Annotated in this window: 54 protein-coding genes (1 of these 54 running past the window's edge); 34 read left to right on the forward strand and 20 right to left on the reverse strand. The window is 71.8% G+C overall.

Annotation, left to right across the window (positions count from 1 at the left end; all coding sequences use genetic code 11):
- The first annotated feature begins 278 nt into the window (after positions 1-278).
- From AB0J42_RS15565 to AB0J42_RS15585, 5 genes are read left to right on the forward strand one after another with little or no spacing between them, the layout of a single operon-like run.
- Positions 279-1,145 carry a branched-chain amino acid ABC transporter permease gene (locus AB0J42_RS15565; protein WP_364294082.1) on the forward strand — a complete coding sequence of 289 codons (867 nt, stop codon included), beginning with the start codon at positions 279-281 and terminating at the stop codon, positions 1,143-1,145.
- Entirely contained in the window at positions 1,145-2,164 is a 1,020-nt protein-coding gene (locus tag AB0J42_RS15570) for a branched-chain amino acid ABC transporter permease (protein ID WP_364294085.1), read from the forward strand. Before AB0J42_RS15565 ends, AB0J42_RS15570 begins: the two co-directional genes overlap by 1 nt.
- Positions 2,161-2,931, forward strand: a complete 771-nt coding sequence (locus tag AB0J42_RS15575) for an ABC transporter ATP-binding protein (protein WP_364294088.1) — start codon at positions 2,161-2,163, stop codon at positions 2,929-2,931. The genes AB0J42_RS15570 and AB0J42_RS15575 overlap by 4 nt, the downstream gene beginning before the upstream one ends.
- Entirely contained in the window at positions 2,912-3,619 is a 708-nt protein-coding gene (locus tag AB0J42_RS15580; RefSeq protein ID WP_364294091.1) for an ABC transporter ATP-binding protein, read from the forward strand. The genes AB0J42_RS15575 and AB0J42_RS15580 overlap by 20 nt, the downstream gene beginning before the upstream one ends.
- Positions 3,620-3,648: 29 nt before the next feature.
- Positions 3,649-4,857: an ABC transporter substrate-binding protein gene (locus AB0J42_RS15585; protein ID WP_364294094.1), complete on the forward strand. Its 1,209-nt coding sequence runs from the start codon at positions 3,649-3,651 to the stop codon at positions 4,855-4,857.
- 86 nt (positions 4,858-4,943) lie between these two features.
- Here AB0J42_RS15585 and AB0J42_RS15590 read toward each other — a convergent pair whose 3' ends face one another.
- Entirely contained in the window at positions 4,944-5,708 is a 765-nt protein-coding gene (locus AB0J42_RS15590) for an SDR family oxidoreductase (RefSeq protein WP_364294097.1), read from the reverse strand.
- 187 nt (positions 5,709-5,895) lie between these two features.
- Between AB0J42_RS15590 and AB0J42_RS15595 the strand changes: the two genes are divergently transcribed.
- Positions 5,896-9,336, forward strand: a complete 3,441-nt coding sequence (locus AB0J42_RS15595) for an indolepyruvate ferredoxin oxidoreductase family protein (RefSeq protein WP_364294099.1) — start codon at positions 5,896-5,898, stop codon at positions 9,334-9,336.
- Here the strand turns inward: AB0J42_RS15595 and AB0J42_RS15600 are convergent.
- Complete coding sequence (locus AB0J42_RS15600; protein ID WP_364294102.1) at positions 9,327-11,879, reverse strand: ATP-dependent Clp protease ATP-binding subunit; 2,553 nt, start codon at positions 11,877-11,879, stop codon at positions 9,327-9,329. The two genes, AB0J42_RS15595 and AB0J42_RS15600, sit on opposite strands and share 10 nt — an antisense overlap.
- A gap of 99 nt (positions 11,880-11,978) precedes the next feature.
- Positions 11,979-13,403: a family 43 glycosylhydrolase gene (locus AB0J42_RS15605; RefSeq protein ID WP_364294105.1), complete on the reverse strand. Its 1,425-nt coding sequence runs from the start codon at positions 13,401-13,403 to the stop codon at positions 11,979-11,981.
- Between the two features lie 403 nt (positions 13,404-13,806).
- Between AB0J42_RS15605 and AB0J42_RS15610 the strand changes: the two genes are divergently transcribed.
- The 4 genes from AB0J42_RS15610 to AB0J42_RS15625 all read left to right on the forward strand — a co-directional run bounded on the left by AB0J42_RS15610 (position 13,807) and on the right by AB0J42_RS15625 (position 17,828).
- Positions 13,807-15,021 carry an erythromycin esterase family protein gene (locus tag AB0J42_RS15610; RefSeq protein WP_364294108.1) on the forward strand — a complete coding sequence of 405 codons (1,215 nt, stop codon included), beginning with the start codon at positions 13,807-13,809 and terminating at the stop codon, positions 15,019-15,021.
- Positions 15,022-15,072: 51 nt separating this feature from the next.
- Positions 15,073-15,786, forward strand: coding sequence for a hypothetical protein (locus AB0J42_RS15615; RefSeq protein ID WP_364294111.1), 714 nt, complete (start codon positions 15,073-15,075; stop codon positions 15,784-15,786).
- A 904-nt stretch (positions 15,787-16,690) separates the two neighbouring features.
- Positions 16,691-17,029, forward strand: coding sequence for an Lsr2 family protein (locus AB0J42_RS15620; protein ID WP_364294114.1), 339 nt, complete (start codon positions 16,691-16,693; stop codon positions 17,027-17,029).
- Between the two features lie 643 nt (positions 17,030-17,672).
- Entirely contained in the window at positions 17,673-17,828 is a 156-nt protein-coding gene (locus AB0J42_RS15625) for a hypothetical protein (RefSeq protein WP_364294117.1), read from the forward strand.
- A 9-nt stretch (positions 17,829-17,837) separates the two neighbouring features.
- On the opposite strand, the gene AB0J42_RS15630 is transcribed toward AB0J42_RS15625, so the two are convergent.
- A complete protein-coding gene (locus AB0J42_RS15630; protein WP_364294120.1) occupies positions 17,838-18,350 on the reverse strand; it encodes a MarR family transcriptional regulator in 513 nt (170 codons plus the stop codon).
- A gap of 39 nt (positions 18,351-18,389) precedes the next feature.
- Between AB0J42_RS15630 and AB0J42_RS15635 the strand changes: the two genes are divergently transcribed.
- The 3 genes from AB0J42_RS15635 to AB0J42_RS15645 are packed head-to-tail and all read left to right on the forward strand — an operon-like array spanning position 18,390 to position 20,609.
- The gene (locus AB0J42_RS15635) at positions 18,390-19,310 is read left to right on the forward strand and encodes an EamA family transporter (RefSeq protein WP_364294123.1); all 921 of its coding nucleotides are present in this window, start codon (positions 18,390-18,392) and stop codon (positions 19,308-19,310) included.
- A 37-nt stretch (positions 19,311-19,347) separates the two neighbouring features.
- On the forward strand, positions 19,348-19,788 hold the full coding sequence (locus tag AB0J42_RS15640) for a DUF2243 domain-containing protein (protein WP_364294126.1): 441 nt from the start codon (positions 19,348-19,350) through the stop codon (positions 19,786-19,788).
- Entirely contained in the window at positions 19,785-20,609 is an 825-nt protein-coding gene (locus AB0J42_RS15645; protein ID WP_364294129.1) for a cytochrome c oxidase assembly protein, read from the forward strand. The genes AB0J42_RS15640 and AB0J42_RS15645 overlap by 4 nt, the downstream gene beginning before the upstream one ends.
- Here the strand turns inward: AB0J42_RS15645 and AB0J42_RS15650 are convergent.
- Positions 20,576-21,250, reverse strand: coding sequence for an SDR family NAD(P)-dependent oxidoreductase (locus AB0J42_RS15650; RefSeq protein ID WP_364294132.1), 675 nt, complete (start codon positions 21,248-21,250; stop codon positions 20,576-20,578). The two genes, AB0J42_RS15645 and AB0J42_RS15650, sit on opposite strands and share 34 nt — an antisense overlap.
- A gap of 129 nt (positions 21,251-21,379) precedes the next feature.
- Between AB0J42_RS15650 and AB0J42_RS15655 the strand changes: the two genes are divergently transcribed.
- From AB0J42_RS15655 to AB0J42_RS15665, 3 genes are all read left to right on the forward strand, one after another.
- Entirely contained in the window at positions 21,380-22,228 is an 849-nt protein-coding gene (locus tag AB0J42_RS15655) for a fumarylacetoacetate hydrolase family protein (RefSeq protein ID WP_364294135.1), read from the forward strand.
- Entirely contained in the window at positions 22,228-23,235 is a 1,008-nt protein-coding gene (locus AB0J42_RS15660; protein ID WP_364294138.1) for an alcohol dehydrogenase catalytic domain-containing protein, read from the forward strand. The genes AB0J42_RS15655 and AB0J42_RS15660 overlap by 1 nt, the downstream gene beginning before the upstream one ends.
- Positions 23,236-23,561: 326 nt before the next feature.
- Positions 23,562-24,803, forward strand: a complete 1,242-nt coding sequence (locus tag AB0J42_RS15665; RefSeq protein ID WP_364294141.1) for a crosslink repair DNA glycosylase YcaQ family protein — start codon at positions 23,562-23,564, stop codon at positions 24,801-24,803.
- Positions 24,804-24,984: 181 nt separating this feature from the next.
- Here AB0J42_RS15665 and AB0J42_RS15670 read toward each other — a convergent pair whose 3' ends face one another.
- Positions 24,985-25,695: a class I SAM-dependent methyltransferase gene (locus AB0J42_RS15670; protein ID WP_364294144.1), complete on the reverse strand. Its 711-nt coding sequence runs from the start codon at positions 25,693-25,695 to the stop codon at positions 24,985-24,987.
- A 109-nt stretch (positions 25,696-25,804) separates the two neighbouring features.
- Here AB0J42_RS15670 and AB0J42_RS15675 point away from each other — a divergent pair, with 109 nt between their 5' ends.
- The 7 genes from AB0J42_RS15675 to fmdA all read left to right on the forward strand — a co-directional run bounded on the left by AB0J42_RS15675 (position 25,805) and on the right by fmdA (position 30,599).
- A complete protein-coding gene (locus tag AB0J42_RS15675) occupies positions 25,805-26,203 on the forward strand; it encodes a hypothetical protein (protein ID WP_364294147.1) in 399 nt (132 codons plus the stop codon).
- 173 nt (positions 26,204-26,376) lie between these two features.
- Positions 26,377-26,583, forward strand: a complete 207-nt coding sequence (locus tag AB0J42_RS15680; RefSeq protein WP_355422459.1) for a cold-shock protein — start codon at positions 26,377-26,379, stop codon at positions 26,581-26,583.
- 127 nt (positions 26,584-26,710) lie between these two features.
- Positions 26,711-26,980, forward strand: a complete 270-nt coding sequence (locus AB0J42_RS15685) for a DUF1876 domain-containing protein (protein ID WP_364294150.1) — start codon at positions 26,711-26,713, stop codon at positions 26,978-26,980.
- Positions 26,981-27,131: 151 nt separating this feature from the next.
- Positions 27,132-28,184: a zinc-dependent alcohol dehydrogenase family protein gene (locus AB0J42_RS15690; RefSeq protein WP_364294153.1), complete on the forward strand. Its 1,053-nt coding sequence runs from the start codon at positions 27,132-27,134 to the stop codon at positions 28,182-28,184.
- 190 nt (positions 28,185-28,374) lie between these two features.
- Complete coding sequence (locus AB0J42_RS15695; protein WP_364294156.1) at positions 28,375-28,641, forward strand: zinc ribbon domain-containing protein; 267 nt, start codon at positions 28,375-28,377, stop codon at positions 28,639-28,641.
- A gap of 40 nt (positions 28,642-28,681) precedes the next feature.
- Positions 28,682-29,299, forward strand: a complete 618-nt coding sequence (locus tag AB0J42_RS15700) for an AmiS/UreI family transporter (protein WP_364294159.1) — start codon at positions 28,682-28,684, stop codon at positions 29,297-29,299.
- A gap of 52 nt (positions 29,300-29,351) precedes the next feature.
- Entirely contained in the window at positions 29,352-30,599 is a 1,248-nt protein-coding gene (gene fmdA, locus AB0J42_RS15705; protein WP_364294162.1) for a formamidase, read from the forward strand.
- Between the two features lies 1 nt (position 30,600).
- Here fmdA and AB0J42_RS15710 read toward each other — a convergent pair whose 3' ends face one another.
- From AB0J42_RS15710 to AB0J42_RS15720, 3 genes are all read right to left on the reverse strand, one after another.
- Positions 30,601-32,883, reverse strand: coding sequence for a heavy metal translocating P-type ATPase (locus AB0J42_RS15710; RefSeq protein WP_364294165.1), 2,283 nt, complete (start codon positions 32,881-32,883; stop codon positions 30,601-30,603).
- A gap of 14 nt (positions 32,884-32,897) precedes the next feature.
- Positions 32,898-33,698, reverse strand: a complete 801-nt coding sequence (locus AB0J42_RS15715; RefSeq protein WP_364294168.1) for a universal stress protein — start codon at positions 33,696-33,698, stop codon at positions 32,898-32,900.
- A 93-nt stretch (positions 33,699-33,791) separates the two neighbouring features.
- Positions 33,792-35,285, reverse strand: coding sequence for an AAA family ATPase (locus AB0J42_RS15720; RefSeq protein ID WP_364294170.1), 1,494 nt, complete (start codon positions 35,283-35,285; stop codon positions 33,792-33,794).
- Positions 35,286-35,416: 131 nt separating this feature from the next.
- Between AB0J42_RS15720 and AB0J42_RS15725 the strand changes: the two genes are divergently transcribed.
- A complete protein-coding gene (locus AB0J42_RS15725) occupies positions 35,417-36,289 on the forward strand; it encodes a universal stress protein (protein ID WP_364294172.1) in 873 nt (290 codons plus the stop codon).
- A gap of 12 nt (positions 36,290-36,301) precedes the next feature.
- On the opposite strand, the gene AB0J42_RS15730 is transcribed toward AB0J42_RS15725, so the two are convergent.
- Positions 36,302-36,736, reverse strand: a complete 435-nt coding sequence (locus AB0J42_RS15730) for a hypothetical protein (protein ID WP_364294175.1) — start codon at positions 36,734-36,736, stop codon at positions 36,302-36,304.
- A 90-nt stretch (positions 36,737-36,826) separates the two neighbouring features.
- Complete coding sequence (locus AB0J42_RS15735; RefSeq protein WP_364294178.1) at positions 36,827-37,849, reverse strand: LLM class flavin-dependent oxidoreductase; 1,023 nt, start codon at positions 37,847-37,849, stop codon at positions 36,827-36,829.
- Between the two features lie 151 nt (positions 37,850-38,000).
- On the opposite strand from AB0J42_RS15735, the gene AB0J42_RS15740 reads away from it, so the two are divergent.
- Positions 38,001-38,366 carry a DUF4345 family protein gene (locus AB0J42_RS15740; RefSeq protein WP_364294181.1) on the forward strand — a complete coding sequence of 122 codons (366 nt, stop codon included), beginning with the start codon at positions 38,001-38,003 and terminating at the stop codon, positions 38,364-38,366.
- Here the strand turns inward: AB0J42_RS15740 and AB0J42_RS15745 are convergent.
- Positions 38,315-39,229 (reverse strand): helix-turn-helix domain-containing protein, encoded by a 915-nt coding sequence (locus AB0J42_RS15745; protein ID WP_364294184.1) that lies wholly within the window; start codon positions 39,227-39,229, stop codon positions 38,315-38,317. The genes AB0J42_RS15740 and AB0J42_RS15745 overlap by 52 nt on opposite strands.
- Before the next feature lie 49 nt (positions 39,230-39,278).
- Between AB0J42_RS15745 and AB0J42_RS15750 the strand changes: the two genes are divergently transcribed.
- The 4 genes from AB0J42_RS15750 (at position 39,279) to AB0J42_RS15765 (ending at position 41,285) form a co-directional block, all read left to right on the forward strand.
- Positions 39,279-39,719: a hypothetical protein gene (locus AB0J42_RS15750; protein ID WP_364294187.1), complete on the forward strand. Its 441-nt coding sequence runs from the start codon at positions 39,279-39,281 to the stop codon at positions 39,717-39,719.
- 104 nt (positions 39,720-39,823) lie between these two features.
- Positions 39,824-40,336 (forward strand): hypothetical protein, encoded by a 513-nt coding sequence (locus AB0J42_RS15755; RefSeq protein ID WP_364294190.1) that lies wholly within the window; start codon positions 39,824-39,826, stop codon positions 40,334-40,336.
- 201 nt (positions 40,337-40,537) lie between these two features.
- Complete coding sequence (locus tag AB0J42_RS15760) at positions 40,538-40,924, forward strand: hypothetical protein (protein WP_364294193.1); 387 nt, start codon at positions 40,538-40,540, stop codon at positions 40,922-40,924.
- 115 nt (positions 40,925-41,039) lie between these two features.
- Positions 41,040-41,285, forward strand: a complete 246-nt coding sequence (locus AB0J42_RS15765; protein WP_364294196.1) for a hypothetical protein — start codon at positions 41,040-41,042, stop codon at positions 41,283-41,285.
- On the opposite strand, the gene AB0J42_RS15770 is transcribed toward AB0J42_RS15765, so the two are convergent.
- On the reverse strand, positions 41,278-43,797 hold the full coding sequence (locus AB0J42_RS15770) for a DUF262 domain-containing protein (protein WP_364294199.1): 2,520 nt from the start codon (positions 43,795-43,797) through the stop codon (positions 41,278-41,280). The genes AB0J42_RS15765 and AB0J42_RS15770 overlap by 8 nt on opposite strands.
- 221 nt (positions 43,798-44,018) lie before the next feature.
- Here AB0J42_RS15770 and AB0J42_RS15775 point away from each other — a divergent pair, with 221 nt between their 5' ends.
- Positions 44,019-45,446 (forward strand): hypothetical protein, encoded by a 1,428-nt coding sequence (locus AB0J42_RS15775; RefSeq protein WP_364294202.1) that lies wholly within the window; start codon positions 44,019-44,021, stop codon positions 45,444-45,446.
- Between the two features lie 49 nt (positions 45,447-45,495).
- Here the strand turns inward: AB0J42_RS15775 and AB0J42_RS15780 are convergent, their stop codons facing one another.
- A complete protein-coding gene (locus AB0J42_RS15780) occupies positions 45,496-46,365 on the reverse strand; it encodes an LLM class F420-dependent oxidoreductase (RefSeq protein ID WP_364294205.1) in 870 nt (289 codons plus the stop codon).
- A 118-nt stretch (positions 46,366-46,483) separates the two neighbouring features.
- Here AB0J42_RS15780 and AB0J42_RS15785 point away from each other — a divergent pair, with 118 nt between their 5' ends.
- A complete protein-coding gene (locus tag AB0J42_RS15785) occupies positions 46,484-47,428 on the forward strand; it encodes an acyltransferase domain-containing protein (RefSeq protein ID WP_364294208.1) in 945 nt (314 codons plus the stop codon).
- A gap of 5 nt (positions 47,429-47,433) precedes the next feature.
- Here AB0J42_RS15785 and AB0J42_RS15790 read toward each other — a convergent pair whose 3' ends face one another.
- Positions 47,434-48,810 (reverse strand): serine/threonine-protein kinase, encoded by a 1,377-nt coding sequence (locus AB0J42_RS15790; protein ID WP_364294211.1) that lies wholly within the window; start codon positions 48,808-48,810, stop codon positions 47,434-47,436.
- Between the two features lie 91 nt (positions 48,811-48,901).
- Positions 48,902-49,384 carry a MarR family transcriptional regulator gene (locus AB0J42_RS15795; RefSeq protein WP_364294214.1) on the reverse strand — a complete coding sequence of 161 codons (483 nt, stop codon included), beginning with the start codon at positions 49,382-49,384 and terminating at the stop codon, positions 48,902-48,904.
- Between the two features lie 192 nt (positions 49,385-49,576).
- Between AB0J42_RS15795 and AB0J42_RS15800 the strand changes: the two genes are divergently transcribed.
- The gene (locus tag AB0J42_RS15800) at positions 49,577-50,536 is read left to right on the forward strand and encodes an alpha/beta hydrolase (protein WP_364294217.1); all 960 of its coding nucleotides are present in this window, start codon (positions 49,577-49,579) and stop codon (positions 50,534-50,536) included.
- A 377-nt stretch (positions 50,537-50,913) separates the two neighbouring features.
- Here AB0J42_RS15800 and AB0J42_RS15805 read toward each other — a convergent pair whose 3' ends face one another.
- Positions 50,914-51,060: a hypothetical protein gene (locus tag AB0J42_RS15805; protein ID WP_364294220.1), complete on the reverse strand. Its 147-nt coding sequence runs from the start codon at positions 51,058-51,060 to the stop codon at positions 50,914-50,916.
- A 287-nt stretch (positions 51,061-51,347) separates the two neighbouring features.
- The gene (locus AB0J42_RS15810) at positions 51,348-51,776 is read right to left on the reverse strand and encodes a MarR family transcriptional regulator (RefSeq protein WP_364294223.1); all 429 of its coding nucleotides are present in this window, start codon (positions 51,774-51,776) and stop codon (positions 51,348-51,350) included.
- 61 nt (positions 51,777-51,837) lie between these two features.
- On the opposite strand from AB0J42_RS15810, the gene AB0J42_RS15815 reads away from it, so the two are divergent.
- Positions 51,838-52,368, forward strand: a complete 531-nt coding sequence (locus AB0J42_RS15815; protein WP_364294226.1) for a hypothetical protein — start codon at positions 51,838-51,840, stop codon at positions 52,366-52,368.
- A gap of 93 nt (positions 52,369-52,461) precedes the next feature.
- The gene (locus tag AB0J42_RS15820; protein ID WP_364294229.1) at positions 52,462-52,719 is read left to right on the forward strand and encodes a hypothetical protein; all 258 of its coding nucleotides are present in this window, start codon (positions 52,462-52,464) and stop codon (positions 52,717-52,719) included.
- Here the strand turns inward: AB0J42_RS15820 and AB0J42_RS15825 are convergent.
- Positions 52,711-53,910, reverse strand: a complete 1,200-nt coding sequence (locus AB0J42_RS15825) for an FAD-dependent oxidoreductase (RefSeq protein ID WP_364294232.1) — start codon at positions 53,908-53,910, stop codon at positions 52,711-52,713. The two genes, AB0J42_RS15820 and AB0J42_RS15825, sit on opposite strands and share 9 nt — an antisense overlap.
- A gap of 178 nt (positions 53,911-54,088) precedes the next feature.
- Positions 54,089-55,325: the final stretch of a glycoside hydrolase N-terminal domain-containing protein gene (locus AB0J42_RS15830; protein ID WP_364294235.1), read on the reverse strand. Its footprint extends 1,577 nt past the window's final position; 1,237 of the gene's 2,814 nt are visible here — the last part of the coding sequence; the start codon falls outside the window, past its right edge — the gene reads right to left on this strand; the stop codon is at positions 54,089-54,091.

Here is a 55,325-nt window from a genome sequence, read left to right on the forward strand (position 1 = left end):
TGGGCCCCGCGCCCGCGGGGCCGACCCGCGGGGCGGCCGCGCCGCCGCCCGCCCCCGGGCGGCGGCGCGGCAACGACGTGTCCCGCTGACCCCGCGGGCCCGCCCGCACGCATCGGTCACGGCGTCCATCGCGTCGATGGGCGCCGTTTCGGCGTGCCCGCGGGCCGGACCAGCTTGATCACTCTCCGCCGACCGAATCTAGGCGCATCGTTGCCAAATCGGGACTGTTGCCTTCGTTCTTTGGACGTTAGCATCCTGACGACTAAAGGCTTGGAGGCGTGACCGTGTGGCAACAGATCATCAGCGGGTTGCAGGCGGGAAGCTGGTACTCCCTCATGGCGCTCGCGATCGTCCTGGTCCTGAAGGCAACCGATGTGCCCAACTTTGCCATGGCTGAGCTGGGACTACTCCCGGCCTTCTGCACCTGGGCACTCATCGACGGCACCAACCTGTCCTGGTGGGCGGCCGTCCCGGTCGGACTGCTCATCGGCGTGGTACTGGCCGTAGTGGTGGAACGAACGGCTATCCGTCCGATCCTGGCGGAGAACCACTTCGCCACAGTTCTGATGACCATCGCGGTCTTCGTCATGATCAACGCGATCGTGCAGCTGGTATGGGGATCCGAGCCCCGTAAGATCGACTCCCCGTTCGCGGGCTCGTTCACCGTGGCCGGGCAGGTCGTGGCCTACGAGCAGCTGGTCAGCATCGGGGTCGGGCTGGCGGTGATGGCCGGGCTCATCTTCTTCTTCCGCACGCCGCTCGGGGTGCAGATGCAGGCCATCGCGGAGGACCGGGTGACGCCGAGGCTGCTCGGCGTCTCGGTCACCACGGTGTTCCGCACCTCCTGGGCCCTGGCGGGCGCGATCGCCACGGTCGCGCTGCTGCTGCAGGGGCAGGCGTCGCTCCTCACCGACCAGAACGGGTCCGGGCTGCTCATCAAGGGCTTCGTCGCCGCCACGCTCGGCGGGTTCTCCAGCATCACCGGGGCGTTCGTCGGCGGCCTGGCGCTCGGGGTCGCGGAGAACCTGGCGGGCGCGTACATCTCGACGTCGAGCAAGACCGCGATCGCGCTGCTGGCCATCGTCGTCGTGCTCTCCGTCAAGCCGGAAGGCCTGTTCGGCCGTCACCAGGTCCGGGAGGTCTGATGAAGGCGCTCACCCTGCTCACCGGCTCGCCCTGGCGGATGGCGGGCGCCGCCGGCGCCGTGGCCGCCGCCGTCGTCCTGCTCGCGCTGCCCGGCCTGATCAACCCGTACCTGCTCTTCCAGGCGTGCCTGGTCCTGGTGACGGCGACGGCCGGGCTCGGGCTCGTCCTGATCATGGGGTGGTCGGGGCAGATCGTCCTGGCCCAGGCCGGATTCCTCGGCGTGGGGGCGTACGGCACCACCTACCTGGTGGCTCAGGGCTGGTCCTGGCCGGTCGCGGCCCTCACCGCCGGTCTGATCGCGGCGCTGTTCGGGGTGCTGATCGGCCTGCCAGCCACCCGGCTGAGGGGCTTCTACCTGGCGATCGCCACGCTGGCGTTCGCCGAGCTGATGACCCGCATCTTCGTGGAGGCCACGCCGATCACCGGCGGCATCGCCGGCGTCGCCGTGGAGCCCGTGGTCCTGCCCGGGCTCGACGCGGACGGCAGCCGCTGGTACCTGTGCCTCGGCGTCGCCGCCGTCACCACGGTCGCGGTCATGCGCATCGGGCGCGCCGGGCTCGGCAGGCGGCTGCGGGTGGTGCGCGACGCCGAGATCGCCGCCCCGTCGCTGGGGCTGAGCCCGACCAAGACGAAGCTGCTCGCCTTCGCGCTGTCGGCGTTCATCGCCGGCATCTCCGGGGCGCTGTACGCGCAGTGCCTGTCGTACCTGACGCCGGAGATCTTCGACATGGCGCTGCTTATCGAGTTCCTGGTCATCGCCTTCCTCGGCGGGGTGAGCTACGTCGCCGGGCCCTTCCTCGGCGCGGTCGTGGTGGTCGTCCTGCGCGACCTGCTGCAGGACCTGGGGAGCTGGCAGCGCCTGGTGTACGGGCTGATCCTCGCGCTGGCCATCGCGTTCCTGCCGCGCGGGCTGGCCTCGCTGCCCGCCCGGCTGCGGGCGCGCCGCTCGTCCTCCTCCCCCGCATCGGAGCAGCCGCCCGCGCAGGAGCGGGCCGACCTGACGGGAGCCTCCCGATGAACGCGCTGGAACTGACCGGGATCGCCGTGCGATTCGGCGGCAACGAGGTGCTCAAGGGCGTCGATTTGGCCGTCGGCCCGGGGTTCACCGGGCTGATCGGGCCGAACGGCGCGGGCAAGACGACCGTGTTCAACGTGGTGACCGGCTACGTCCGTCCCGCGGCGGGCACGGTGCGCATCGCGGGCGAGGAGGTCGCTCCGGGCCGCCCGGCCGCCGTGGCCCGCATGGGCGTGCGCCGCACGTTCCAGACTCCCAAGCTGGTGACCGAGCTGTCGGTCGAGGCGAACGTGCTGGCGGGGCTGGACGCCGAGCTGACCGGCGCCGGCGGGCTGGCCGACTTCTTCGGCCTCTCGCGCAAGGCACGCGACGCCCGGGAGCGGGCGCGCGAGCTGCTCGACGCCTTCGGCCTCGCCGATCTGGCCGCCGAGCCCGTCGGCAACCTGCCTCTGGGCAGCCAGAAGATCGTCGAGGTCGCCCGCGCGCTGGCGCCGCGGCCCCGCATCGTGCTGCTCGACGAGCCCGCCGCCGGCCTGTCCGGCGCCGACGTCGACCGGATGGTGGCGCCGCTGGCGGAGATCGGCGAGCGCGACGGCCTGTCGATCCTGATCATCGAGCACGACCTGGAGCTCGTCTCGCGGCTGTGCCCGCGGGTCGCGGCACTGCACTTCGGGCGGATCCTGGCGGACGGCACCCCCGCCGAGGTCGTCGCCCATCCCGACGTCGTCGAGGCCTACCTGGGAGCGGGCATTGCTACTGTCGATTCGTGAGCTGACCTCCGGTTACGGTCGGGTCCCCGTGCTGCGCGGCGTGAACCTCGACGTGGCGGAGGGCGAGATCGTCGCGCTGCTTGGGGTCAACGGCGCGGGCAAGACCACGACGCTGCGCGCCGTGTCGGGCGTGCTGCCCACCTGGTCGGGCTCGGTGAGCTTCGCCGGCACCACGCTCGGCAGGCGCACCCCGGAGGCCCGGGCACGGCTCGGCCTCGGCCACGTCCCCGAGGGCCGCGGCATCCTGTCCTCCCTCACCGTGCGGCAGAACCTGCGCCTGGGCGTCACCGCCCGCGGGCGCGGCGCCCGGGACGTCGCCCAGGACGAGGAGAGGCTGCTCGACGTCTTCGACGCGCTGCGCGACAAGCTGTCGGCGCCGGCCGGTTCGCTGTCCGGCGGCCAGCAGCAGATGCTGGCCGTGGCCAGGGCGCTGATCGGCCGGCCGCGCCTGGTGATGGTCGACGAGATGTCGTTCGGTCTCGCGCCGATCCTGGTCAACCAGCTGCTCAAGCTGGTCGCGCGGTTGCGGGAGGAGTCGGGCACCGCGTTCCTGCTCGTCGAGCAGAACTCGGCCGTGCTCGACATCGCCGATCGCGCGTACGTGCTCGCCGGCGGGGCCGTGCACACGTCCGGCCCCGCCCAAGAGCTCGCGGACTCGGAGAACCTCGTCCGCGCCTACCTCGGCTGAACACTCGCATCACCTGACTGGAGGGTCCCATGAGGCCACTCTTCGCCCTGCCCGCTCTGCTGGCCGCGCTGGCCATCGCGGGCTGCTCGTCCCAGGCCGCCGCGCCGTCGGCCGGCGACGCCGCCGTGCAAGGGGTCACGGACGACACGATCACCATCGGCACCAGCCTGCCGCTCTCCAGCGGCGCCGCGACCTCCGGCAAGGGCTTCGAGGCCGGGCTCAACGCCGCGGTCAAGGAGATCAACGACAACGGCGGCGTCCAAGGCCGCCAGGTGAAGCTCGTCGTGCTCGACGACGGGTTCGAGGCGGCGCGCAGCGTCGCCAACATCCGCCGGCTGGGTGACCAGGAGAAGGTGTACGCGGTGGTCTCCCCCGCCGGGTCGGCCAACATCCCGGGCAGCTACCCGTACCTGAAGCAGAAGGGCATGCCGCTGTTCGCGCCGGTGCTGCCGCCCGACCCGCAGCAGGACTCGGTGTACCTGCTCGGCACCAGCCAGCGTGACCAGGGCAGGGTGATCGTCGACTTCCTGGCGGGCAAGGGGGTCAAGAAGGTCGCCGTCATCGGGCAGGACAACGAGCTCGGCCACTCCATCCGGGACGGGGTCAAGGAGGAGGCCGAGGTCACCGGGATCGAGGTCGTCGCGAACGAGACGACCGAGCCGAACTCGACCGAGGTGAGCTCGGCGGTGCTCAAGGTCCGCGAGGCCAAGCCGGACGCGATCGTGCTCGGCACGGACAACACCCAGTCCGCGCTGATCATGAAGGCGGTGGACGAGCTGGGCTGGAAGCCCACCATCATGGGCACCTCCTCGACCGTGACCACGGGCAGCGCGGGCACGGTCAGCCCGGCGGGAGAGGCCGCCAAGGGCGTGTACGGCACGTACATCTCGGAGCTGCCGACGTCGGACACGCCCGAGGTGGCGGCCTGGCGCACCGTGCAGGAGGCCGTCAACCCGGATGAGGCCCTCAGCGCCTACGCTCTGCAGGCCTACGCCAGCACGAAGATCTTCTTCGACATCGTGGAGAAGATGGGCGACGACCTGAGCTGGGCGAACTTCCAGAAGACCGCCGAGTCGCTGGAGGGGCACGCCTCCGGCATCTACCCGCCGATCACTTTCGGCCCGGCGGCCGAGGGCGGGCACGTCGGCACCACCGGCGCGAAGGTGGCCGAGTGGGACGGCTCTGAGTGGAAGCCCGTCACCGACGAGTGGCTGGAGCCCGGCAAGCCCGTGACCTGACCGGCTGAAGGGCGGGGGCGCGGGCGACGCGCCCCCGCTTTCAGGCGTTGGCGACGGCGGGGGCGAGGGCGACCCCCCGCTCGCTTTCAGGCGTTGGTGACGCCGAGGCCGAGGCCGCCGTCGATGGTGAGCACCGCACCGGTCGCCCACTCCGCCGTGATCAGGTACTCGACGGCCTCGGCGACCTCGTCGGGGGTTCCCGCGCGGCCCAGCGCGTGGGCCGCGCCCAGCTCCCGCATGCGGTCGGCGGCGGTGGCGTCGTCCATGAGCCCGGCCCGCTGGTTGAGCTCGGTCAGCACGCCGCCCGGGCGCACGCAGCCGACCCGCACGCCCTGCGGCCCCAGCTCCGCGGCGAGGACTCCGGTCAGCGTCTCCAGCGCGCCCTTGGTGGCGGCGTACGGGGAAGCGCCGGGGAAGGCCCGCTGGGTGTGCACCGAACCGAAGAAGACGACGGCGCCGGAGCGCTCCCTCAGGTGCGGCAGGGCGAGCGCCGTCAGCATCATGGGGCCGATCGTGTTGGAGGCGAACACGTCGTGCAGCGCCTGCTCGTCGAGCTCCTCGAGCGCGCCCCGGTACATGTTGCCCGCGGCGTGCACCACCGCTTCCAGCCCGCCGCCGTGCTCCACGGCGCGGGCGACCATCCGCTCGCGGTCGTCGGCGACGGTGACGTCGCCGACGACGCCGCACGCACCCGCACCGGCCCGCCGGGCGACCGCTTCCACCTTCTCCGCGCGCCGGCCGGCCAGGGTCACCTTCGCGCCGGCCTTGACCAGCCGGTAGACCACCGCCTCGCCGAGCCCGGACCCGCCTCCGGTGACGAGCACCGGCATCCCTTCGAGTGAACGCCCCACCGAAGCCTCCGATCTGACTGTCCTCGAAGGAAATCTACCGTAGTCGTTAATCGTCTAGCTACTGATCAAGCGGCCAGCGGACGCGCCCGCCGGCCGCCTCTTTCTGGGCCAGTGGCCCAGAGCCGCTTGAGCCCGGCCCGCCTCCCTGGCTGAATCGCGCCCAGCGACTCGCGGAAGGGACGACGTGATGACGGAGCGGATGAGACTGGAGGACCGCTACGAGGCGACCGCCGGACGCGTCCAGCTGACCGGCGTGCAGGCCCTCGCCCGGCTGCCGATCGACCAGCACCGCCGCGACCTGACCCGGGGCCGGCGGGTCGCGACCTTCGTCTCCGGCTACGAAGGCTCCCCGCTCGGCGGCTACGACCTGGAGCTGCACCGGCAGCGCCGCCTCCTCGAGGCCAACGACGTGGTCTTCCAGCCTGGGCTGAACGAGGAGAGCGCGGCGACCGCGGTGCAGGGCAGCCAGCTCGCCAACACCCTCGACGGCGCCCGGTACGACGGCGTGCTCGGCATCTGGTACGGCAAGGCCCCGGGGCTGGACCGGGCCACGGACGCGCTGCGGCACGGCAACCTGATGGGCGCCCACCCGGACGGCGGCGCGCTCGTGCTGGTGGGCGACGACCCCGCGGCCAAGTCCTCCAGCGTCCCCTGCTCCTCGGAGTTCGCGCTGGCCGACCTGGCCATGCCGTTCCTGTACCCGGCCGACTCCCAGGACGTGCTGGACCTGGGGTTGCACGCCGTCGAGCTGTCCCGGGCGTCCGGGCTGTGGGTGGGGCTGAAGGTGGTCACCGCGGTGGCCGACGGCTCCTCGACGGTGTACCTCGACGACGAGCGTCCCGAACCGCTGCTCCCGCCGGGCGCCAAGCGCCACCGGCCCACCGCGCGGCTGCTCCAGCCCACGCTGGGGCCGCTCGAACGCGGCCTGGTGGCCGACCGGCTGCGGCTGGCCCGCGAGTACGCCCGGCTCAACCGCCTGAACCGCGTCGTGGGGGCGGCCGGCGGCGACCGGGTGGGCGTGGTCGCGGCGGGCCGCACGTACCTGGACGTGGTGGAGTCGCTGCGGCGGCTGGGCATCGACGAGGCGGACCTGCCCGAGAGCGGGGTCCGGCTGCTCCGGGTGAGCATGCCGTTCCCGCTGGAGGAGGAGACCGTCCGCGAGTTCGCCGACGGGCTGGCGGAGATCGTGGTCGTCGAGGAGAAGCGCTCCTTCCTGGAGTCGGCCGTACGCGACATCCTCTACGGCCGTCCGGCCGCCCCCCTCGTCACCGGCAAGCGCGATCCCGGCGGCGAGGAGCTGGTCCCCGCGTACGGGGAGCTGGACGTGGACGCGATCGTCCCCCGGCTGCGCCGGCGGCTGCTCGCGCACGGCGTCCCCGTACGGCCCGAACCGCCCCGTGCCCGCCCGCGCCGGGAGCTGCCGCTGCTGCGGCGCGCGCCGTACTTCTGCTCGGGCTGCCCGCACAACACCTCCACCAAGACGGTGGAGGGCAGCCTGGTCGGCGGCGGCATCGGCTGCCACGCGATGGTGGTGCTCATGGACGAGGCCCAGGTCGGCGCCGTCACCGGGCTCACCCAGATGGGCGGCGAGGGCCTGCAGTGGCTGGGGATGGCGCCCTTCGTCGAGCGCGGGCACTACGTGCAGAACCTCGGCGACGGCACCTTCGACCACTCCGGCTCCCTGGCAATCCGGGCGGCGGTGGCGGCGGGCGTCGACATCACGTACAAGCTGCTCTACAACTCCGCCGTGGCCATGACCGGAGGGCAGCGGACGGTCGGCGGGATGGGCGTGGCGCAGATCGTCGGCGTGCTCCTGGCCGAGGGCGTCTCGAAGATCATCATCACGACGGAGGACCTGCGCCGCTACCGCCGGGTCCGGCTGCCGCGCGGCGTGCGGGTGTGGGACCGGTCGCGCGTCGAGGAGGCGCAGCGGGTCCTCGCCGAGACTCCGGGCGTCACCGTCCTGCTGCACGACCAGGAGTGCGCGACCGAGACCCGGCGCAGGCGCAAGCGGGGGCTGCTCCCGCAGCCCGCCACGCGGGTCTTCATCAACGAGCGCGTCTGCGAGGGCTGCGGCGACTGCGGGCGCGTGTCCAACTGCCTGTCGGTGCAGCCGGTGGCGACGGAGTACGGCCGCAAGACCCGCATCCATCAGGCGTCCTGCAACCTCGACGCCAGCTGCCTGGACGGCGACTGCCCCGCCTTCATGACGGTCTCCGCCGCCCCCGTCACCCGCGCGCCCGGCACGATCGAGGCGGCGGACCTGCCGGAGCCGGAGCCCGTGGTGGACGGCGACGCCTTCGGCGTCCGGGTGCTCGGCATCGGCGGGACCGGCGTCGTCACGGTCTCCCAGATCCTCGCCACCGCGGGGCTGATCGCCGGCTGGCACGCGCGGTCGCTCGACCAGACGGGGCTCGCGCAGAAGGGCGGGGCGGTGGTGTCGGACGTGAAGTTCTCCCGCGAGCGGCGGCTGACCTCCAACCGGCTCGCCGAGGGCGAGTGCGACCTGTACCTCGGCTGCGATCTGCTGGTCGCCGCCGACCCCGGGAACCTGACGGTCGCCTCGCCCGAGCGGACCGTCGCGGTGCTGTCCACGTCCGAGGTGCCCACCGGGCGGATGGTCGCCGATCCCGCGGCCGGCTTCCCCGCCCAGGAGGAGCTGACCGCGCCGATCCTGGACCGGGTCCGCCCCGGCCCGGTCCGCCTGCTGGACGCGCGGGCGCTGGCCTCCGCCCTGTTCGGCGACGACCAGACGGCCAACATGCTGCTGGTGGGCGTCGCCTACCAGCAGGGGGCGATCCCGCTGCCGGCCGAGGCGATCGAGGAGGCGATCCGGCTCAACGGCGTCGCGGTGGAGACGAACCTTCAGGCGTTCCGGCACGGCCGCCGGTTCGTCAGCACGCCCGCCGCGCCTGAAGCACGGGCCGAGCCCGCTCCCCGGGAGGACGTGACCGGCATCGTGCAGGCGCCCCCGGGGTCGGAGCTGGCCCGGCTGGTGGCCCTCCGGTCGCACGAGCTGCGGGCCTACCAGGACCTCGGCTACGCCCGCCGCTACACCACCCTGGTGGAACGGGTGCGCTCGCTGGAGGCGTCCCGGGTGCCCGGGTCGACCGCCTTCACCGAGTCGGTCGCGCGCCACCTGTTCAAGCTGATGGCCTACAAGGACGAGTACGAGGTGGCCCGCCTCTGCCTCGGCGACGACGTCCGGGCGGCGCTGGCGGAGCGGTTCGGCCCCGGCGCCAGGGCGTCGTGGAAGCTGCACCCGCCGTTCCTGCGGGCGCTGGGCGTGCGGCGCAAGCTCACACTCGGGCCGTGGTTCCGCCCGGCGCTGGTGGCCCTGCGCGGGCTGCGCCGCCTCCGCGGCACCCCGTTCGACCCGTTCGGCCGTACGAGAGTGCGCCGGGTCGAGCGCGAGCTGGTGCGGGAGTACGCCGAGCTGGTGGAGCACGTCGCCGGCCGGCTCTCCCCGGACAACATCGCGCTCGCCGTCGAGCTGGCCGGCCTCCCGGACCAGGTGCGCGGGTACGAGGACGTGAAGCTGCGCAACGTCGAGAAGTACCGCGAGCGGCTGGCCGCGCTACGGGCCCGCTTCGACGCTCCCCTGGCAAGCCACGCCGATCAGAGATAGAGCCCCGTGTCCTCCGCCTTGCGGCGCTCCTCGTTGGCGCGGGGTTCCGGGCTGACCAGGGCCTGCGGTTCGGTGCCGGCGAGGTCGGCGTCCGGGTCGAGGACGGTGATGGCCAGGTCGCCGTTCTTGACGCCGATGTGGGCGCGCTGTTCCGCCTTGAGCGTGCCGTCCAGCAGGAGCCGCGACAGGGTGTTGTCGAGCTTGCGCTGGATGGTGCGGCGCAGCGGGCGGGCGCCGAAGTGCGGCTGGTAGCCCTCCCGGGCGAGCCAGTCGACGGCGTCCGGTTCGATCTCCATGGTCACGCCCTGGGCGTGCAGCCGCCGCCGGGTCTCCTCCAGCAGCAGGACGGTGATCTGGCGGAGCTGTTCGGCGTCGAGGCCGCGGAAGACGATGGTCTCGTCGACGCGGTTGAGGAACTCGGGCCGGAAACGCATCTGCAGCAGCCGCGAGAGCTGGCTGCGCAGGCCCTGCTCGTCGTCGCGGTGCGCCATGATGACGTCGGCGCCCAGGTTGGACGTCATGATGAGCACGGTGTTGCGGAAGTCCACGGTCCGGCCCTGGCCGTCGGTCAGCCGCCCGTCCTCCAGCACCTGCAGCAGCAGGTTGAACACGTCCGGGTGGGCCTTCTCGATCTCGTCCAGCAGGATCACCGAGTACGGCTTGCGCCGCACCTGCTCGGTGAGCTGGCCCGCCTCCTCGTAGCCCACGTAGCCGGGGGGCGCCCCGACGAGCCGCGAGACGGTGTGGCGTTCCTGGAACTCGCTCATGTCCAGCCGGATCATCCGGTCCTGCTCGCCGAAGAGCGCTTCGGCCAGGGCCCGGGCCAGCTCGGTCTTGCCGACCCCGGTGGGGCCGAGGAACAGGAAGGAGCCGATCGGCCGGGCGGGGTCGCTCAGCCCGGCGCGGGAGCGGCGCACGGCCTCGGCGACCGCCGACACCGCCTCGTTCTGCCCGATGACGCGCTGGTGCAGGTGTTCCTCCAGGCCCAGCAGCCGGTCCCGTTCCTCCTCGGTGAGCTGGGCGACGGGGATGCCGGTGGCGCGGGAGACGACCGAGGCGATGTCTTCCACGGTCACTTCGGCGATGCCGCGGCGTCCTTCGCGCGCCTCCTCGATGCGGGCCTGGAGGCCGGCGATCTCGTCGCGGAGCTCGCGGGCCCGTTCGTAGTCCTCGCGGGCCACCGCCTGTTCCTTCTCCCGCTGGCGGTGGTCGAGCTCCTCCTCCAGTTCGCGGGTGCCGGTCGTGGGGGCGCCGGTGGCCAGCGCCACCCGGGCGCCGGCCTCGTCCATCAGGTCGATCGCCTTGTCGGGCAGGTACCGGCCTGAGACGTACCGGTCGGACAGGTCGGCCGCGGCGACCAGCGCCTCGTCGGTGAACTTCACCTGGTGGTGCGCCTCGTACCGGTCGCGCAGGCCGCGCAGGATCTCGATGGTGTCCTCGACGCTCGGCTCGGGCACCAGGATGGGCTGGAAGCGCCGTTCGAGCGCGGCGTCCTTCTCCACGTACCGACGGTACTCGTCGAGCGTGGTGGCGCCGATCACGTGCAGCTCGCCGCGCGCCAGGGCGGGTTTGAGCATGTTGGAGGCGTCGATGGCGCCCTCGGCGCCGCCCGCGCCCACGACCGTGTGCAGCTCGTCGATGAAGACGATGAGCTCGCCGGTGTGCGCGCGGATCTCCTCCATGAGCTTGGTCAGGCGCTCCTCGAACTCGCCGCGGAACTTCGTCCCGGCGACCAGGCCGGGCAGGTCGAGCTGGACGACGCGCTTCCTCTTCAGCGACTCGGGCACCTCGCCGTCCGCGATGCGCTGCGCCAGCCCCTCGACGACCGCCGTCTTGCCGACGCCGGGCTCGCCGATCAGCGCCGGGTTGTTCTTGGTCCGCCTGGACAGCACCTCGATCGCGCGCAGGATCTCCTGGTCGCGGCCGACCACGGGGTCGATGCCGCCCTCGCGGGCGGCCGCGGTGAGGTCGCGGCCGAACTGGTCCAGCGTGGGGGTGCTGCTGGGCGGCGCCTGCTGGCTGGGCAGCGGCTCCCCTTCCTGCGGTACGAACGACTGCGGGGTGATGTGGGCCTCGCGGAGCAGGCGGCCTGCCATCGACTGGGGGTTCGCCGCCATGGCGAGCACCAGGTGCGGCGGGTCGATGTAGGAGGCGCCGGTGGCCTGCGCGACCTGCCGGGCGTCCAGCAGGGCCCGTTTGGCGGCCGGGGCGAGGGCCATCGGGCCCTGGCGGGGTTCGCGCCGCTCGACGGACTGCTCCACCTGCGCGGCCAGCGCGTCCGGGTCGCCCCCGGCCTGCTCAAGCGCCTGCCGGGCGCTGTCCACCTGGGCGGCCGCCCACAGCATGTGCTCGGTGTCCACGTAGTCGGCGCCCCACTCGGCCGCCTGCTGGGTCGCCTTGCGCAGCAGGTCGATCGCGTCCTCGCTGAGGAGTTTGCCGATGTCGACGCGCCGGGAGAACGGCTGCTGACCGTACCCGAAGAACCTGGCGAGCAGATCGTCCATGGGGCCGAAGCCGTAGTTCCAGAAATCCCCCGTTGTCATGGATCCTCCCCCGAGATGACGTCGGTTCCGCCCGCCTACCCGTGGTGTGGAGAGGTAACCAGGGCGGGGGCGGGGCGTGGCCGACCCCGCCCGGGGGTGTCAGTGGACGTAGGGCCACCCGGCCGCGTCGTAACCGATCTTGTTGATGCCCAGCCGGGAGGAGCCGTCTCCCGCGTACCAGTGGTAGAAGAGGACGTCGCCGTCGGCGTCGGCGAGGACCGCCTGGTGGCCGGGGCCGTGGATGTCACCGTGACCGGCCAGGATCTCCGTGCCGCCGCCCGCGGTCAGCGCCACTCCGGCGCGGTCCACGTACGGGCCGGTGACGGAGGTGGAGCGGCCCGCCATGACGCGGTAGGTGCTGGCGGCGCCGCGGCAGCAGGCGTCGAAGGAGACCAGCAGGTAGTAGTAGCCGCCGTGCTTGTAGATGGTCGGCGCCTCGATCGCGCCGCCGTTGCGGCCGGCGATGGAGATGAGGGACGAGCCGAGCCGCCTGCCGGTGGCCGGGTCGAGCTGGATCATCTTGATGCCGGACCAGAACGAGCCGAAGCTCAGCCACCAGCGGCCCTGGTCGTCGATGACCAGGTTGGGGTCGATGGCGTTGTAGTTGTCGGAGGTGCGCGACTCGATGACCAGGCCCTGGTTGGTCCACGATCCGGACGCTCCCGTGCTGCTGGTGGCCAGGAAGATCGCGGAGCGGTTGGAGCCGAAGGTGGAGGCCGAGTAGTACATGACGTACCGGCCGCCGGTGTAGGTGATGTCGGGCGCCCAGAGGTGGTTGCTCCCGTCGGTGTACGGGTGCGCCCACGGCGCGCCGCCGGGGAACGCGGAACCGGCGTTCCGCCAGGCGGTGCGGTCGGAGGAGGTCTTCAGCGAGATGCCGTCGCCGGTGTGGGCCAGCAGGTAGCCGCCGGAGGGGGTCTTGGCCACCTCGGGGTCGTGCACGCCGGTGTCGCCGGTGACGCGGCCCGGGTTCGGGTAGGCGGGCGAGTCGCCCACCTTGACCAGCCGCCACTGCTGGTTGGCGCCGTTCAGGTCGGTGTACTGCGACAGCCGCCCGCCGTCGGCGGTGGACCATTCCCAGACTTCCAGGGCCTTGCCGCTGTTGCGGTTGATCAGCCTGATGTGGCCGTCGCCGGTGTCGGCGACGCGGAACTGCTGGTTGGCGCCGTTGTGGTCGCTCCACTGGACGATGTCCGCGCCGTCGGCGGTGGAGTGGTCGTAGACGTCGAGGACCTTGCCGCTGTGGCGGGAGCGCAGGCGGTAGTGGCCGCCGCCGGAGTCGGCGAACTGCCACTGCTGCCAGGCGCCGTCGTTGCGGGCCCATTGGACGATGGCGGCGCCGTCGCCGGTGGCTCGTTCGTACACGTCCATGACCTTGCCGCTGTGCCGGTTGACCAGCACGTACCAGGCGTTCGTGTCGATCGTGGCGGCGGCGGCCGGGGCGACGGCCACGAGGGACTGGAGCAGGACCAGCAGCGCCACGACGGCGGCGCGCAGGCCCGGTAACAGGGAGGATCTGTTCATGGGGGTGCGCCTCTCGAATGTTAGCGTTAACAGACCGGGCTAGGTTTCTGACGGGCCGGAGTGAAGGACGGTGTTCCTCAGTGTCAGCACGAACTTTCCGGCGGTCAAGAGAGCGCTGAAAGTTGCACCGGCCTTTAGGAAACCAGCACGTCCGGGACCGGCTCGTGACCGTTCCGGCCGCGGATGAGCTCGTTGACGCGGACCTCCGCGCGGCGGGGCCAGCACTCCGGGCCGATGATGCGGGGTGGGGTGCCCGCGGGCGCGGTGGCGATCCGGTCGGGGGCGGCTGTGCGGCGGTCACGTCGCGGTCAAGGGCTGCCGCCTGCTTTGAAGGTTCGCGCCGTTCTACCTGTGTGGATCCAGGAAAACTGCCAACCGTTCGTCCAGGGATACGGTCCAAGGCATGACGATCGGAATCAGGGACGCCGTGCAGGCCGTGGAGTCCGGGGCCGTGCTGGGGCTGCTCTCGTCGTGGCCCCGGGTGCTGGCTCTGGGTGAGCCGACCCACAATGAGGATCTTCTCCTCGAGGTCAGGAACGAGCTCTTCCGGCAGCTCGTCGAGGACGGCGGCTACCGGACCATCGCGATCGAGAGCGACTGCATGATGGGGCTGGTGGTGGACGACTACGTCACCACGGGCACCGGCTCTCTCGACGAGGTCCTGGCGCGCGGCATCAGCCACGGCTGGCACACGGCTCCGCCCAACCGCGCGCTCGTACGGTGGATGCGCGCGTACAACGAGGGCCGGCCCGCGGCCGAGCAGGTGCGGTTCGCCGGGTGCGACGGGTCGCTGGAGATGACCGGGGCCGCGAGTCCGCGGGAGGCGCTGACGGCGCTCCACGGTTACCTGGCCGCCCGGCTGGACGCGGAGCTGCTCCCGTGCGCGGCGGAGACGCTCGACCGGCTGCTCGGGGCCGACGAGCGGTGGTCCGACCCCGACGCGCTGATGGATCCGTCGCGGTCGGTCGGGCGGTCGGCGGAGGCGGCGGAGCTGCGGCTGATCGCCGACGATCTGGTGGCGCTGCTCGACGCGGAGACGCCGCATCTGATCGCGGCGTCCTCGCGGGACGAGTGGGATCGGGCGCGGCTGTACGGGCGGACCGCGGTCGGGCTGCTGCGCTACCACTACTGGCTGGCCGACACCTCCCCGGGGCGGATGGCCCGGCTGGTGGGCGTGCGGAGCGCGATGCTGGCCGCGAACCTCCTGGCCGCCGCCGAGCGGGGGCCGGTGCTGGCCCACGCCCACAACGCGCACTTCCAGCGGCACCGGAGCTCGACGCGGCTGGGCGATCTGCGGGTGGAGTGGTGGAGCGCGGGCGCGATCGTGGAGGCCCGTCTGGGCGGGGAGTACGCCTTCCTGGCCACGGCGCTGGGCACTCTCCGGCATCGCGGCGTGGACACGCCTCCCCCGGGCACCGTCGAGGGGGTGCTGTACGCGCTTGAGCGGGATCGCTGTCTCGTGGACCCCCGGCGGCTGAGGGCCGCCCTCGGTGACGCGCCCGTCGCTCGTGAGTCCTCCTGGTTCGGCTACGCGCCGCTGAGTGCTGAGCATCTGACGGGGAGCGACGGGATCGTGTTCGTCAAGGACTCGTACGGGAGCGCTGCTGGTCAAACTTGACCAGTAGGATATAGGCTGCTTTTTAGTCAACTTTGACTAGAAGGAGCGGTCATGGCCGGCGAGATCACGATTCCCCTGCTTCCCTGCCGGTCCATCGACGAGATCGTCGAGTTCTACACCATGCTGGGCTTCACTCGTACCTACTATCAGGTGCGCCCGAATCCGTACGTGGCGCTCGAACGGGAGGATCTCCGGCTGGGCTTCTTCGGCATGCCGGACTTCGAGCCCGAGAACTCCTACGGGAGCTGCGTGGTGATCGTGCCCGACACCGGGGCGCTGTTCGACGCTTTCGCCGCGGGCATGCGGGCCGCCCGCGGCAAGCTCCTGGTGTCCGGGATTCCGCGGATCACCCGGCCCCGCAAGCGCCGCAACGACGGGAACCGCTCCGGGTTCGCAGTCGTGGACCCCGGCGGGAACTGGATCCGGTTCTCGGCCGCCGCCTCCCCCTCCGGTGAGGGGGCCGAGGGCCGGCTCACCACCTCCTTGAGCCGGGCGGTCGTGATGGGCGACTCCCACGGCAAGCACGTCCGGGCGGCCCAGATCCTGGACGCGGCCCTGGCCCGGGACGAGGACACGGCGACGGCGGCCGAACTACTCGAAGCGCTCGCCTACCGCGCCGAGCTCGCGCTCCGCGCCGGGGACGCGGCCGCCGCGGGCGACGCCCTCACCCGGGCCCGCGCGCTCGAACTCTCTGAGGCGGAGCGGGCCGAAGTCGCGGTCACCCTGGCCGCCCTCGACGATCTGGAAGCCGCGCTCCGCGCCTGACGCCCGTTCCGGCCTTTCCGTCATCGATGACCGCTCCGCCGATGACAGGATCGGCGCCCGCCGGAGACCCTGAATCGCTTCGCCGATGACAGGACCGGTGCCCGCCGGAGACCCTCGAACGCCCATCGGCTAGGGTGCCGCCGGGCCCCTTCTGAAGCCCATTTCGACTGCGATGCCGGCAGGTTTCCCCACCTGAGGCCCATTCCGCTATGGTGCCGCCCGATTGCCGTCCGATGTCCGCATCATGCGGTACGTGCTCTTACCAGCCTTTGCGCTGCAGCGATCCCCGGAACTGCCGTTCGCCGGCGGGCGAGCCAGAGTGACCGCCGGGCCGATGGGCCTTCCGGCCCGGTCGCCGTTCCCTTAAGGTACTCCTTTGCCCGATGCGGCACCGGGCCGTCTCTATGCGTGGCCGGCCCGGAGAGTTCCCTAAATTCGATTTCGATAGCGGAACAGTGATCGATAGATCGGTCCAGCCGCCGAAAAGCCCGCCGCGGGCTTTGCTGAAGCCGCGCTCACCACCGGCGGAAACCTGCGCGGGGCCCGGCCCGGCTTTTCTCATTACCCAGTGAAATGGGTGCGCCGACGCCCCGGCCCGCCCGGGATGCGCGCGGGATCGCGCCCGGCTGGGCCGACCAAGCGCTGGTCAACGCGGAGTGATGAGACGGAAGCAGCCCTTTGGGCAGGCATTCCGTTCATCCTGAAGTTCGAGTCGGCTTCGCCCCACCTTGAATCGGTCCGGTTCTGCCATGCCGTCGCTGCCTGGTCGCGTACTGTTCCATGTACGCGTGCACGACCGGCACCAGTTGCGACTTCGTTTGGCTGGCACCATAGTCGTAGAAGTACGTCTCGTCTACTGAAGCCCGCTACAGTAGACGTGAACCCTATGAGTATGGAGCTGAGCATGGCTAAGCTGATTCGCGAGATTTACATTGACGACCTCGACGGCACCGAGATGGAGTCCGAGAACGTCGTCAAGTTCGGCCTCGACGGCATCAACTATGAGATTGATCTTGCCGAGAAGAACGAGGAAGCGCTGCGCAAGGCTCTGTCGCCCTTCATCAACAAGGCACGCCCGGTCAAGGCCGAGCGGGGCGGGCGCAGGCGCGGGGCCAGCTCGCGTGCGCTGAGCCGCGAGAAGTCGGCCGAGATCCGCAAGTGGGCCCGGGCTCAGGGCCTGCCGGTCAGCGAGCGCGGCCGCATCGCGTCCTCGGTTGTGGAGAAGTACGAGGCCGCCCACTAAGGGCGCTCGTCTCTCCGGTTCCCGCGTCGCCCGGGAGCGGCCGACTCCTGCCGCGGCTCGGGCGACAGGTCTTCCGCGGGCCTGCGCACCCCTGTGATCGGAACGCCGATGGCCGCCGCGCCCGTCCGCCGGGTGCGCCTGGCCCGCGCAGCCGTCGCGGCCTTGTTCCTTACGTCTTCAAAGCGGTCCCCCGCCGCCCACCCCGATCAAGGCCGTCCTCGGCGCAGGCGACGCCGCCTCGGCACGGCGGCGAGATATCAGCGGGCGCGCCACTCATTTGAGCGAGATCCCCGGAGCGCGCTACTCGATGCGGCGGGATCTTACGGGACGCCCTGCTGACCGGTGCCGCCATCGCCAGGTTCCGCTCCGCGCGTAGCGGCGTCCGGCATCGACCGCCCTTACGGCGCTGACGATCCCCCCTTTTTTGCACCCGCGTTCGGCGACGCGCCGACGCATCCGGAGCGCCCTCTGCCAGTGGCCCGCGCGCCGGGTTGTTCCTTCGCGCCGTCACGACGCTCGGCCGACGGCCCCTGGGCGCGCTGGACGAGGACGTAAGTCCTGCTAGGCGGGGCCGTTCGCCGCTGTCATGGCTCCGGCGGGGTAGTCATCATCGGAGTACCACGGCTTGGGAGGTGAACCGATGATGAGCGGTGGGCGTGTGATCCTCGACGTTCCGGCCATCGAGTCGGAGCTGATGGCGCTGCGGAAGCGGGTCGACGATCTTGAGGAGCAGGTCCGTACGATTCAAGCCGCGTACCTCGCCCTGGCCCGCACCATGGAGAAGCGGCTCGGAGCCTGAGTCCGCGTGTCAGTCGTCCCGGCGGGGCGTCTCGAAGCAGGCGAGCCAGGTGGCGAGCAGCGACTCCAGTTGATCGGCTTCCTGCGGCGTCAGGCAGTCGAGCAGGCGGCGTTCGTTCCGCATGTGCTCGGTGAAGGCGTCGTCGATGAGCTTGCGCCCGGCGGCGGTGAGGGCGACGACCCGCCCGCGCCCGTCGCTCGCGCTGCGCCGGCGGGTGACCAGGCCCGCGTGTTCGAGCCGGTCGATGCGCTTGGTCATGGCTCCTGTGGTGACCATGGTGTGCGCGGCGAGTTCGCCGGGGGCGCGTTCGAAGGGTTCGCCGGCGCGCCGCAGGGTGGCGAGCACGTCGAACTCCCCTTCCGTCAGCCCGTACCGCCGGTAGACCGCGCAGAGCTGCTCGGTGAGGTGGCCGGCGAGGCGGTGGAGCCGTCCGATGACGCCCTGGGGCCGCACGTCCAGGTCGGGCCGTTCGCGGGCCCACGCCTGCTGGATCCGGGCTACGTGGTCTGAATACTCGCTCACGGCGGCCAATATATCTTCCTGGGAAGTTATATTACTTCCATGGAAGCTACTTTACGCTGGCTGCCTGTCACCGCCGTCGCCCCCGTGGTCTGGGGCGCGACCTACTACGTCACCCAGCGGTTCCTGCCCGCCGACTACCCCCTGTACGGGGCCGCCATCCGGGCGCTGCCCGCCGGGCTGCTGCTCCTCCTCATCAGCAGGAAACTCCCCCGCGGGTCGTGGTGGTGGAAGTCCGCGGTGCTCGGCACGCTCAACATGGGGGCCTTCTTCGCCCTGGTCTACCTGGCGGCGCAGCTGCTGCCCTCCAGCATCGCCTCCACCATCATGGCGACCTCGCCGATGGTGATGATGCTGTTCGCCTGGGCCGCCCTCGCCGACCGCCCGCGGATGCCGCATCTCGCCGGGGCCTGCCTGGGGATGGCGGGCGTCGCTCTCATGCTGCTGCAGGACGTGCGCGGGGCCGGGCTCCTCGGCGCGCTGGCCTCCGTCACCGCCATGCTGATGTCGTCCCTGGGCTACGTGCTGGCCAAGCGGTGGAGCGGCGACGTCGACGTCTTCTCGCTCACCTCGTGGCAGCTCATCGCCGGGGGCGCTGTCCTGGCGCCCGCCGCCGTCCTGGTCGAGGGCGCGCCGCCGCCGCTGGGCGGGCCCGAACTGCTCGGCTACGGATTCCTCACGTTCGTCGCGACCGCGCTCGCCTTCGTGGCCTGGTTCACCGGGCTGCGGCACCTGAGCGCCGGGACGGTCGGGCTCATCGGGCTGCTCAACCCGGTGACGGGAGTCCTGCTCGGTACGGTCATCGCCGGTGAGACGCTGACCCCTCGGCAGGTCTGCGGGCTCGTCCTGGTCCTCCTCGGCGTCCTGCTGGGACAGCGCGTCGTGTCCCGCCGCGCCCGCTCGCGGCCCGTGAAGCTCCAGGTTCGGTCACCGGTGAAGGCTGACCGTCCGGGTGGCGGGTAGGCAGGATTCTGTGTCGGATAAGGAGCGGGGCCGTTCGATGGCGGCCACGGCGCTGATCGGGGTGGCGGTGATGGCGGCGGTCGACGAGATCGTCTTCCATCAGCTGCTGGCCTGGCATCACTTCTTCGACCGTTCGACGCCCGCGATCGGGCTGGTCTCGGACGGGCTGCTCCACACCGCCGAACTGCTGGCGCTGGTGGCGGGGTTCGTGCTGTGGGCGGATCTGCGCCGCCGCCGGGCGCTCTCACCGGCGCACGCCTGGGCCGGGCTGCTGCTGGGCCTGGGCGGATTCCAGCTGTTCGACGGCCTGGTCAACCACAAGGTGTTCCGGCTGCACCAGATCCGCTACGGCGTGCCGGATCTCCTGCTCTACGACCTGCTCTGGAACGGCGCCGCGCTGGTCCTGCTGGCGGCCGGCACACTCCTGGCCATCCGAGCCCGCCGCATCGCGCGTCACGGTTCCGGGGCGGGACGATGACGCCGGGGCACCACCACGCGCACGGGCTGGACGCGGCGCAGTTCGCCGCCCTTTGTCTGGCGGTGCTCGCGGCGGTGGTCTATCTGGTGGCCGCGCACCGGCTGCGCCGCCGGGGGAACGACTGGCCGTGGCCGCGGCAGGCGTCGTTCACCGCCGGGGCGGCGCTGATCGCGGCCGCCGTCGCCGTGCCGGTGCCGGGCGGGCCGTTCACCGTACACATGGCCCAGCATCTGCTGGCCGGGATGTTCGCCCCGGTGCTGCTGGTGGCGGGCCGCCCGCTGACGCTCGCGCTGCTCGTCCTGCGCCCGGGGCGGCCGCGGCGCAGGCTGCTGGCGGTGGCGCACTCGCGCCCGGCGGGCTGGCTGGCCGCCCCCGCCGTGGCGGTGACGCTCGATCTGGGCGGGCTGTGGCTGCTGTACCGGACGCCGCTGCTGGCGGCGACCGGGCGGAACCCGTGGCTGCACGCCGCCGTCCACCTGCACGTGATCGCGGCCGGGACGCTGTTCGCGTTCGCCGTCTGTCAGCTGGACCCGGTGCGCAGGCGGTGGGGCCTGCCGTGGCGGGTGGGCGCGCTGCTGGCGGGCGGGGCCGCGCACGCGGTACTGGCCAAGACCCTGTACGCGGTGCCGCCGCCCGGCACCGCCTACGATCCGGCCGACCTGCGGGCCGGCGCCCAGCTCATGTACTACGGCGGCGACCTGGCCGAGCTGGCCCTGGCCGCCGTCGTGGCCGCCGGGTGGTACGCCGCCGCCGGTCGCGCGCACCGCCGCGCGCGCCGCCGTGAGGGTCAGTACGTGGCGCGCCCGCCGCTGATGTCGTAGACGGCGCCGGTGGAGAAGGTGACCTTGTCGGAGGCCAGCCAGGCGATCAGTTCGGCGACCTCCTCGGGGCGGCCGACGCGGCGCATCGGGATGAGGCCGGTGATGTGGGCCAGGGCTTCGGGGCCGGTGTCGGCGTTCATCGGGGTCTCGATGACGGCGGGCGCGATGGCGTTGGCGAGCACGCCGCTGGTGGCCAGTTCCTTGCCCAGCGACTTGGTGAGGGCGATGACGGCGGCCTTGGACGCGGAGTACGCCCCCATGGAGGGGTTGCCGTCCTTCCCGGCCATGCTGGCGATGTTGACGACGCGGCCCCAGCCTCGTTCGCGCATGCCGGGGACGAAGGCGCGGCAGGTGTGGAAGGTGCCGTCGACGTTCACGGCGAAGGTGCGCCGCCAGCCGTCGAGGGGGAGTTCCCAGAGCGGGGCGCTGGGGCCGATGATCCCCGCGGAGTTGACCAGGATGTCGACCGGCCCTGTCTCCTGGGCCGCGGCCTGGACGGCTGCGGCGTCGGTGACGTCCACCACGAGGTCGGCCCCGGCCGCGATGTCGAGGGTGATCACCCGTACCCCGTCCGCCGCCAAGCGGACGGCGGCGGCCCGGCCGAGGCCGCTGGCCCCGCCGGTGATGAGAGCGGTACGCATGCACAAGGTCCTTCCGCCGAGTCGGCGGGCCCGCCGGAGAGCCCCCTTGTCCGGATATTTCCCTTTTATGGGCGATGATCTACTCTCCGAAGGGGTTCATCCCTCCTCCCGACTGACGGAGAGATCATCGTGCAGCTCATGCGCATCGGCGCGCCCGGTGCCGAGAAGCCCGTCGTCCGCGTGGACGACACCCACTACATCGACGTCTCCGACGTCACCGCCGACTTCGACGAGAAGTTCTTCGCCGCCGGCGGCCCCGCCCTGCTCGCCGAGCGGGTCGCCCGCGGCGACGTGCGGGAGTTCGCCGGGGAGCGGATCGGCGCGCCGATCGCCCGCCCGCACCAGATCCTGTGCATCGGGCTGAACTACAGCGACCACGCCGCCGAGACCGGACAGGCCGTCCCCGGCGAGCCGATCCTGTTCACCAAGTCGCCCAACACCCTGGTCGGCCCGTACGACGACGTGCGGATCCCGCGCGGCTCCACCAAGACCGACTGGGAGGTGGAGCTCGGCGTCGTCATCGGCCGCCGCACCTCCTACCTCGACTCAGCCGAGGAGGCCAAGGACGCCATCGCCGGGTACTGCGTGGTCAACGACGTCAGCGAGCGCGCCTTCCAGATGGAGCGCGGCGGCCAGTGGAGCAAGGGCAAGTCGGCCGAGACGTTCAACCCCGCCGGCCCCTGGCTGGTCACCCCCGACGAGATCCCCGACGTCACCGACCTGGGCATGTGGCTGAACGTCAACGGGGTACGCCGGCAGACCGGCACCACCAAAACCATGATCTTCGACCCGTACGTCATCGTGCACCACCTGAGCCAGTTCATGGTGCTGGAGCCCGGCGACCTGATCAACACCGGCACCCCGCCCGGCGTCGGCATGGGCCACGACCCGCAGATCTGGCTGCGGCCCGGCGACGTGATGGAACTCGGCATCGACCGCCTGGGCAGCCAGCGCCAGCGGGTCGTGGGACCCCGGTAGTGCGGGCGCTGGTGCTGACCGGCCCGGGCGAGGCCGAGGTCCAGGAGGTCGAGCCGCCCGTCGCCGGGCCCGGCGAGGTCGTGGTGGACGTCGAGCGGGCCGGCGTGTGCGGCACCGACGTCGAGCTGTTCACCGGCCACATGAGCTACCTGCGCACCGGCCGCTCCTGGTATCCGCTGCGGCCGGGCCACGAGTGGTGCGGCCGCGTCACCGCCGTCGGCGAGGGCGTGGACGGCGGCTGGCTCGGCCGCCGCGTCACCGGCGACACCATGCTCGGCTGCGGGCGCTGCGGCCGCTGCCGCGCCGGACACCACCACGTCTGCGCCGACCTGGCGGAGATCGGCATCAGCAGGGGACGGGCGGGCGCGCTGGCCGAACGGCTCGCCGTGCCCGCCGCGGCCCTGCACCGGCTGCCGGAGAGCGTGGATCCGGCGCTCGGCGCGCTGGCCGAGCCCGGCGGGAACGCGCTGCGGGCTGTCCGCGCCGCCGCGCTCGACCCCGGCGAGCGGCTGCTGGTCCTGGGCACCGGTACGATCGGGCTGCTGGTGGCGCTGTTCGCCCGGGCGCACGGCATCGACGTCCACCTGATGGGCCGCGACGAGGCCGGTCTGCGCCTGGCCGCCGAGCTCGGCTTCACCGGCGCCTGGACGCGGGCGTCGCTGCCGTCCCTTCCCTGGCACGCCGTCGTCGACGCCGCCAACTCCCCCGAACTGCCCGCCCTCGCGGTCGACCTGGTCGAGCCCGCCCGCCGCGTCGTCTACATCGGCCTGGCCGCCACCCCGTCCCGCCTCGACACCCGCGACCTGGTGCTCAAGGACGTGACGGCCGTCGGCATCCTCGGCGGCTCGGCGGGCCTGTCGGGAGCCATCGCCGCCTACGCCTCGGGCTCGGTGGACGCCCGCCCGCTCGTGGCCGCCACGGTCGGCCTCGCCGAGACCGCGGACGTCCTCGCGGGCCGCCGCCCCGCCGCAGCCGCGCCGAAGATCCACGTCGACCCGAGGCGCTGAAACCCGCGGTCACCTCATCTGCCCCACAGGGGTGGAGGTCGTCAGGCTGCCGGTGAGGGAGTCCGTTTCCGGGAGCCCCCCGCCAACCCGATGGACCGTCTCCTCACGCACGCGCATCCGGCCTCTCCGGTGCTCTCGCCTCCGTGACCTTGACGTGCCGTACGCTCTGTTCGGCTACCGCCTCGCCCTCGCGTGTTCGCCGCGGCGAGCCGCATGTACGGAAGACCGACGAGGAGCTGATCAGTCACATGCGCAGGCTCGGTGGCGTCCCAGCGGACGTCCACGGCAATCCGGACCCGGACGCGCCGACCGGCGGAGGCTGAGCCATGACGCTGCCCCGACTCCGGCTGGAGCACGCCCGCCGCCTGGCCGTCAGCTGCCAGCACCTCGACGGCCCGCTCCCGCTGCCGGGCGCGGGCCGGATGCGGGAGGTGCTGGGGACGCTGCGCTGCCTGCAGCTCGACCCGATCGACGTGGTGGCCAACAGTCACCTGCTCGTGCTCTGGAGCAGACTGGGCGCCTACGACCAGCAGGAGCTGGCGGACCTGCTGTGGAAGGAGCGCGGGCTCTTCGAGTACTGGGCGCACGCCGCGTCCATCGTGCTGACCGAGGACTACCGGCTCCATCACGCCATGATGCGCGGCTATCCCGACGAGGAGCGGTCGGCGCCCCTGCGGAGGATCGGCGAGTGGTACCGGGCCAACCGGGCGCTGCGCGACTCGATCCTCGAATGCCTGCGCGACTCCGGCCCGCTGCCGACGGACGGCTTCGCCGACCTCGCCGCCGTCTCCTGGGAGTCGGGAGGCTGGTCGTCAGGCCGCAACGTCGACCGCATGCTCGACATCCTCTGGACCCAGGGCACGATCATGGTGTCCGGCCGCGCGGGCAGGCGGCGGCTGTGGGACCTGTCCGAGCGCTGCCTGCCCGGCTGGGTCGACCGGACCCCGTTACCGGAGCCGGAGATCGTGTCGCGCGCCGCCGAACACTCCCTGCGGGCCCTCGGCGCGGGCCGCCGCAAGGACATCGAGCAGCACTTCATCCGCTCCCGCTACCCCGGCCTCGACACGATCATCGCCGAGCTGGTCTCGGCCGGCCGGTTCGTGCCGGTCTCCGTCGAGGGCTCGTCCCCGCGTGAGCGCTGGTACGTGCACGCCGACCGGATACCGCTGCTCGACCGGATCCTCCGCGGAGACTGGACTCCGCGTACGACCCTGCTGTCACCGTTCGACAACCTGATCTGCAATCGCGAGCGGACGCTGCGGCTGTGGGGCTTCGACTTCCGGTCGGAGATCTACGTCCCCAAGGCCAAGCGCCGCTACGGCTACTACGTCCTGCCCATCCTGCACGGCGATCAGCTGATCGGCCGGGTCGCCCCGCGGCTCAACCGCCGGGACGCCACCCTCACGCTGGAGGGCGTCTACGCCGAGCCGACCGCGCCCGCGGAAGCGGCGGCGGAGGTCGGTGCGGCGATCGCCGCCCTCGCCTCCTTCGTGGGCGCCCGCCGCATCGACCACACCGGCCCCGCTCCCGCCGCCTGGCGTGACGCCCTGCTACCCGAAACCGCCTAACCACCCACGTCCCTCCCGCCCGGACCGGGCTTCCGCATGGACCGAAGCCGAGTGGGCAACGACCATAAGAGTGCGTCCGGTGGCGACGGAGCTGGACGGCACGATCTCCTGGGAAACACGGGTGGCCGGGATCCCTCACGTAATCGTGACGGGAGCCGGTGCGTGAGGTCGCCGGCCAGGGTCACATGCTGCGCGCGAGGACGAGGCGGCAGCGCGGGCTGCCGTCCGGGCGGCGGCCCAGCGCCGTGAGGGGGACCGTCGTCACCCCGAATCCGGCCGCTTCGAGGTCGTCGCGGACCGCGCGGAGCGGCCAGGTGCTGTAGTACATGACGAAGGGCGGGCGCCACACCGCGTTGCGGACCCGCATGGCCAGGTCGAAGCCGAGCATCGCCCAGTAGCGGCCCGAGGCGATGGGCGGGGGCGCGCCGATCGGGAAGGCGAAGAGCCCGCCGCGCCGCAGCGCCCGGCGCACCGCGGTGAAGAGGGCGGGCCGTTCGGCGGGCAGGAAGTGGCCGGTCGCGCCGAAGCTCACCGCGAGGTCGAACGCGCCGGTGAAGGGCAGGGCCCGGGCGTCGGCGCGTACGAGCCCGGCCTCGGGGTGCGCCTGTTTCGCCCGTACGAGCATGCCGTGGCTGAAGTCGGCGCCCAGGACGCGCTCCCGGCACAGGGCGCCCAGGACGCGCAGGCCGGCGCCGGTGCCGCAGCATACGTCCAGGCCGCGCGCGAACGGGCCGAAGGGGCGGAGCGCGTCGGCGGTGGCGTCGAGCACGCTGTCGGGGGTCCGGAAGGGCGTGTGGTCGAATTTCGGGGCGAGCAGGTCATAACCGCGCGGGACCGAGGAGAGCGCCTGGACCGCCAGTTCGCGCAGCGAGGGGCCCTGGGGTGTGGACACCGGCCAAGGGTACTCTCCGGTCACACCTTCGCGGCACTGGACGAAAGGGGTTTCGATCATCGACGACGATGCTTCTCCGTCCCCGCGATCTGCCCGGGGGCGGCGCCTCGTGGTGGAGGCGGCGAAGCTGGACGGGCGCGAGCAGAGCGCCGCCGAGGCCGCCCGGTGGATCTGCCCGCACGGGCGGCACGCCGCCGCGGGCTGCGGCGCCTGCTATCACGCGGGCGGCGGGGAGGATCCGGAGCTGCCGCTGTGGGACGTCACGGTCTGGTTCTCCTCGGCGGCGGCGGTGCCGGTCAGGGCGTTGAAGGACATCCGCCGTCACGGCCGCGGCTACACGCTCGGGCAGCCGTCCACGCCTCTGGTCTATCTCCTCACCGGGCAGGGGCGGGCCGCGACGGCCGCGGAGGCGGTGGCGGGGCTGGTCGGGTTCCTGCTGGTCAACGAGCACATCACCGCGCCGTTCACCGTGACGGAGATTCGCGCGGTGCGTCCGGCGTACCTGTGATAGGCTTCCAGACGTTGCAGTTTTTGGTACCCCATGACTTTGGACGCACCTGTCAGAGTTACATCTGCAGGTGCGTTTCTGTTTTCCGGTCATCTCCGGATGGGCTCAATGCGGCGACACGCGGTCCGCGAGGTGCGGATCGTAATTCCTGCTCATCTCTGAAGGAGATCGACATGGCTTCCGGAACCGTCAAGTGGTTCAACTCCGAAAAGGGCTTCGGCTTCATCGAGCAGGACGGCGGCGGCGCCGACGTCTTCGCTCACTACTCGAACATCGTCTCCAACGGCGGCTACCGCGAGCTGCACGAGGGCCAGAAGGTGTCCTTCGACGTCGTCCAGGGCCAGAAGGGCCCGCAGGCGGAGAACATCGTCGCCGCCTGACCTGACACGCGCGAAAGATCCGGGCCCGCACACCGCGGGCCCGGATTTTTGCTGTCCCCGCACGCCCGTACGTCTAGCCGGGTGTGTCCTGGATAGGAGCGCTGTATAGGGAAAGGAGGTCGAGGACATGGAAGCCAAGCAGTGGAGCGTGCAGATCCACCTCGTCGAGGACGGGGACGACACCAGGGCCCGGGCGGTGCTGACGACGCGGGATCGCAGCGATCTCGTGGGCACCGGGCGTGCCCGCCGCAACCCGGCCGACCCGTCGGTGCCGGAGATCGGCGACGAGCTGGCCGCCTCGCGGGCGCTGGCCGACCTCGCCGACAAACTCGCGGTCGTCACGCAGCGCGACATCAGCGAGGTCGCCGCCGGATCCGTGTCGGCGCGCTCCTGGTGAACACCGGAACGGCGGACCCGGTACGCGGCCCCGCCGGGGCGCGGGCACCGGGCCCGCCGGCCCTGGGGCGAACGGCACCGCCGGGCGGGACCTTCGCCCCTACGCCCTCCTGACCCCGGCCGGGGACCGTGGGAGGGACGAGGAGGTTCCGATGAAAGCGATGATCTATCACGGACCGGGCCGCCGCGGCTGGGAAGAGATCCCCGACCCCGGGCTCGTCTCCCCCGGGGACGCGATCGTCCGCGTGGACGCCGTCACGATCTGCGGCACCGACCTGCACATCCTCAAGGGCGACGTGCCCGAGGTCGAGCCGGGCCGGGTGCTCGGCCACGAGGCCGTCGGCACGGTCATGGAGACCGGCCCCGCGGTCGGCGGCGTCCGGCAGGGCGACCGGGTGCTGGTCTCGTGCATCACGGCGTGCGGCCGCTGCCGCTTCTGCCGGACCGGCATGTACGGGCAGTGCCTGGGGGGCGGCGGCTGGCTCCTCGGCCACCGCATCGACGGCACCCAGGCCGAGTACGTGCGGGTGCCGTTCGCCGCCACCTCCACCCATCCGCTGCCCGAGTCCGTCTCCGACGAGGCGGCGCTCATGCTCGCCGACATCCTGCCCACCTCCTACGAGGTCGGCGTGCTCAACGGCCGCGTCCAGCCCGGCGACACCGTCGTGGTGGTCGGCGCGGGACCGATCGGGCTGGCCGCGATCATGACGGCGCGGCTGTTCACGCCGGGCCACATCGTCGCCGTCGACCCGGCCGCCGCCCGGCTGGAGGCGGCCAAGAGCCTCGGCGCGGACGTCCTGGCCGGCTCCGGGGACGATCCCGAGGCCGCGGTGGCGGAGCTGACCGGCGGCCTGGGCGCCGACGTGGCGATCGAGGCGGTCGGCATCCCGGAGACGTTCGAGCTCTGCGCCCGGCTGGTCCGCCCCGGCGGGCATCTGGCCAACGTCGGCGTGCACGGCGCGCCCGTCACCCTGCACCTCGAGGATCTGTGGATCCGCAACCTGACCATCACCACCGGTCTGGTCGACACCTACTCCACCCCGGCGCTGCTCGACATGGTGGCCGCCGGCCGGCTCGACCCCGCGGCGTTCGTCACCCACCGCTACCCGCTGCACGACATGGAGGCCGCCTACCGGACGTTCTCCGACCCGGCGGGCAGCGGGGCGCTCAAGGTCGTCCTGTCCCGAAACGGACGGTCCGGATAACCGCAAGAACCGGTCATTTTTCCCGGCGCGGAATCGGCGCCCGGCCGCCCGCGGACGCCGGGGCCGGCGGGGTTTCCCTTGCTTCGCGGGCCTCTGACCTGCTCCTTGACAGCTCGGCGAGGCCGGGGGTGTGCTGAGGATATGGCTCACGTCGCCTCTCACGGCGACGGCGATCTTCACGGGGATGTCGATGGCCACCTACGCGTATCGCTGCCAGGACTGCGGGCCGTTCGAGGTGCGCCTGCCGATGGGGACGGCCGGGGCGGCCACCGGCTGCCCGGCGTGCGGCTCTCCCGCCCGCCGCGTCTTCACCGCGCCGGGTCTCGGCCGGTCGTCGCCGGCGCTGTCCGCCGCGCGGGCCCGCGAGGAACGGAGCCAGGAAGCACCCGAGGTGGTCACGCGCGTGACTCCGGAGCGGCCGGAGCACCCGGCGCTGTCACGCCTGCCTCGGCCCTAGCGAACACCCCGCCCGCCCGGGCGCCAGGAGGTGTGTGTCCATGGGAGCCGTCGGACTTCTGTACGTAGGCGCGGTGCTCTTCCTCAACGGCCTGATGCTCCTGGGAAAGGTCGAGCCACGCGCGGCCGGGGTCTTCAACCTCTTCGTCGGGGCCCTGCAGGTCGTCACGCCCACCCTGCTGATCGTCTTCAACCCCGCCGATCCGGTCGAGCTCCTGAACGCCTCGGGGCTGTACCTGTTCGGCTTCACCTACCTCTACGTGGGGATCAACCTGCTGGCCGGGATCGACACCACGGGCGTGGGGTACTTCTCGCTCTTCGTGGCCATCATGGCGCTCGGCTACTCCTGGGCCAACTTCCAGCTCCTCGGCGATCCGGGGTTCGGGGTGATCTGGCTCTACTGGTCCTTCCTGTGGACGCTCTTCTTCATCCTGCTCGGCCTGAAACGCACCCGGATCACCAGGTACACGGGCTGGGTCACGGCCATCCAGGGCTGGGTCACGGCGGCGATCCCGGCCTTCCTGATGCTGACCGGGGGCTGGCGCACGACGGCCCTGTACGCGGTCGTCCTCGCCGTGTTCGGCGTGGTGGTGTTCGCCGTGCTGTGGCCGCTCACGCGGGGCGGGGAGCCGGAGCCTTCCGAGCTGGAGAAGAGGTGAGACGGCACGCGCAGACCACGGAGGGAGCAGCGACCGAGAAGGGAAAGGCATCATGCCGAAAGTCGTATTCAGCGTCGACCAGTCGAAGTCGATGAAGGACCAGGCGGTACCGGGGCACAACCGCTGGCACCCGGACATTCCCGTGGCGGAGATGGTGCGGCCCGGGGACGAGTTCCGGGTCGAGTGCCGCGAGTGGACCGACGGCCAGATCCGCAACACCGACTCCGCGAACGACGTGCGCGACGTCGATCTGTCCCACGCGCACATGCTGAGCGGGCCGATCGGGGTCGAAGGGGCCGAGCCGGGTGACCTGCTCATCGTCGACATCCTGGACCTCGGCCCGGTGCCCCAGCAGACCGGGGACGTGCCGGGCCAGGGCTGGGGCTACACCGGCATCTTCGCCAAGCACAACGGAGGCGGGTTCCTGACCGACTACTTCCCCGACGCGTACAAGGCGATCTGGGACTTCCACGGCCAGGTCGCGACCTCCCGCCACCTGCCGGGCGTCCGGTTCACCGGCATCACCCACCCGGGCCTGTTCGGCACCGCGCCGTCGGCCGAGCTGCTCGGCTCCTGGAACCGCAGGGAGCAGGCGCTCATCGACACCGACCCGGGACGTGTCCCGCCGCTCGGCCTGCCGCCGCTGCCCGGCAACACGCTGGCCGGCACCGCCGACGGCGACCTCGCGCAGCGGATCGCGGCCGAGGGGGCGCGCACCGTGCCCGCGCGGGAGAACGGCGGCAACCACGACATCAAGAACTTCACCCGCGGCGCCCGGGTCTTCTACCCGGTCCACGTCCCGCAGGCCAAGCTCTCGGGAGGAGACCTGCACTTCAGCCAGGGCGACGGGGAGATCACCTTCTGCGGCGCCATCGAGATGGGCGGCTACATCGACTTCCACGTCGACCTCATCAAGGGCGGCATGGAGAAGTACGGCGTCACCACCAACCCGGTCTTCATGCCGGGCAACGTGGAGCCCAGGTACTCCGAGTTCCTGTCGTTCATCGGCATCTCGGTGGACCACGACACCGACACCAACTACTACCTGGACGCGACGGTGGCCTACCGCAGGGCCTGCCTGAACGCCGTCGAGTACCTGAAGCGGTGGGGCTACACCGGCGAGCAGGCCTACCTGCTGCTCGGCGCGGCGCCGATCGAGGGGCGGGTCAGCGGGATCGTCGACATCCCCAACGCCTGCTGCTCGCTCTACCTGCCCACCGAGATCTTCGACTTCGACGTACGCCCGAACATGGAGGGGCCGGTCAGGCAGGACCGCGGCCAGTGCGCCGTGACCAGCTGACTCAGGCGGCGGCCTGGGCGAGCGAGAAGTACGCCTCCTCCTCCTGCGCGAAGTGCAGGAGGAGGACGGCGTGCAGCCCGTAGAGGCAGGCCCGCAGGTCGTCGAGCTGCTCGGGGCCGGGGCCGTCCGGGGGCATGAGGTCGAGGTGGCGGCCGAGCCGTGCGGTGAGCCGGATGATCTCGGCGTGGCCCCTGCTCATGGTGACGGTCGCCTCGGGGTCGCCGAGCAGCCGGGTGAGCGCCGGGTAGAGGCGTTCCTCCTCGGCCTGCTCGTGCGGCAGGATTTCGTCGGTCAGCACCTGGTGGACGTCGCGGAGCATGTCGGCCGTCCGCTCCGACGGGTCGTCGAGCGCGGCGGCCGCCTCGCGCAGCCGGCCCAGCGCGGGCCGGAGCTCGTCGTGTTCCCGTTCGAAGCGCTGGAGCAGGGCGTCGGTGGGGGCGTCCACGTGCACGCGGGTTCCCCGGGCCGGGCGCAGGGCCCGCAGGGCGTTGAGGATCACGGCGACGTCGATGGCCTCCTGCAGGAGCGCGCCCGGGGCGGGCGGCAGGGCTCCGGCGGCGGCCACCAGCATGGCGGCCAGCGACAGGCCGATGCCCACGGTCGCGCTCTGCACGGCGATGCGCCGGGCGCGGCGGGCCACGTCCATGGCGTCGGCCAGGCGGTCGAGCCGGTCGGCGGTCAGGACCACGTCGGCGGCCTGGGCCGAGGCCGCCGAGCCGCGCGCGCCCATGGCCACGCCGACGTCGGCGGCGGCGAGGGCGGGCGCGTCGTTGATGCCGTCGCCGACCATCACGGTCGGCGCCCGCCCGGCCTCCTCCCGGACGCCCTCGACCTTCTGCTCGGGCGTACGTTCGGCGAGCACGTCGTCGATGCCCAGCACGGTCGCGACGCTCTCGGCCACGGAGGCGCGGTCGCCGGTGAGCATGACGACGCGGTCGATGCCGGCGGAGCGGAGCCTGCGCAGCGTGCGGGAGGCGTCGGGCCGCACCTCGTCGCGCAGGAAGAGCACTCCGGCGATCGTGTCGTCCACGGTCACCCAGACGGTGGTGGCGCTGTCCAGCGCCGCTCTGGCGCGCTGGGCCTCGGTCCAGTCGGTCCGCAGGCCCGCCGGTGCCTTGCCCACGCGGACGGTCCGGCCGTCGACCTCTCCCACGGTGCCGGACCCGGCCTCCTCGCGGACCCGCGAGGCCCGTTCCTTGGCCGCGCCCCGCTCCTCGGCGTGCCGCACGATGGCGGCGGCCAGCACGTGCGAGGACATCCGGTCGACAGCCGCGGCCAGGGACAGGACCTCCTGCGCGTCGAAGCCCTCCGCCGCGGCGACGTCGATCACCTCGGGGTGTCCCCGCGTGAGGGTCCCGGTCTTGTCGAGTACGAGCGTGCGGGCGTGTCCGAGCTTCTCCAGGGCGCCGCCGCCCTTCACCACGACGCCGCGCCGGGCCGTACGGGACAGGCCGGAGGCGATGGCGGCCGGCGCGGCCAGCAGCAGCGGGCAGGGGGTGGCGACCACGAGCACGGCGACGGCCCGGACCGGCTCGCCCGACAGCAGCCAGGCCAGCCCCGCCAGCGCCAGCGTCACCGGCAGGAACCAGGCGGCGAAGCGGTCGGCGAGCCGCACCACCGGGGCGCTGTCCGCCTCGACCTCGCGGGCCAGCCGCACCACGCCCGCGTAGGCGCTCTCCTCGGCCGTGGCGGTGGCCCGCAGGTCGAAGGCCGATCCGGCGTTCACGACGCCGCTGCGCACGCGTTCGCCGGGCGGGTACTCCACCGGCAGCGACTCGCCGGTGAGGGCCGACTCGTCCACCAGGGCCTCGGCGTCTCCGTCCACCACGCCGTCGACGGGCACGATCTCGCCGGCGGGGATGAGCAGCAGGTCTCCCCGGGCGACCTCGGAGACGTCCACCTCGCGCAGGCCGTCCTTCTCGTGGCGGTGTGCCCGGCGCGGCGCCCGTTCGTACAGGGCGGTCAGGTCGCGGCGGGCCCGGCCCATCGCGTAGTCCTCCAGCGCCCGCCCGGTGGCCAGCATCACCGCGATCAGCGCGCCCGCCAGGTACTCCCCCACCAGCAGCGAGCCGGCCAGGGCGAGCACCGCGATGGCGTCCACGCCGAGCCGGCCCGCCCGCAGCGCCTCGACCACCCACCAGGTGGCGGGCAGGATGGCCACCACCGTGCCGGCGGCGAGCACCGCGTCGCCGTACTCCGGCAGGCCGAGCAGCCTGAGCGCCACTCCTACGGCCAGGGCGACAATGGTGAGCGCCAGGAAACCGGTCAGCCAGAACCGCTTCACCGCTCACTCCTTCCTCAGGCCGCCCGTACCACGGCGACCGTGCAGCGGGCGTGGTGCAGGACGCCGCGGCTGACCGAGCCCAGCAGCGCCGACGTCACGCCCCGGCGCCCGCGGGAGCCCACCACCAGCAGGTCCGCCTCCTCCGACGCCGCCGTGAGGGCTTCGGCCGGGGCGGCGGGCCGGACGTCCCCGGTGACGGCCACGTCGGAGTAGCGCCGGGTGTACGGCTCCAGGAGCCTGCGCACCATGGCCTCGCGCTCCGCCCGGTCGTCACGGCCGGCGTGCACGACCAGCAGCTCGGCACCGCGCAGGGCGGCCTGTTCGAAGGCGTAGCCGAGCGCGGGCAGGCACTCGGGCGCGTCGTCCACGCCCACCACCACCCGCCCGTACACCGGCCGCCGCCGGGCCTGGACGACCACGACCGGGGCGTCGGCGTGCCCGGCGACCTGGTCGCTGACCGACCCCAGCAGGGCCCCTGCGACCGGGCCGAGCCCTCTGCTGCCCATCACCAGCTCGGTGGCGGACCCCGCCTGCTCGCGCAGGATCGTCGCGGGCGGCCCCTCCTCCAGCAGCGCCACCACCTCGACGCCGGGCTGACGCTCGCGGACCAGGGCGACCGCCTCGTCGAGGGCTTTTTTGCCGGTGGTCAGCAGCGGGTCGGGCACGCCGGGCTCCGGGAACCGCGGGATCTGGTACGGCTGCCGGTCCACCGCGTGGACGAGTCTCAGGGGCTGGTGCGTGCGGAAGGCGTCATTGGCGGCCCAGGCCACCGCGGCGCGCGCCGCGGTGGAGCCGTCGACCCCTACAACGATCATGAGTCCTCCTTCGTCACCACCATCAGACCTGCGCGGCGGGAGGATGTGCAGGGCCGGAAGACCCGCAGCCGGGAGGCCAAGGACCGTGATCCGTCAGTCGGGCTCCAGCCGGGGGCGCCGGAACCGCCACGGGGCGGCCGGCCACCGGGCGTGGATCGCGGCCAGCGCCCGCTCGGCCGCCCGCTCGGGAGGCACGCCGGTGTCGATCTCGACGGCGCCGGGCCAGGGCTCCGCCGCCGCGGTGACGGCGTCGGCGATCGCCTGGTCCGCGTCGGAGATCCCGCCCCGCCGCCGGGCCAGCCGCTCCGCGACGAGCTGCGGCGGGGCGGTGCAGCGCAGCGCCACCAGGTCACTGGACGCCCGCCCGGCGAGCTCTTCGGCGGCCTCCCGCCACCCGGCGTTGCTCCAGGTGGCGTCGAGGACGACGGGCTCGCCGTGCAGCAGCAGGGTCTCCGCCCGCGACAGCAGCTCGCGGTAGGTGCGCTCGGTCCACTCGGGGCTGTAGATGCCCTCGCCGTAGGGGGCCGGCGCCGGTTGTTCCGGCGCGATCCCGGCGAGTTCCTTCCGTACGCGGTCGCTGCTCAGCAGCGCGCAGCCGAGCCGGTCCGCGAGCGCCGCGGCCAGGGTGGTCTTGCCGGTTCCGGGGCCGCCGCCGACCAGGACCAGGGTCACCGACCCGGCCCGCAGGTGGCGCAGGGCGAGCTCGGCCAGGTCGCGTGCCTGTCCCGCCGCGCCGCGGCCGCCTTGCAGGTGCCGCAGCGCGGCGACCTTGGCGCGGACGAAGGCCCGGTAGGCCACGTAGTGATGCCAGAGCGACGGCGGCGCGTGGTCGCCGGAGAACGCGATGTACCGCCGCAGGAACAGCTCGGCCAGGCGGGGCGCCCCCAGCCGTTCCAGGTCCATGGCCAGGAAGGCGGCGTCGTCCAGGCCGTCGACGAAGCGCAGCCGTTCGTCGAACTCCAGGCAGTCCAGGATCCGCGGCCCGTCGTCCAGGCAGAAGATGTCGTCGGCCTGCAGATCCCCGTGCCCGTCCACGATGCGGCCGTCGGCGATCCGGGCGGCGAACAGGCGCTCGCGGCCGTCGAGGTACCGCCGGGTCAGCCGTTCGATCTCCTGGAGCACCGGCGGGTCGAGCACCGCGCCGGCCGTCTCGCGGACCTGCTCGAAGCTCGCCGTCCAGCGGGCCAGCAGCGCCCCCGCCTCGCCCTCCCGGTCGACCTCCGGGCCGCGGCGGGCCCGGCTATGCAGGCTCGCGACCATCCGGGCGACCTGGCGCAGCTCCGCCTCCACCGGCTCGCCCGCGCGGATCATCGTGGTGAGCCGGCGCTCCTCCGGCATGCGCCGCATCACGACGAGGTGGTCGCAGGGCTCCCCGTCGGGGCCGAGCACGTCGGCGACCCCCTCGTACACGTCGGGGGCCAGCCTCCGGTTGAGCCGCACCTCCTCGTGGGAGATGGCCCGCCGGGCCTCGCGGGTGGTGAAGTCCAGGAAGCCGAGGTCCACCGGTTTGCGCAGCTTGACCGCCCGGTCGCCGAGCAGGAACACCACGGCCGAGTGCGTCTCCCTGATCTGTGCCCACGGTCCCATGGCTCCCCCGGCTGACTCCCTCCTCACTGCTTCCCCCGGTTGCCGTCTCCAGACCCACGCCACGCGGCCCCTTTGTCTGCTTCCGGGTATCTCAGCGGCAGGTCTTGGGGAGCGCTACCACGGAGGCGGCAGTGAGCGACGGATACGCCGATCGGCCCATCGTGGTCGGCTACGACGGCTCGGAGGGCAGCCGGCAGGCATTGGAGTGGGCGGCGGACGAGGCGCGCAGGCGGGGGCTGCCGGTGCTGGTCTGTCACGCCCTGCACTGGCCGTACGCCTTCCGGCCGGTCGCGCGGGAGGTCATGGCGGAGATCGAGCAGGCGGCGTCGAGCGTGGTGGAGGACGGGGTCCGGCGCGCCAAGGAGCTGGTTCCCGGCGTGGACGTGCGGCCGCTGCTCGCCCGGGGCACGGCCGCGTCGGTGCTGCTGGACGCCTCGCGGGACGCGGAGCTGACGGTGCTGGGGTCGCGCGGGCAGGGCGGGTTCGACAGCCTTCAGGTGGGGTCGGCCGCCGTCCAGGTGCCCGCCTACAGCGCGGGGCCGGTCGTCGTGGTGCGGCCCTCCCGGTCGCCGGGCGGCCGGGAGGTCCGGATCGTGACGGGCATGGACGGCTCGCCGCCCAGCCTGGCGGCCTTCGACTTCGCGCTGGACGAGGCGGCGCTGCGCGGCGGCACGGTGCACGCCCTGTGCTGCTGGGCGGATCGCGGCTCGGCGTCCTGGCCGGACGCGCTGCCCTTCGTGGACTCGCACGCGCTGCGCCGAGGTGCGGAGGCCCGCTTCCGCGAGGTCGCGTCCCATCTCGCGCTCCGGCGTCCCGAGGTGCGGGTCATGGCCGAGTTCGTGACCGAGCGGCCGCAGCGCGCTCTGATCGACGCGGCCAAGGACGCCGCCCTGCTCGTGCTGGGGCGCCGGGGGAACGAGTCGCCCGCCGGGCTCCTGCTGGGGCCGGTGACGCAGGCCGCGCTGCTGGAGGCCTGGTGCCCGGTCGCGGTGACTCCCCCATGATCGTACGGAGAGTCAGTTCTCCGGCTTGCCGCCGATGGCGCAGGCGCGGCACGGCGGGCGGCCGCAGGTGCACTGCAGGATGGCGTCCAGGACGTCGTGGTCGTGATAGAGGCACCGGTCGTGGCAGGTGTGCCGGGGGATGAACCCCGCCTGGATCTCGTCCGGCCAGGGGTCCTCGCCTTCGCGGCACCGTACGAACTGCTCCGGATCGGTCGCGTGCAGCCCCTCCAGGCGGGTGCGGGCCTGGGTCTCCAGCGTGCGGGTCTCGGCCACCAGGGTCTTCAGCCGGGAGACCAGGTCGGAGTACCTGTCGTCACCGGTCCGGGCGTGGGCGGCCCGCAGCGCCATCATGGCGTTGCCCAGGAACCGCCCGGCGTCCTGCAGGTCCGTGGTGTGGTGCAGCTGGATTCCGGTCACGCCCCGGACCCACACGGCATCGTTGCGCATTGATCGACCTTTCAGAGGGGGAGCGCTCCTTTTTCCGGAGTTAACCGAGGGTAACCGCAATTTAGGAGTGATTTGTCCGTTTTGTGACAGTCAGCGCCAGCCGAGCTCGGGGGCGACGTACTTCAGGACGGACGAGATCAGGTGAGCGTTGTAGTCCACGCCGAGCTGGGTGGGCACCGTCAGCAGGAGCGTGTCGGCCGCGGCGATCGCCTCGTCGGCGGCCAGCTCCTTGACGAGCACGTCGGGCTCGGCGGCGTAGGTGCGCCCGAAGATGGCCCTGGTGGTGTCGTCGATGAAGCCGACCTGGTCGGAGCTGGTGCGCTCGTGACCGAAGTAGGCGCGGTCGGTGTCGTCGACGATCGGCATGATCGAGCGGCTCACCGACACCCGCGGCTCGCCCTCGTGACCGGCCTCCCGCCACGCCTCCCGGTAGGCCGCGATCTGCTCGGCCTGCTGCACGTGGAACGGCTTGCCGTTCTCGTCGTCCTTGAGCGTGGAGCTCATCAGGTGCATGCCCAGCCCGGCGGCCCACTTGGCGGTGGCGTTCGAGCCGGAGCCCCACCAGATCCGCCGCCGCAGCCCCTCCGAGTGCGGCTCCAGGCGCAGCAGGCCGGGCGGGTTGGGGAACATCGGCCGCGGGTTCGGCTGGGCGAACCCCTCGCCCTCCAGCACCTTGAGGAAGACCTCGGCGTGCCGGCGCGCCATGTCCGCGTCGGTCTCGCCCTCGGCGGGCTGATAGCCGAAGTAGCGCCAGCCGTCGATCACCTGCTCGGGCGATCCCCGGCTGATGCCGAGCTGGAGCCGCCCGCCCGCGATCAGGTCGGCCGCGCCCGCGTCCTCGGCCATGTAGAGCGGGTTCTCGTACCGCATGTCGATGACGCCCGTGCCGATCTCGATCCGGCTGGTCCGCGCGCCGACGGCGGCCAGCAGCGGGAACGGGCTGGCGAGCTGCCGGGCGAAGTGGTGCACGCGGAAGTAGGCGCCGTCGGCCCCGAGCTCCTCCGCGGCCACGGCCAGCTCGATCGACTGCACCAAGGTGTCGGAGGCGCTGCGCACCTTCGAGTACGGCGACGACGACCAGTGACCGAAACTCAGGAAACCGATTTTCTTCATACGCGCTTCAACATTCCTCACGTCAAAGACATTCCGGGGGCAGGCGCGAGATTCCTCACGTCAAGGACATTCCGGGGGCAGGTCGATGGAAGCGGGGCCTGGCCTGCGGGCGCGAGGCTGGCACACACATCTCACCTCAAGGAGTACCTTCATGCCGGCTGTCGTGATCGTCGTGGTGGCGGTCTTCTTCCTCGGGATGGGCCTGTACGGGCTGCTCGCTCCCGCCGCGCTGATCAGGCCGTTCGGGATCGCCGCCGACACCGCCGAGGCCCGGACCGAGATCCGCGCCGTGTACGGAGGCTTCGGCGTGGCCGTCGCGGGCCTCCTGATCGCGGCGGCGGCCGACACCGGAGGGATCCGGACGGGCGTGGCCGTGACCGTCGCCGCGGCCCTGCTCGGCATGGCCTCCGGACGGCTGGTGGCGCGGATGGTCGAGCGGCCCTCGGCGTTCTATCCCTCCTGGCTCTACTTCTGGGTGGAGGCCGCCGGGGGCGGGGCGCTGCTGGCCGTCGCCTGATGAGCGTCCAGGCACCGGATCGCCGGGCGGCCGGCGAACAGGGCGCTCGGGGGCAGGCCGAACATCGCGTGGAACGCGGTGCTGAAGTGCGACGGGCTGGCGAAGGCGCCGTCGGCCGCGGCCCGCGTGAGGTTCTCCCCCGCGGCCAGCGCGCGGGCCGCCCGGTGCATCTGCGCCCACAGGCGGAACCTCCGGTAGGACGTTCCCGTACGATCCCGGAACAGCCGCAGGAAACGCGACTCCGACAGCCCGAGTTCGGCGGCCAGCAGCGCGGCGGGCAGCGGCTCGGCGGAGCCCAGCAGGCGGCGCATCGCGGCGTCGATCCGGGGGTCGGTGAGCGACGGCGCCTCATGTCCGGTGGCCTCGGCCGTCCAGGCGGCGATCTGCTCGTCCGGGCTGTCCACGGAGATGGCGGCCGCTCCGGCCAGCAGGCTTTCTTCGGCCTCGTGCCCGGTCATGACGCCGTCGCCTGGGGTGAACCCGGCCCGATCCGCACCCGAGCCCGGGGCGAACCCGGCCCGGCACGCCCGGCCCTCGGCCGAGCCCGCGCCGCCGTCGCTTGTGGTGAACCTGGCCCGGCATGCCCGGTCCGCGGGCGAGCCCGGGTCGAGGTAGAGGAAGACCATGCGGTCGCCGCCCGCGACCAGGTGGTGCCGGACCCGGGGCGGGATGAGCGCCGTCCGCGCCCGCAGCTCGGCGCCGGACGCGCACCGTACGGAGAAAGGCGCGTCCACGCCGACGGCCACGCACGCCACCGCGCCGGAGTGCGGGCCCAGCCGCAGGGACGGCCCCGCGTACAGGGCGCGGCCCGGCCAGAGCCACACCGCCGCCGTGCCGCGACGGGTTCGTGAAAGCGCCGGCATCGGGGCCTCCAGCAGGCTTTACGGGGTCGGAACGTTCTTGGAGGATACGGTGCGCTCGTTCACCCGCAAGATCGGCACGGCGCTGTTCGGCGCCGTGGGGCTGCTCAACCTCGCCCCGGGCCTCGTCGCGCTGCTGCCGTCGAGACTGGACACCTATGGCGTGGTGGCCGCCGACGCCACCAGCACGCTGCTGCTACGGCACCGGGCGGTGATGCTCGCGCTGCTCGGCGCGGCGCTGCTGGCCGCCGCCGTCGTGCCGAATCTGCGGATGCCGGTGCTGGCGGGGGCCGCGATCGGCAAGGTGTCGTTCATTCTGCTGGTGTTCACCGGCAGCGGCGTCCACCCGAATCTGACCCCGGTAGCGCTGGCGGACGTGGGGGCGCTGGTCGCGCTGGCCGTAGCGGGCGTCATCACCATCCGGACCCGGGTAAGGCCTTCTTTAGTGATTGCACGGAAACACAAGGAAGATGCGCGACTCGTACCGGAATAGGGTGATTTATAGGTACATCACACTGCCCGAACCGCTGAATCCCGGATGGCGGCGCACGGGCGTGAACCGCGCCCGCAAGCCCCGCCCGGCGGAGGGAGCCGGTCATGACCAATCCACCGCACGCACGCCCACAACAGGCGTCGCGGAACCAGATCCCCACTCAAGCCCGTCAGGAAGCGCCGGCGGCACCCGTACAGCCGACTGCGGAACAGCCCCGGCCGACCGGCTGGCTCGGCTGGGTACTGTTCGCCGGCATCGGCATGATGATCCTCGGCTGCTTCCAGGCGTTCATGGGCCTGGTTGCGATCTTCAACACGGACTTCTTCCTCGTCACCGCCAGCGGCCTGGCGGTTCCCGTCAACTACACCGCCTGGGGCTGGGTCCACCTGGTGCTGGGCGTCGTCGTCTTCCTCGCCGGCGCCGCCGTCATGGCCGGCAAGACCTGGGGCCGGGTGGTCGGCATCTGCCTGGCGGCGCTGCAGGCGCTGGTCAACTTCGCCTACCTGCCCGCCTACCCGATCTGGTCGGCGATCGTCATCGCGGTCGACGTCCTCGTCATCTACGCCCTGGCCGTCCACGGCAGGGAGATGAAGGCGTTCACCGCCGGCGACCTGTAGCCGCCTGATCACGACGGCCTGGAGCTCTGTTCCGGGCCGTCGTGTGTGTGCAGGACCCGGAAGCGCTGGGGCCTGGCGGGGGTCCCGGTCGGCTATGTGGATCGGCGCTCCGGCCCACTGCCAGACGCCTTCCGTACGGGAGAACCGGATCTGCCCGCGCGTGCCCTCGACCTCCGGCCACGACGCCGCGATGTGGGGGCCATGGGAACGCAGCACGGCCGTGTCATACCCCTCGAAGGCGACGAACGAGGGCTCCTCGCCCAGCCGTTCACGCAGAGCCGTCTCGACACGGACGCCGCGCGGGCCGAGGCGCTCGGACAGGTAGCGCAGGAACGGAATCCCGGCGCCATCGCCGCCCAGGGACGCCACCCATCCCGCGAACTCCGGCTGTCCGGCCGGAGCACCGATCATCACATCCGGGAGGCGCCGGTCGCGGCGGACGGCCTGGACGATCGGCACCGCCGGCTCCGGGTAACCGGTCAGGAGAAGCAGGGCCGTCGCGCGGCTCTCGGCGATCTCGTCGCAAAGGTCCGTGAGGGCGTCTGCCACCGCCGGGAACGCGCGAGTCCGTGGGGGCGCCTTCGGTGACTGCGCCACCGCGGGGAACACGCCCGTCCGTGAGCGCGACCTCGGTGACCGTGCCGCCGCGAGGGACGAGGTGGTCGCGCAGGATACGGGTCCCGGACGCCCAGGTCTCGATCTGTTGGGCACCGTCCCCGAGGACGCCGGCTTTCCCGTACGCGCTGCTGTCCGGCGACCGCGGTCACGACCGCTCGATCGTCTCCTGCTACCTGCCGGCCCCGACCTCACCTGGCTCGCCGCCAAGGTCGCCGCCGGCGTCCTCACCGCAGAGATCTCCTGGCGCGGCCCCTGGGACAAGGCCCCCAAAGCGATGGACGCCCTCCTGAACCGGCGGCTCCACGGCAAGGCCGTCCTGGACATCACCTGACGCCCACCTTGGCCATGAACCAGTCGAGCACCGCGACGACCACGTCGAACACGGCGACGCTCGCCAGCTGACTGTTCTTGATGGAGGGGTACAGCTCCAGCTTGGCGACGGGAATGTCGATGCCGGGCGCGTCGTTGAGGCGCCGGCGGAGCTCCTCCCGCAGTGCGGGATCGTCGAACGGCTCGCGGTTACGCAGCAGCCCGAAGGGGATCTCGGTGGTCTTGGCGTAGAAGCGGACGGCGTACAGGGACTGTCCGCCGGCCTTGACGATCGGCGCGCAGGAGGCGGCGGCGGAGGTCCCGTACTGGAGCTCGCCGCCCCGCGAGCGCCAGTGCTCCAGCAGCCGCTGAACCGCCCCGGCAGCCTGCGGCCCGCTCTGCTCGTTGAGCTGATGCAGGAAACGCTCTTGCAGCGCCGTCGACGCCTGCGGCGAAGGGGGCTCATCGCCGCAGGCCTCTGTCGCGGCCAGGTCCGCGGTGATGGGCAGGCCGAGCAGCTCGGCCATCTCACGGACGCTGATGTGCTGGTCCGGGGAGGCGCGTCCGGCCTCGTCGAAGACGAGCCCCTCCGCTTTCAGGACCTCGTGTACGTTTCGACCGTCGTCGGGGCCGACCCAGCGGAAACCGTCGGACACCTGCCCCGACCTGGTGAGGACCCGGTGCGCGTTGAGCACCGGGACGCTCGCCAGATGCACCCCGACGGGCACCGGATGGGAGCCGATCAGCTCGGCGAGGTCCGAGTACGAGGTCCAGGTGGCGGCAGGCAGAGCGGCCAGGGCGCTGTGCAGTTGTGTCCAGTCGCGGGAGGCGGCGCTGCCCCTGCCTGACTCCTCGGGACCGGGCCAGAGGGCGATCGCCCGGTCCGCGAGGCGGTCGGATCGGGCCAGGATCTCGGTCTTCCCCCAGCGGTAACAGGCGGCGATCTCCTGGTTCATCACCAGCCCGCTCTGGCTCAGCCGTTCGCGCTTGGCGGCGAAGGAGTTGTTGCTCAGCTCGGAGTTGTAGCCGCTGAGCGTGAGGTTGCCCAGGGTGTGCACGAGCTGGCGATGCAGCAGGTCGGCGTCGTCGCCCTCCTCGGAGAGTTCGCTCAGCCAGTCGGCGGTCATGGACTGCGGCAGGACGTGCTCGATGGTGATGCGCTTGTCGGCGAGGTCCACCCGCTCCTTGCTGCCCAGCGACTCCTCGATGCGCCGCAGGACCAGCTTCTGCTGGACCGTCCGCCCCTGCCAGTAGAAGGCGCGGCTGCGGATCTCCTCCCGCAGCTGCTCGTCGGAGGGCCAGTACAGCCTGGCGGGCGACAGCGCGGCCCGGATCGCCCGCGGCACCTCCTCTTCCGCCACCAGCTGGGTGGCGAGCCGCTGGAAGATGCGGTTGAGGTTGCTCGTGGTGACCCCGGCGATCAGGCGGCGGACGAGGAAACTCTCGACGTACGCCAGCGCCTCCTCCACCTCCTCGTCGCCGACGCAGTCGTCCTCCCGCAGTTCCAGCAGCCGCATCACCACGGGATAAGCGGTCGACGCCTGCCACTCTCTGAGGAAACGCAGCCGCCCGGCGAACGGCAGGTCGTCGGCGGGAGAGAGGATCTGCTTGAGATGCCGGGCACGCCGGTACAGGTCGCGGGCGTACTCCTCGATGCGGTGCTCGTCCCCGGACAGCGCCAGGAGCAGCTGCTGGTGGCCGCGGTAGACGGCGTTGTACTGGGCCTCGCCGCCTTCCTTCAGGACCAGCACTAGGTACATCAGCTGTTCCATGGCCTTGGCGTCCAGCAGGTCCTGGATCGGCTTCCAGTACTCGTCGTAGACGTGCCGGCCCCGGGTGGGCAGGCACATGAAAAGGTAGTTGCGGATCAGATCCACCTGGCTGAGCCGCATGCCCGTATTGTTGATCGACTCGAAGATGCGGAACGCGTTGTCGTCCTTTTCTACGAGGATCTGTACGAGGTTGAGCCGGTCCAGCAGCACCGACTCCACACGGTCGATGTCGTGGGGGTCGGCGGGATCGTCGAAGTCCTTCAGCACTCCGCGGAAGAACTGGTAGGCGTTGCCGATCAGGCTGTCCGACTTACCCTCCAGCGTGCCGTCCACGCACGCCTTGAAAGCGGCCCGGTCCGCCTGGGTGGGCAGAAGCCGGTAACGCAGTTCCCCCTGCTGGAATTTGTTGATCAAATGCAGCTCGTTGATTCGTTCCCGAGCCCTGGGATCCTCGGCCACCAGGTGGTCCCTGATCGCGCAGAGGGCGAGCATCAGGGTGGTGAGACGCTGCTGTCCGTCCACGACGATCCACTGGGACCGGCTCGGCGCGAGTTCCGGCCCCGGGGCGAGGACCACGGATCCCAGAAAGTGGCTGGGCGCGTCTTCCCGCTGCGAGGCCAGCACGTCGACCTGGGCGGTGATGTCGGCCCACAGCTGGGTGAGCTGCGGACGTTCCCAGGTGTATTGACGCTGGTAAAGAGGGACCATTAATTGCTGGTCGCCCTGAATGAGCTTGCGGAGGGTGGTTTCGTTCGCCTTCATACCATTCCGTTCGTCACCCGAGCTTTCAAGACCTACAAGTTAGGACCTCCGCCGGGCAGCCGCAATCAAAGGCTCTCAACTACCTATTCATAAACGACAGACGAAAGTCTTTCGTACTAAAAATCGATATGTTCGGCAAACACCCCAGGACTGGTGCAGGGGTTGGCCGGGGGACCATGATCGTGTTTTCTGGAGGTCCCCCGACCCCTGAGGATCAGCCGATGCGCCAGCCCCGAGTCGTCCTGTCCGTGCTCGCCGCGTTCTTCGCCGCCGTGCTCCTGCTGCCCGCCGGTCCCGCCGGCGCGGTGGCGGACCCGCCGTTACCCTCGGCGGTCTTCCGGGCCACGCACAACAGCTACTCCGGCGACCTGGACGGCACCAGGGGTTCGATCGTCCGCCAGCTCGACCAGGGCGTCCGGTTCATCGAGCTCGACATCCACGACAACGGGTACGCGGCCAACCGCGACTACTCGATCGGCCACGACTCCCCCGGCGACCTCGTGGACCACGCCGGGAACCCCGCCTCGAACCTGCTGCGCGACTGGCTCACCGTGATCGACACCTGGGCCGCGGAGCATCCCGCCGCGGCGCCCATCACCGTCGCGCTCGACGTCAAGGACGACCTGACCGACAACACCTCGTACGCCGCCGGCAACCTGGCCGCGCTCAACGACACGCTCACCGGCGTGTTCGGCGACAAGCTGCTGCGCGCCTCGGACTACCCGGCCACCCCGCCGACCGTGGGCGAGCTGCGCGGCCGCGTCCTCGCGGTGCTGTCCGGCGACGCCAGGACCCGTACGCTCTACAAGCGCGACGCCGGCAGCAGCCCCGCCGTCGCGATGAACGGCCGGGGCCAGGTCGTCGAGGTGCACGGCTCGGGCTCGGGCCACCTCTGGTACTGGAGCGGCAGGTACGAGCCGGACGGCACGGTGACCTGGCTGCGTCACGGCCGCTACGACTCGGGTGTGACCCCGGCGGTGGCGCTCAACGACCACGGCGACGTGGTCGAGGTCCACCAGTCGCAGAGCGCGACCACGCTGTGGTACCGCACCGGGAAGCTCGCCGGCGACGGGGAGATCACCTGGTCGCCGAGCCGCAGGTACGACAGCGGCGTGCTGCCCACGATCCGGTTCACCGACGCTTCGGGCACCCGGCTGCGGGAGATCCACCGCAGCCAGAGCAACAGCCAGAACTGGACCTGGACCGGCACGCTCGACCGCGCCGCCCGCACGGTCGCCTGGACGGGCAACGCCAAGACCGCCGACTCCCGCTACGACAGGTCCACCGCGGTCAGCGGCGCCTCCCGGGTGCATGTCTGGGCCGGCGCCGACGGCCCGGCCCCGGCCCAGACCCTCCGGGTGGACACCGCCACGCGCTCCGGCGACCGCATCCGCTACCAGCAGGTCGCCTTCACCGAGTTCCAGCGGGGCGACAGCGCGGAGCTCCAGCAGGACGCGCTGTTCTACGCCGCCCCGGCCACGCAGTCGTCGTTCATCACCGCGGCACGGCAGGCGGGGCGGATCGTCCGGGGCTGGAACTTCAACGCCGCCTCTCAGGCGACCCGCCCGCTGGCCGGTTTCCCGGCCACCGACCACCCGCACGCCGCCTGGTACGAGAACCTCCTCATCCAGGGCGGCGCCGTCCGGTGACCGTCATCGACGGCGACGTCGCCGGCTCCGCGCGGATCAGGTACATCACCTAGTCGTTACGCAGCCCGAGCGCCTCCGCGGCGGACTCCAGCGCGGCCAGGTGCCCGTCGACCGAGCCGAGCCCGGCCCCCATGGTGTTGACCGCGAGGTGGGTGGCCCCGGCCTCGCGCCACCGGCCGGCCAGCTCGGCCAGAGCCTCCTGGCTGCCCGTCCAGCCGACCCGCCCTTCCATGCCGAGCGAACCGGGATCGCGGCCCGCCTCGACGGCGGCGCCCTCGACGATCGCCTTGGCCTCCTCCAGCTCCGGGCCCGGGGACACCTGCGGGAACCAGCCGTCGCCCAGCCGCCCGGCGCGGCGGTAGGCCCGGGGCGACTGGGCGCCGAACCAGACCGGGATCGGCCGCTGCACCGGCAGCGGGGCCAGCCCGGCTCCGGTCACCCTGTCGAAGGCGCCCTCGAAGGTGATCGACGGCTCGGTCCAGAGCCTGCGCAAGAGCCCGACCTGCTCCTCCATCCGGCTGCCCCGGGTGCCGAAGTCCTGGCCGAGCGCTTCGTACTCGACCTGGTTCCACCCGAGCCCCACGCCCAGCCGCAGCCGGCCCTCACTGAGCAGGTCGACCTCGGCGGCCTGCTTGGCCACCAGGGCCGTCTGGCGCTGGGGCAGGATGATGATGGCGGTGACGAGTTCGAGCGAGGTCAGCGCGGCGAGGTAGCCGAACAGGACCATCGGCTCGTGGAACGTGCTGCTCACGTCGTACGGGCCGCGCCAGCCCCGGTGCACCTCCGGGTCGGCGCCGACGACGTGGTCGTAGGCCATCACGTGCCGGTAGCCGAGCGCCTCGGCCGCCTGCCCGTAGGCGCGCACCGCGCCCGCGTCCGCCCCGATCTCGGTCTGGGGAAAGACGACACCGATCCGCATTCCTGGCCTCCGCGCTCATATCCAGCCGAACTCGCCGATTATCATCGCCCGGCCTCGCCCGGGCTGACCGCGAGGGACTGTCAAATATGGGTCATCCCCACCGACATAGGATGTCCGCGTGGATCTTGAGGACCTCGCCGCCCGGCTCGGCGTACCCGCCGAAGACGTCGCACGCGTGCACCGGCTCGCCGGTGACCGGCCGTCCGCCCCGCTGCCCGCCAAGTCCGAGGCGCCCGCACTCCTCGACCGGCTCGCGGTGCCGCCGGACGACGCCGCCGAGATCATGGCGGGCTGGCCCGACCCCGGCTCTCCGCTGTGGACTCCGGAGCTGCTCTGGCTGCTCGACCGCTCGATCGCGCTGGTCCGCGCCGACCTCGGGGGTTCCGTGTGGCTGCCGCCCGGCCCGGAGCTGCCGCGCGATCGCGGCCTGGCCTGGCGTCATCTGTACGTGTACGCGTACCTGGCCTTGATCGGCCCCGTCCGGACGTACCACCGCGACCACGGCGTCCCCGACGCCGTGTCGTGGGCCACGCTCGCGGACCTGGGCCGCAACCTCGCGGTCGACCGGCGCATGCGCGGCGAGGGCTGGCCGGTCATGCAGAGCTGGCTGACCCTGCACGTGCGCGGCGGCCTGTACGAGCTGGGCCGGTTACAGCACCACCGCGGCGACGGCGTCATCGACCTGCACATCCCCGAGTCGGGTCCGCTGACCCCGGAGGCGGTCGACGCCTCGCTCGACCAGGCCCGCGCGTTCTTCCCGCGCTGCTTTCCCGCCGAGCGCTACACGGCGTTCGCCTGCGGCTCGTGGCTGCTCGACCCGCAGCTGCGGGAGTATCTGCCTGAAGACTCCAACATCGTACGGTTCCAGCAGAGGTTCGAGCTGGAGCCCTACGAGCAGCCGGAAGGGCTGGACCCCGACGTGGAGGCGCTGCGGTTCGTGTTCCGCAGCCTGACCACGCCGCTCGACCGGCTGCCGCGCGGCACCGTGCTCCAGCGCGCGATCATCGACCACCTGAAGGCGGGCGGCCACTGGCACTGGCGCCGCGGCCGCTTCCCCCTGTAGGGCCCCTACAGCAGCTCGGTCAGGGCCGTGATCATGGCGATCAGCGCGATCGGCCCCAGCACGGCCACCGACATGGTGAGCGCCCGATGGCCGGGCAGCAGCCGCGCCAGCGTCCGCGAGGCCGCCTGCCGTACCGTCCCCGCGCCCGGCAGCACGAACAGCCCCAGCGTGAACACGCTCGCCGCCAGCGGCTCCACATGCCTGGTGCCCAGCCGGCCGGTCGAGTGCAGCAGGGCCGCGGCGGTGACGCCGAGCGCCAGCGCCAGCACCACGTGCCCGAGCGTGACGAGCACGACCCTGGACAACGTCCGCCGGTTCTCCCCCAGGAAGTACGCCCCGGCGCGCAACGCCAGCGACAGCGCCGCCACCGTCAGGCCGACCGCCACCGGCTTGACGACGGTCAGCGCCATCAGCGTCACCAGGATCAGCACGCCGCAGAAGTCGCTGCCGGCCACGAACCGCCGCAGGTCGAAAGGCTCCCTCGGCGCCGCCGGAGGCCCGGGAGGCTCCGGCAGCTCGGCCCGGACGGTCGGCGCGACCGGGACCGGCGGCAGCGGGGCGCGCATGACGCGCGTGCGCCCGGCGGCCGGATCGAGCGCGTCGGCCAGCCGCAGCAGCTCCCGCGCGGTGGGCCGCGCCGCCGGATCGACCCGCAGCGCACGGCTCAGCCAGTCGCGCAGCCACACCGGCGCCTCGTCGATCCGCGCCCGCCCCTCCAGCGTGTTGAAACAGACCGCCTCGAACGTGCCCGCCCCGAACGGCGACAGGCCCGTCGCGGCGAAGAACACCGTCGAGGCCAGGGAGTGGACGTCGGCCGCTTGGGTGATCCGCGAATCCCGGATGACCTCCGGCGCCAGGTAGCCGGGCGTGCCCACGAACATCCCGGACTGCGTCAGCCGGGTCGCGTTCACCAGGTGGGCGATGCCGAAGTCGATGACCAGCGGCTCATCCCCCACCAGCATGACGTTGGACGGCTTGAGATCGCGGTGGATCACGCCCGCGTCGTGGATGTCGACCAGCGCCTGGCACAGCTTGCGGGCGACCGCCACGACCTCACGGGGCTTGAGCGGGCCCCGCTCCCGCACGGTCGCCTCCAGCGTCCGGCCCGGGGCGAACCGGGTGACGATGTACGGCCTGGAACCGGTGAGCTCCGCGTCGAGCATCTCGGCCACGTACCGGCTGCGCACCCGGCGCATGCTCTCCACCTCGCGGGCCAGCCGGTCGCGCGCCTTGAGGTCGGCCGCCACGTGCGGGTGCAGCACCTTGACCGCGACCTCACGGCCGGCGCCGTCGAGCCCGAGGTGGACGACCCCCATGCCGCCCTCGCCGATCTTCTCGATCAGCCGGTACGGGCCCAGTTGCTCGTGCGTCCGCGTGCTCATCCCCGACGTCTTCCTCCTCGCTCCGGTTCTGCCTAGGACAGTAAGCGAATACCGAAGCGAACGCGCCGGGGTCAGCCGACCTTCCTGGCCGTCAGCCGCTCTCGTCCGCCCGGGCGATGAGGTTGCCGGTGAGTCGCCGCAGCAGTGTCCTGGTCTGCGCCAGTTCCTCCTCGGTCAGCCCCATCGCGGCTTCCAGGCGGGGGACGATGTCGTCGGCCTGCCGGCGCAGGGCCAGGCCCTCCTCGGTGAGCGATACCTCGACCAGCCGCTCGTCGTCGGCGCGGCGCCGCCGTACGACCAGCCCGTTCGCCTCCAGGCGCTTCAGCAGCGGGGTCAGCGTCCCGTAGTCGAGATGGAGTCTGGCGCACAGGCTCTTGACCAAGGACGGGCCGTCCTCGCAGAGCGCGACCAGCACCAGATACTGCGGGTAGGTCAGGCCGAGCTTGTCGAGCAGCGGCCGGTAGGCGCACATCACCGCCCGCTGCGCGGAGTACAGGTCGAAGCACATGAGCTCGTTCAGGCCCAGGAACTCCTCCTCCTGAGCCTCGACTTCGGCGGTGCGGGTGACTGACATGGGCCCTGCTCTCTGCTGAAACCTTCGCCTCACCGGTCTGTCGAGCCATCCTACCTCTTCCAAAGCTCGAAAGTTAATCGTACAAAACTAGCTTGCGCACAAGGCAATCGTGCCCTACTGTCTTGGCTGAGCACGGAACGCCGCACCCCCCAACGGAGCGGCGCCCCACCACAACCCGTAAGGAGCACCGACATGTCCGGCACCAGCCCCGTCCTCGAACCCGCCGCCGCCGCGTTCGCCACGGCCACCGCCACCCCGCCGTTCCTGTTCCAGCTGCCCATCGACGAGGCCCGCGCCGCGGTCGACGAGGCCCAGTCCGGCGAGATCACCAAGCCCGAAGTCGACGAGGAGTGGATCACCGTCGAGGGCGGCCCGACCGGATCAGTCCAGGCCCGCATCGTCAGACCGAAGGGCGCCACCGGCCCCCTCCCGGTCGTCATCTACATCCACGGGGCGGGATGGGTCTTCGGCAACGCCCACACCCACGACCGCCTGGTCCGCGAACTCGCCGTCGGCGCCGGCGCCGCCGTGGTCTTCCCCGAGTACGACCGCTCGCCCGAGCACCGCTACCCCGTCGCCATCGAGCAGAACTACGCGGTGGCCCGCTGGGTGGTCACCAAGGGCGCCGACTTAGACCTGGACGCCTCCCGCATCGCCGTGGCCGGTGACTCCGTCGGCGGCAACATGGCCGCCGCCCTGACCCTCATGGCCAAGGAACGCGGCGACGTCCCGCTGGTCCAGCAGGTGCTCTTCTACCCGGTCACCGACGCGAGCTTCGACACCGGCTCCTACCACCGGTTCGCCGAAGGCTACTTCCTGCGGCGCGACGGCATGCAGTGGTTCTGGGACCAGTACACCACCGACGAGAAGCAACGCGCCGAGATCACCGCGTCCCCGCTGCGGGCCACCCTCGACCAGCTCACCGGCCTGCCGCCGGCCCTCGTCATCACCGCCGAGGCCGACGTGCTGCGCGATGAGGGCGAGGCCTACGCCGCCAAGCTCCGCGCCGCCGGAGTCCCCGTCGTCGCCACCCGCTACCTCGGCGTCATCCACGACTTCGTCATGCTCAACGCCCTGCGCGAGACCAACGGCGCCCAGGCCGCCATCGACCAGGCCGTCCACACCCTGCGCACCGCCCTGCACAAGAACTGACCCACCGCCGTGGACCACGGCAACCGGGCGGCCACCACCCGCGCCGCCCGGAAACCCCCACCGGCCTCAAGCCGATGGGCTGTCCATCAACCTGTGCGAATCATCCATGCCCGGCTATCGCGCCAGCCCCAGCCACTGAGCAGCCGCCCCGAAGTCGGTGTACTCGGTCCGCACGAACTTCACCACCCGCGACCACGGACTGCCGCTCTTCCCGGCCTGAGGCTGGCCCTTCCTCTTCTCCCCTGTCCCGACATGCCCCTTCCCCCGACGAGACCGCGCCCGGTCCAAAGTAGTCAGAACCCGGAGCTCAGCCGTACGGCGACGCTTCCCCCGAGGACAAATACCGAAGCGAACGCGCCGTGGACTGGGCGTCGGGGTCAGTTCGACCAGGTGAATCCGTTGGTGCTCACCGCGCCGCCACGGGGAACCTCGCCGTCGGCCTGCGCCGGGCCGGCGAACGCGAAACCGGCGACGGCGATGAGCGCGGCGACGAGTAAGGCCTTGACGCTGGTCCTGGAATCCATAGGACACCTCCGGTCAGGAATTCCAGGCCATCGCACATACACACATTTATCCCGATAAAGACGACGATTTCATTGGTTGGATATCGGACAGCCTTTTTCAGGTCCCCGCAGCGGGGGAACCACTCACCATCCGGGGCAGCGGCGCATTCACCCCGGCCCCGGTCGGGAAAGCTCGTCCCACCAGGGCTTCCACGTCGCAGGAGTCGTGGCCTCACAGATTCAAGGCTGGCCCGCACATCCCCGCGGGATGTGAAGATGACTCGCCCCTCTTGGCCTCAGGTGCCCCCTTAGCCAGACAGGAGACGGTCGACGAGGGCCCTGAGCGTCTTGGCGTCGTCCGGGCCGAGCCGGTCCAGCATGTGACGCCGGGTGGCCGTTTCCAGGGTCGGCAACGTCGCGTCGATCACGTGTCTGCCTTCCGGGCGCAGCGTGACCTCCACCCCGTTCGGGAGTTTGGCGCGGGCCACGTAGCCGCGGTTGACCATCCGTGTCAGCAGGTGCGACAGCCGTGTCCGGTCCCATCCGAGGGCGGCGGCGAGAGCATTCTGCCGCAGGCTTCCACCGGACTCGTGCAGGGCGACCAGGACACTCAGTTCCGCCTCGGAGACGCCGGAGGCCGCAGTCGTTTCGGCGACGACGTTGGCGCGGACCGTCTCGTAGGCGCGCTTCCACCGCAACCACAGCTCGGTGGCCTCACCGCCGCCAACTGTTGACATATCAACACCTTCTTCTTAGTGTTCGACCTGACCACAAAGCTCGACGTACAAGGACTCCCCCATGCTCGATTCTCGGCGGCACTACGCCAGCCTGCGCCTGGTGGCGCTGCTACCCCTCGTACTGTTCCTCCCTGCCGTGATCGCCTTCTTCACGGACCCGGACGTGGCGTGGGGAGAATACCTGGGCGTCTTCTTCCACCTCTCGATCCTCTTCCTGGTATCGCGCCTGGAGGCGGCGCCCTGGGCCAAAGCCGCAGGCTACGGCTGGGTGGCGCTCGACGTGCTCGCCGGCATCCTCATGATCAACGCGATCGAGTACGACACGGCCTGGGCTGTCCGGCTGGGCGGGCATGTCCTCGCCGGTGTCTGGATCGTGGCCAGTTCCCTGGTCAGCCGTTTCTGGCCGGTGCGTGTAGTCGGCGTCATCACCGGCGTCTGGCTCGGCGGCTACTCCTTCGTCGGCACCCATCTCGCCGAGGAGTACCTGCGCCCGGCCGGAATCATGATCCTGATCTGGTTCGCCCTCCTGGCGATCTTCCACCGCGACGACCCGGGGCACCCGGCGGCACCGGCCAGCCCTGCGCCGGCCTGACGCGTCCTCTCCGCGAGATACCGTTTGCTGTCGGCAGCCAGGGTCACGGGGCCGGCCCGCCCAGCGATGAGACATTCGGAGCGGCTGTCGCACTTGGCACACAACTACGGCCTGGGCAAATCGTTCACGGCGATGTGGGTGCGAGGTCTTGGCATCGAGGAAACCGCCGACCGGCTTTACGGTAAATTCGACGCGGCCTGGATCGACACGGAGAACGTCGGCGAAATCGCTGAGCGACTTCGGCTGGACCCCGATCCGGAACTCTCTGCGATCTCGATACTGCATTCCTCCGGGCCCACGACGCGCAGGACACCCTCCGAGACTGGTTCACGACTCCGCGCGTTAGCCTGACGGGCCGTTGAGGGTGGGGCGGTCGAGTGAGAAGGGGCGCAGCGCGTCGGGCATGTGACCGTCGATGACCGCCTGGGCCAGTGCGTGCCCGAGGAAGGCGGCGAAGGCGACTCCGTGCCCGTTGCAGCCCAGCGCGAACCAAGCACGGGGCACATCGGGGACCGGGCCGGCGATGGGCAGCTGATCGGGGGTGCGGGCCATCGCCCCGGCCCAGCGGGTGGTGACAGGGGGCAGGTCGAGTTCGGGGAACAGGCCGGGCAGGACCTGCTCGACGGCCGCCTGCACCTCGTCCGTCGGGGTCTGTGCGGTGGTGGCGAAGCCGACGTCCAGGTCGCGGCGGCCGCCGACGATGATCCGGCCGTCGGCCAGCTGCCGCCAGTATTCGCCGGTCGGGCTCACCGAGGCGCCGGTCGGCGCGTGGAAAACCGGTGCGGCGGGCGCGTACGCGAGCATCTGGGCCCGTGCCGGGGTGACCAGCCCAGCCGTCTGCGGCACCAGCGCGGGCGTCCAGGCGTTCACCGCTACGACGGCCGCCGCGCAGTTCAACGGCCCGGTGCTGGTCTCGAGGTGGATCCGGCCGTTGATGTGGGCGATCGACCGTACCTGGACACCGGTCATGATCTGGGCGCCTCGCCGCCGGGCGGCGTGCGTCAGAGCGCTGACCAGGCGCATCGGGTTGATCGACATGGCGTTCGGGCGGTACAGCCCACCAGCGACATGCGCGGCGACCGGCGTACCGATGAACCGGGCCAGTTCCTCCCGCTCCACGACGTCGGTCGGGAACCCGTCGGCCGCGAGCAGTTCGGCCTGTTTGCGTTTGGCGTCCCATTGCCCCTGTTCGAGGGCGAGGCTGAGCTGGCCGTCGGTGGACAGTTCGCAGTCGATGTCTTCCTTGGCCACCAGTTGGCGTACCAAGTCGACGTTGCCGAGGGTGGAGCGGTACACCTCGCGGGCCTGGGCACGTCCGAGCGTCGCGACGGCCTGCTGATAGGACAGGGCCAGACCCGGCCCCACGAATCCGGCGTTACGCCCGCTCGCACCGGTACCGGGGACGCCCGCTTCCAGCAGCAGCGGCTCCAGCCCGGCCTCGGCCAGCCAGTACGCGGCGCTGACGCCCAGCAGCCCTCCCCCGATGACCACCACTTCGGCCTTCCCCGGCAGCCACCCCGATCGGGCCTGCCAGAAGGACACCGAGTCGGAAGGCGATGCCGGCGATGACACCATCTCCGGCACTTCGCCACTCAACGATCCCGCAGCGCTCACTGTTCTGTCGTATCACTTCGCCATTGCCTCGCCCAGGCCCTTCAGGCACGCACCCGAACGCTTCATCCCGGCGACGGCGCTGCTGGACCAAGACTCGGTACAGGCGTCACGTGATCACCCACTGGTTGTTGGTGCTGTTGTTCGGCGTCCACAGGCCGACGGCCGAGCCGACGGTGCTGTCGCCCATGCCGTCCAGGGCGGTGCCGGTGCCCCTGTTGACGATCCGGTGGCGGCCGTTGCCCGTGCTGTCGAGCCGCCACTGCTGGTTGGCGCCGCCGTTCCAGGGTGCCTGCCGGGCGGTGGCGCCGTTGGCGGTGTTGCCCCAGCTGTCGGCGACCATGGCGTTGGTGCGGTTGACGATGCGGTACCAGCCGTCGCCCAGTTCGATGAGCTGCCACTGCAGGTTGGTGCTGCCGTCCCAGTTCCATTGTTTGAGGTTCGATCCGGAGGCGACGTTCCCGCCGCTGTCCAGGACCAGGCCGGTGGTCGCGTTGGCGATCCGCACGTAGCGGGCGGGCGCGGGGCCGGACCCGGTCATGCGGTACGTGCGACCGGCCTGGCCGGTCAGCCGGATGACGTCGTCCTCGGGTTCGGCGACGGGGACGGCGGCGCCGGTCGTGGTGTCGGCCACCTCGTAGGTGCCGGCGAACATCCGGGCGCGGACGTCGACCGTCCCGTCGCGGTCGTACCTCAGGAGGATCTCGGTGGCCCCGCCGGAGCTCCAGGTCACGTCCACGGTGTGGCCGCCTCGTCCCCGGAGACCGCGTACCGTGCCGGCCGGCCAGGCCGGCGGCAGTGCCGGCAGCACGTGCAGTTCGCCGTTCTGGCTCTGCAGCAGCATCTCGGCGATGCCGGACGTCGCGCCGAAGTTGCCGTCGATCTGGAACGGCGGGTGCAGGTCGAACATGTTGGGCGCCAGCCGGGCCGTGGTCACCAGGAGGCGGAGGAGCGCGTGCGCACGGCTGCCCTCCTCCATCCGGGCCCAGTAGTTGATCTTCCAGGCCAGGGACCAGCCGGTTCCGTCGTCTCCGCGTAGTTCGAGGGTGCGCCGCGCGGCGTTGTGCAGCGCCGGGGTGCCGCGCTTGCTGATCTGGTTGCTGGGGTGCAGGCCGTACAGGTGGGAGATGTGCCGGTGGGCGGGCTCGGTCTCGACCCAGTCGTACAGCCACTCCTGGATGTTGCCGCGCGAGCCGATCTTCGTCGGCGGGAGCCGGTCGCGGGCGGCCAGGACCTGCGACCTGAACCCGGCGTCGGTGCCGAGTTCCTGGGAGGCGCGGGCGCAGCCGTCGAACAGGTCGCGCAGGATCTGGTTGTCCATGGTGGGGCCGGCGCAGACGCTGACG

It is taken from the genome of Nonomuraea sp. NPDC049649 (genome assembly GCF_040675175.1).
GTDB lineage: Bacteria > Actinomycetota > Actinomycetes > Streptosporangiales > Streptosporangiaceae > Nonomuraea.

Excerpts from the sequence above, each read along its gene's own strand:
- AB0J42_RS15790 (WP_364294211.1), bottom strand. The coding sequence starts at position 48,810 with ATGAGCACGCGGACGCACGAGCAACTGGGCCCGTACCGGCTGATCGAG.
- AB0J42_RS15685 (WP_364294150.1), top strand. The coding sequence starts at position 26,711 with ATGGAAGCCAAGCAGTGGAGCGTGCAGATCCACCTCGTCGAGGACGGG.
- AB0J42_RS15755 (WP_364294190.1), top strand. The coding sequence starts at position 39,824 with ATGACCAATCCACCGCACGCACGCCCACAACAGGCGTCGCGGAACCAG.
- AB0J42_RS15810 (WP_364294223.1), bottom strand. The coding sequence starts at position 51,776 with ATGTCAACAGTTGGCGGCGGTGAGGCCACCGAGCTGTGGTTGCGGTGG.
- AB0J42_RS15600 (WP_364294102.1), bottom strand. The coding sequence starts at position 11,879 with ATGACAACGGGGGATTTCTGGAACTACGGCTTCGGCCCCATGGACGAT.
- AB0J42_RS15635 (WP_364294123.1), top strand. The coding sequence starts at position 18,390 with ATGGAAGCTACTTTACGCTGGCTGCCTGTCACCGCCGTCGCCCCCGTG.
- AB0J42_RS15665 (WP_364294141.1), top strand. The coding sequence starts at position 23,562 with ATGACGCTGCCCCGACTCCGGCTGGAGCACGCCCGCCGCCTGGCCGTC.
- AB0J42_RS15775 (WP_364294202.1), top strand. The coding sequence starts at position 44,019 with ATGCGCCAGCCCCGAGTCGTCCTGTCCGTGCTCGCCGCGTTCTTCGCC.
- AB0J42_RS15730 (WP_364294175.1), bottom strand. The coding sequence starts at position 36,736 with ATGCGCAACGATGCCGTGTGGGTCCGGGGCGTGACCGGAATCCAGCTG.
- AB0J42_RS15695 (WP_364294156.1), top strand. The coding sequence starts at position 28,375 with ATGGCCACCTACGCGTATCGCTGCCAGGACTGCGGGCCGTTCGAGGTG.
- fmdA (WP_364294162.1), top strand. The coding sequence starts at position 29,352 with ATGCCGAAAGTCGTATTCAGCGTCGACCAGTCGAAGTCGATGAAGGAC.
- AB0J42_RS15735 (WP_364294178.1), bottom strand. The coding sequence starts at position 37,849 with ATGAAGAAAATCGGTTTCCTGAGTTTCGGTCACTGGTCGTCGTCGCCG.
- AB0J42_RS15575 (WP_364294088.1), top strand. The coding sequence starts at position 2,161 with ATGAACGCGCTGGAACTGACCGGGATCGCCGTGCGATTCGGCGGCAAC.
- AB0J42_RS15680 (WP_355422459.1), top strand. The coding sequence starts at position 26,377 with ATGGCTTCCGGAACCGTCAAGTGGTTCAACTCCGAAAAGGGCTTCGGC.
- AB0J42_RS15650 (WP_364294132.1), bottom strand. The coding sequence starts at position 21,250 with ATGCGTACCGCTCTCATCACCGGCGGGGCCAGCGGCCTCGGCCGGGCC.
- AB0J42_RS15805 (WP_364294220.1), bottom strand. The coding sequence starts at position 51,060 with ATGGATTCCAGGACCAGCGTCAAGGCCTTACTCGTCGCCGCGCTCATC.
- AB0J42_RS15645 (WP_364294129.1), top strand. The coding sequence starts at position 19,785 with ATGACGCCGGGGCACCACCACGCGCACGGGCTGGACGCGGCGCAGTTC.
- AB0J42_RS15605 (WP_364294105.1), bottom strand. The coding sequence starts at position 13,403 with ATGAACAGATCCTCCCTGTTACCGGGCCTGCGCGCCGCCGTCGTGGCG.
- AB0J42_RS15610 (WP_364294108.1), top strand. The coding sequence starts at position 13,807 with ATGACGATCGGAATCAGGGACGCCGTGCAGGCCGTGGAGTCCGGGGCC.
- AB0J42_RS15615 (WP_364294111.1), top strand. The coding sequence starts at position 15,073 with ATGGCCGGCGAGATCACGATTCCCCTGCTTCCCTGCCGGTCCATCGAC.
- AB0J42_RS15700 (WP_364294159.1), top strand. The coding sequence starts at position 28,682 with ATGGGAGCCGTCGGACTTCTGTACGTAGGCGCGGTGCTCTTCCTCAAC.
- AB0J42_RS15740 (WP_364294181.1), top strand. The coding sequence starts at position 38,001 with ATGCCGGCTGTCGTGATCGTCGTGGTGGCGGTCTTCTTCCTCGGGATG.
- AB0J42_RS15595 (WP_364294099.1), top strand. The coding sequence starts at position 5,896 with ATGACGGAGCGGATGAGACTGGAGGACCGCTACGAGGCGACCGCCGGA.
- AB0J42_RS15800 (WP_364294217.1), top strand. The coding sequence starts at position 49,577 with ATGTCCGGCACCAGCCCCGTCCTCGAACCCGCCGCCGCCGCGTTCGCC.
- AB0J42_RS15585 (WP_364294094.1), top strand. The coding sequence starts at position 3,649 with ATGAGGCCACTCTTCGCCCTGCCCGCTCTGCTGGCCGCGCTGGCCATC.
- AB0J42_RS15715 (WP_364294168.1), bottom strand. The coding sequence starts at position 33,698 with ATGATCGTTGTAGGGGTCGACGGCTCCACCGCGGCGCGCGCCGCGGTG.
- AB0J42_RS15745 (WP_364294184.1), bottom strand. The coding sequence starts at position 39,229 with ATGCCGGCGCTTTCACGAACCCGTCGCGGCACGGCGGCGGTGTGGCTC.
- AB0J42_RS15640 (WP_364294126.1), top strand. The coding sequence starts at position 19,348 with ATGGCGGCCACGGCGCTGATCGGGGTGGCGGTGATGGCGGCGGTCGAC.
- AB0J42_RS15770 (WP_364294199.1), bottom strand. The coding sequence starts at position 43,797 with ATGAAGGCGAACGAAACCACCCTCCGCAAGCTCATTCAGGGCGACCAG.
- AB0J42_RS15760 (WP_364294193.1), top strand. The coding sequence starts at position 40,538 with ATGGGAACGCAGCACGGCCGTGTCATACCCCTCGAAGGCGACGAACGA.
- AB0J42_RS15690 (WP_364294153.1), top strand. The coding sequence starts at position 27,132 with ATGAAAGCGATGATCTATCACGGACCGGGCCGCCGCGGCTGGGAAGAG.
- AB0J42_RS15815 (WP_364294226.1), top strand. The coding sequence starts at position 51,838 with ATGCTCGATTCTCGGCGGCACTACGCCAGCCTGCGCCTGGTGGCGCTG.
- AB0J42_RS15570 (WP_364294085.1), top strand. The coding sequence starts at position 1,145 with ATGAAGGCGCTCACCCTGCTCACCGGCTCGCCCTGGCGGATGGCGGGC.
- AB0J42_RS15625 (WP_364294117.1), top strand. The coding sequence starts at position 17,673 with ATGAGCGGTGGGCGTGTGATCCTCGACGTTCCGGCCATCGAGTCGGAG.
- AB0J42_RS15795 (WP_364294214.1), bottom strand. The coding sequence starts at position 49,384 with ATGTCAGTCACCCGCACCGCCGAAGTCGAGGCTCAGGAGGAGGAGTTC.
- AB0J42_RS15780 (WP_364294205.1), bottom strand. The coding sequence starts at position 46,365 with ATGCGGATCGGTGTCGTCTTTCCCCAGACCGAGATCGGGGCGGACGCG.
- AB0J42_RS15620 (WP_364294114.1), top strand. The coding sequence starts at position 16,691 with ATGGCTAAGCTGATTCGCGAGATTTACATTGACGACCTCGACGGCACC.
- AB0J42_RS15720 (WP_364294170.1), bottom strand. The coding sequence starts at position 35,285 with ATGGGACCGTGGGCACAGATCAGGGAGACGCACTCGGCCGTGGTGTTC.